49 protein-coding genes (1 of these 49 only partly in view) are annotated in these 57,671 nt (G+C 46.7%); 16 read left to right on the plus strand and 33 right to left on the minus strand.

The genetic code is table 11. The features are described from left to right. The first annotated feature begins 536 nt into the window (after positions 1 to 536). The gene (locus tag Q0852_RS11445) at positions 537 to 1,220 is read left to right on the plus strand and encodes a GntR family transcriptional regulator (RefSeq protein ID WP_299018153.1); all 684 of its coding nucleotides are present in this window, start codon (positions 537 to 539) and stop codon (positions 1,218 to 1,220) included. 92 nt (positions 1,221 to 1,312) lie between these two features. Here Q0852_RS11445 and Q0852_RS11450 read toward each other — a convergent pair whose 3' ends face one another. The 3 genes from Q0852_RS11450 to Q0852_RS11460 form a co-directional block, all read right to left on the minus strand. Continuing rightward, a complete protein-coding gene (locus Q0852_RS11450; RefSeq protein WP_299018154.1) occupies positions 1,313 to 2,827 on the minus strand; it encodes an AGE family epimerase/isomerase in 1,515 nt (504 codons plus the stop codon). Between the two features lie 101 nt (positions 2,828 to 2,928). Beyond that, the gene (locus Q0852_RS11455; RefSeq protein WP_299018155.1) at positions 2,929 to 3,222 is read right to left on the minus strand and encodes a hypothetical protein; all 294 of its coding nucleotides are present in this window, start codon (positions 3,220 to 3,222) and stop codon (positions 2,929 to 2,931) included. Between the two features lie 210 nt (positions 3,223 to 3,432). Beyond that, entirely contained in the window at positions 3,433 to 4,647 is a 1,215-nt protein-coding gene (locus Q0852_RS11460) for an ROK family protein (protein ID WP_299018156.1), read from the minus strand. A 439-nt stretch (positions 4,648 to 5,086) separates the two neighbouring features. On the opposite strand from Q0852_RS11460, the gene queE reads away from it, so the two are divergent. The 5 genes from queE (at position 5,087) to Q0852_RS11485 (ending at position 11,422) form a co-directional block, all read left to right on the plus strand. Continuing rightward, complete coding sequence (queE, locus tag Q0852_RS11465; RefSeq protein WP_299018157.1) at positions 5,087 to 5,755, plus strand: 7-carboxy-7-deazaguanine synthase QueE; 669 nt, start codon at positions 5,087 to 5,089, stop codon at positions 5,753 to 5,755. 229 nt (positions 5,756 to 5,984) lie between these two features. After that, positions 5,985 to 8,777 carry a hydrogenase expression protein HypA gene (locus tag Q0852_RS11470; protein WP_299018158.1) on the plus strand — a complete coding sequence of 931 codons (2,793 nt, stop codon included), beginning with the start codon at positions 5,985 to 5,987 and terminating at the stop codon, positions 8,775 to 8,777. Positions 8,778 to 8,938: 161 nt separating this feature from the next. After that, on the plus strand, positions 8,939 to 9,106 hold the full coding sequence (locus Q0852_RS11475; RefSeq protein WP_299018159.1) for a hypothetical protein: 168 nt from the start codon (positions 8,939 to 8,941) through the stop codon (positions 9,104 to 9,106). A gap of 89 nt (positions 9,107 to 9,195) precedes the next feature. Beyond that, a complete protein-coding gene (gene asnS / locus Q0852_RS11480; protein ID WP_299018160.1) occupies positions 9,196 to 10,596 on the plus strand; it encodes an asparagine--tRNA ligase in 1,401 nt (466 codons plus the stop codon). A 247-nt stretch (positions 10,597 to 10,843) separates the two neighbouring features. Further along, positions 10,844 to 11,422 (plus strand): hypothetical protein, encoded by a 579-nt coding sequence (locus Q0852_RS11485; RefSeq protein ID WP_299018161.1) that lies wholly within the window; start codon positions 10,844 to 10,846, stop codon positions 11,420 to 11,422. A gap of 109 nt (positions 11,423 to 11,531) precedes the next feature. Here Q0852_RS11485 and Q0852_RS11490 read toward each other — a convergent pair whose 3' ends face one another. Beyond that, on the minus strand, positions 11,532 to 12,002 hold the full coding sequence (locus Q0852_RS11490) for a DUF1456 family protein (protein ID WP_299018162.1): 471 nt from the start codon (positions 12,000 to 12,002) through the stop codon (positions 11,532 to 11,534). 153 nt (positions 12,003 to 12,155) lie between these two features. On the opposite strand from Q0852_RS11490, the gene Q0852_RS11495 reads away from it, so the two are divergent. Then, on the plus strand, positions 12,156 to 12,374 hold the full coding sequence (locus Q0852_RS11495; protein ID WP_265694764.1) for a VF530 family protein: 219 nt from the start codon (positions 12,156 to 12,158) through the stop codon (positions 12,372 to 12,374). A gap of 135 nt (positions 12,375 to 12,509) precedes the next feature. On the opposite strand, the gene Q0852_RS11500 is transcribed toward Q0852_RS11495, so the two are convergent. Further along, complete coding sequence (locus Q0852_RS11500; protein ID WP_299018163.1) at positions 12,510 to 13,853, minus strand: MFS transporter; 1,344 nt, start codon at positions 13,851 to 13,853, stop codon at positions 12,510 to 12,512. 547 nt (positions 13,854 to 14,400) lie between these two features. Between Q0852_RS11500 and Q0852_RS11505 the strand changes: the two genes are divergently transcribed. After that, positions 14,401 to 15,591: an amino acid aminotransferase gene (locus tag Q0852_RS11505; RefSeq protein WP_299018164.1), complete on the plus strand. Its 1,191-nt coding sequence runs from the start codon at positions 14,401 to 14,403 to the stop codon at positions 15,589 to 15,591. 166 nt (positions 15,592 to 15,757) lie between these two features. Here Q0852_RS11505 and Q0852_RS11510 read toward each other — a convergent pair whose 3' ends face one another. Both Q0852_RS11510 and Q0852_RS11515 read right to left on the minus strand, forming a co-directional pair. Then, a complete protein-coding gene (locus Q0852_RS11510) occupies positions 15,758 to 16,063 on the minus strand; it encodes a hypothetical protein (protein ID WP_299018165.1) in 306 nt (101 codons plus the stop codon). Positions 16,064 to 16,434: 371 nt separating this feature from the next. Then, a complete protein-coding gene (locus Q0852_RS11515) occupies positions 16,435 to 16,842 on the minus strand; it encodes a MarR family transcriptional regulator (RefSeq protein ID WP_299018166.1) in 408 nt (135 codons plus the stop codon). Positions 16,843 to 17,334: 492 nt separating this feature from the next. Between Q0852_RS11515 and Q0852_RS11520 the strand changes: the two genes are divergently transcribed. Beyond that, positions 17,335 to 17,997: a DUF2982 domain-containing protein gene (locus Q0852_RS11520; RefSeq protein WP_299018167.1), complete on the plus strand. Its 663-nt coding sequence runs from the start codon at positions 17,335 to 17,337 to the stop codon at positions 17,995 to 17,997. Here Q0852_RS11520 and Q0852_RS11525 read toward each other — a convergent pair. The 7 genes from Q0852_RS11525 to Q0852_RS11555 form a co-directional block, all read right to left on the minus strand. Beyond that, positions 17,979 to 19,325 carry an MFS transporter gene (locus tag Q0852_RS11525; protein WP_299018168.1) on the minus strand — a complete coding sequence of 449 codons (1,347 nt, stop codon included), beginning with the start codon at positions 19,323 to 19,325 and terminating at the stop codon, positions 17,979 to 17,981. The genes Q0852_RS11520 and Q0852_RS11525 overlap by 19 nt on opposite strands. A 34-nt stretch (positions 19,326 to 19,359) precedes the next feature. Next, positions 19,360 to 20,871: a signal transduction histidine-protein kinase/phosphatase UhpB gene (gene uhpB / locus Q0852_RS11530; protein WP_299018169.1), complete on the minus strand. Its 1,512-nt coding sequence runs from the start codon at positions 20,869 to 20,871 to the stop codon at positions 19,360 to 19,362. Further along, positions 20,871 to 21,479 (minus strand): transcriptional regulator UhpA, encoded by a 609-nt coding sequence (gene uhpA / locus Q0852_RS11535; RefSeq protein WP_299018170.1) that lies wholly within the window; start codon positions 21,477 to 21,479, stop codon positions 20,871 to 20,873. Before uhpA ends, uhpB begins: the two co-directional genes overlap by 1 nt. A 326-nt stretch (positions 21,480 to 21,805) precedes the next feature. Then, positions 21,806 to 23,203, minus strand: a complete 1,398-nt coding sequence (gene uhpT, locus Q0852_RS11540) for a hexose-6-phosphate:phosphate antiporter (protein ID WP_299018171.1) — start codon at positions 23,201 to 23,203, stop codon at positions 21,806 to 21,808. Between the two features lie 444 nt (positions 23,204 to 23,647). Continuing rightward, entirely contained in the window at positions 23,648 to 24,301 is a 654-nt protein-coding gene (locus Q0852_RS11545) for an MBL fold metallo-hydrolase (RefSeq protein WP_299018172.1), read from the minus strand. Positions 24,302 to 24,475: 174 nt separating this feature from the next. Continuing rightward, a complete protein-coding gene (locus tag Q0852_RS11550) occupies positions 24,476 to 25,027 on the minus strand; it encodes a YcbK family protein (RefSeq protein ID WP_299018173.1) in 552 nt (183 codons plus the stop codon). Between the two features lie 154 nt (positions 25,028 to 25,181). Next, a complete protein-coding gene (locus Q0852_RS11555) occupies positions 25,182 to 26,879 on the minus strand; it encodes a L,D-transpeptidase family protein (RefSeq protein ID WP_299018174.1) in 1,698 nt (565 codons plus the stop codon). A 474-nt stretch (positions 26,880 to 27,353) separates the two neighbouring features. Here Q0852_RS11555 and Q0852_RS11560 point away from each other — a divergent pair, with 474 nt between their 5' ends. Continuing rightward, positions 27,354 to 27,842, plus strand: coding sequence for a MarR family transcriptional regulator (locus tag Q0852_RS11560; protein ID WP_299018175.1), 489 nt, complete (start codon positions 27,354 to 27,356; stop codon positions 27,840 to 27,842). A 108-nt stretch (positions 27,843 to 27,950) separates the two neighbouring features. Then, positions 27,951 to 28,796, plus strand: a complete 846-nt coding sequence (locus Q0852_RS11565; protein WP_299018176.1) for a LysR family transcriptional regulator — start codon at positions 27,951 to 27,953, stop codon at positions 28,794 to 28,796. Here the strand turns inward: Q0852_RS11565 and Q0852_RS11570 are convergent. Beyond that, the gene (locus tag Q0852_RS11570) at positions 28,756 to 29,526 is read right to left on the minus strand and encodes a TSUP family transporter (RefSeq protein WP_299018177.1); all 771 of its coding nucleotides are present in this window, start codon (positions 29,524 to 29,526) and stop codon (positions 28,756 to 28,758) included. The two genes, Q0852_RS11565 and Q0852_RS11570, sit on opposite strands and share 41 nt — an antisense overlap. A 266-nt stretch (positions 29,527 to 29,792) precedes the next feature. Then, complete coding sequence (locus tag Q0852_RS11575) at positions 29,793 to 30,671, minus strand: LysR substrate-binding domain-containing protein (protein ID WP_299018178.1); 879 nt, start codon at positions 30,669 to 30,671, stop codon at positions 29,793 to 29,795. A 191-nt stretch (positions 30,672 to 30,862) separates the two neighbouring features. On the opposite strand from Q0852_RS11575, the gene Q0852_RS11580 reads away from it, so the two are divergent. After that, a complete protein-coding gene (locus Q0852_RS11580; RefSeq protein ID WP_299018179.1) occupies positions 30,863 to 31,579 on the plus strand; it encodes an aspartate/glutamate racemase family protein in 717 nt (238 codons plus the stop codon). An 86-nt stretch (positions 31,580 to 31,665) separates the two neighbouring features. Next, complete coding sequence (locus Q0852_RS11585) at positions 31,666 to 31,788, plus strand: hypothetical protein (protein ID WP_299018180.1); 123 nt, start codon at positions 31,666 to 31,668, stop codon at positions 31,786 to 31,788. 121 nt (positions 31,789 to 31,909) lie between these two features. Here Q0852_RS11585 and torA read toward each other — a convergent pair whose 3' ends face one another. The 9 genes from torA to cmoM form a co-directional block, all read right to left on the minus strand. Further along, positions 31,910 to 34,390 (minus strand): trimethylamine-N-oxide reductase TorA, encoded by a 2,481-nt coding sequence (gene torA, locus Q0852_RS11590; RefSeq protein WP_299018181.1) that lies wholly within the window; start codon positions 34,388 to 34,390, stop codon positions 31,910 to 31,912. 21 nt (positions 34,391 to 34,411) lie between these two features. Further along, on the minus strand, positions 34,412 to 35,596 hold the full coding sequence (gene torC / locus Q0852_RS11595) for a pentaheme c-type cytochrome TorC (RefSeq protein ID WP_299018182.1): 1,185 nt from the start codon (positions 35,594 to 35,596) through the stop codon (positions 34,412 to 34,414). A 38-nt stretch (positions 35,597 to 35,634) separates the two neighbouring features. After that, positions 35,635 to 35,808, minus strand: a complete 174-nt coding sequence (locus Q0852_RS11600) for a periplasmic nitrate reductase, NapE protein (protein ID WP_299018183.1) — start codon at positions 35,806 to 35,808, stop codon at positions 35,635 to 35,637. A gap of 241 nt (positions 35,809 to 36,049) precedes the next feature. Then, entirely contained in the window at positions 36,050 to 36,841 is a 792-nt protein-coding gene (locus tag Q0852_RS11605; protein ID WP_299018184.1) for a tetratricopeptide repeat protein, read from the minus strand. Positions 36,842 to 37,148: 307 nt separating this feature from the next. Then, positions 37,149 to 38,135, minus strand: a complete 987-nt coding sequence (locus tag Q0852_RS11610) for a hypothetical protein (RefSeq protein ID WP_299018185.1) — start codon at positions 38,133 to 38,135, stop codon at positions 37,149 to 37,151. 295 nt (positions 38,136 to 38,430) lie between these two features. Further along, a complete protein-coding gene (mukB, locus tag Q0852_RS11615; RefSeq protein WP_299018186.1) occupies positions 38,431 to 42,891 on the minus strand; it encodes a chromosome partition protein MukB in 4,461 nt (1,486 codons plus the stop codon). Further along, positions 42,891 to 43,634, minus strand: coding sequence for a chromosome partition protein MukE (gene mukE / locus Q0852_RS11620; RefSeq protein WP_299018187.1), 744 nt, complete (start codon positions 43,632 to 43,634; stop codon positions 42,891 to 42,893). Before mukE ends, mukB begins: the two co-directional genes overlap by 1 nt. Then, positions 43,615 to 44,937, minus strand: a complete 1,323-nt coding sequence (mukF, locus tag Q0852_RS11625) for a chromosome partition protein MukF (protein ID WP_299018188.1) — start codon at positions 44,935 to 44,937, stop codon at positions 43,615 to 43,617. Before mukF ends, mukE begins: the two co-directional genes overlap by 20 nt. Next, positions 44,934 to 45,770: a tRNA uridine 5-oxyacetic acid(34) methyltransferase CmoM gene (cmoM, locus tag Q0852_RS11630; protein ID WP_299018189.1), complete on the minus strand. Its 837-nt coding sequence runs from the start codon at positions 45,768 to 45,770 to the stop codon at positions 44,934 to 44,936. The genes mukF and cmoM overlap by 4 nt, the downstream gene beginning before the upstream one ends. A 120-nt stretch (positions 45,771 to 45,890) precedes the next feature. Here cmoM and elyC point away from each other — a divergent pair, with 120 nt between their 5' ends. Further along, a complete protein-coding gene (elyC, locus tag Q0852_RS11635) occupies positions 45,891 to 46,745 on the plus strand; it encodes an envelope biogenesis factor ElyC (protein WP_299018190.1) in 855 nt (284 codons plus the stop codon). Between the two features lie 174 nt (positions 46,746 to 46,919). On the opposite strand, the gene kdsB is transcribed toward elyC, so the two are convergent. The 5 genes from kdsB to Q0852_RS11660 all read right to left on the minus strand — a co-directional run bounded on the left by kdsB (position 46,920) and on the right by Q0852_RS11660 (position 53,049). Beyond that, positions 46,920 to 47,666, minus strand: coding sequence for a 3-deoxy-manno-octulosonate cytidylyltransferase (gene kdsB, locus Q0852_RS11640; RefSeq protein ID WP_299018191.1), 747 nt, complete (start codon positions 47,664 to 47,666; stop codon positions 46,920 to 46,922). After that, complete coding sequence (locus Q0852_RS11645; RefSeq protein WP_007462146.1) at positions 47,666 to 47,845, minus strand: Trm112 family protein; 180 nt, start codon at positions 47,843 to 47,845, stop codon at positions 47,666 to 47,668. Before Q0852_RS11645 ends, kdsB begins: the two co-directional genes overlap by 1 nt. Beyond that, entirely contained in the window at positions 47,826 to 48,842 is a 1,017-nt protein-coding gene (gene lpxK / locus Q0852_RS11650; RefSeq protein ID WP_299018192.1) for a tetraacyldisaccharide 4'-kinase, read from the minus strand. Before lpxK ends, Q0852_RS11645 begins: the two co-directional genes overlap by 20 nt. Then, the gene (msbA, locus tag Q0852_RS11655) at positions 48,842 to 50,599 is read right to left on the minus strand and encodes a lipid A ABC transporter ATP-binding protein/permease MsbA (RefSeq protein ID WP_299018193.1); all 1,758 of its coding nucleotides are present in this window, start codon (positions 50,597 to 50,599) and stop codon (positions 48,842 to 48,844) included. Before msbA ends, lpxK begins: the two co-directional genes overlap by 1 nt. 116 nt (positions 50,600 to 50,715) lie before the next feature. Continuing rightward, the gene (locus Q0852_RS11660; protein WP_367278137.1) at positions 50,716 to 53,049 is read right to left on the minus strand and encodes a DNA internalization-related competence protein ComEC/Rec2; all 2,334 of its coding nucleotides are present in this window, start codon (positions 53,047 to 53,049) and stop codon (positions 50,716 to 50,718) included. 23 nt (positions 53,050 to 53,072) lie between these two features. Here Q0852_RS11660 and Q0852_RS11665 point away from each other — a divergent pair, with 23 nt between their 5' ends. Next, complete coding sequence (locus Q0852_RS11665; RefSeq protein WP_299018195.1) at positions 53,073 to 53,582, plus strand: DUF2062 domain-containing protein; 510 nt, start codon at positions 53,073 to 53,075, stop codon at positions 53,580 to 53,582. A gap of 227 nt (positions 53,583 to 53,809) precedes the next feature. Here the strand turns inward: Q0852_RS11665 and lolE are convergent, their stop codons facing one another. Genes lolE through lolC form a run of 3 tightly spaced genes read right to left on the minus strand, consistent with a single transcriptional unit; the run spans position 53,810 to position 56,945 of the window. Further along, positions 53,810 to 55,054 (minus strand): lipoprotein-releasing ABC transporter permease subunit LolE, encoded by a 1,245-nt coding sequence (gene lolE / locus Q0852_RS11670; protein WP_299018196.1) that lies wholly within the window; start codon positions 55,052 to 55,054, stop codon positions 53,810 to 53,812. Beyond that, positions 55,055 to 55,744, minus strand: coding sequence for a lipoprotein-releasing ABC transporter ATP-binding protein LolD (gene lolD / locus Q0852_RS11675; protein WP_299018197.1), 690 nt, complete (start codon positions 55,742 to 55,744; stop codon positions 55,055 to 55,057). It lies immediately after the preceding gene. Then, the gene (gene lolC / locus Q0852_RS11680) at positions 55,737 to 56,945 is read right to left on the minus strand and encodes a lipoprotein-releasing ABC transporter permease subunit LolC (protein ID WP_299018198.1); all 1,209 of its coding nucleotides are present in this window, start codon (positions 56,943 to 56,945) and stop codon (positions 55,737 to 55,739) included. Before lolC ends, lolD begins: the two co-directional genes overlap by 8 nt. Before the next feature lie 189 nt (positions 56,946 to 57,134). Between lolC and Q0852_RS11685 the strand changes: the two genes are divergently transcribed. Next, a protein-coding gene (locus Q0852_RS11685) for a PilZ domain-containing protein (protein WP_299018199.1) crosses the window boundary here: on the plus strand, positions 57,135 to 57,671 show its 5' portion. Its footprint extends 36 nt past the window's final position; only the first 537 of its 573 coding nucleotides appear in the window; the start codon lies at positions 57,135 to 57,137; its stop codon lies off the right edge, out of view.

The following is a 57,671-nucleotide window of genomic DNA, read 5'->3' on the forward strand; positions in this document are numbered from 1 at the left end:
CCACACTACAATCCAATTTCAGGCAGAGAGATATCCCTCCGCAAAATCACAAGGCCCGATCGGTTTTTGGATGAATTATGTAATCGCAAATCAACCGAAATGCATAATCACGATCATGGCCCAACGCCTTTTCCGCCCCAAAAACTCAAGGTTCAAGTTAACTGACATAAGACGTTATAAAATCGATAATTTCTTCGCTCTCGACTAAAAATCGATTTTATCGCAATGATCGACACTTATATATGCAACAGGAATGATATTTATCCGTTTTGACGACCAAGAATGATCAACTTGTGTACTTGATCACTAAATGCAACGGTAGACCTATAGATTAAATCCGCCATAAAAAAATAAGAACCAGACATTGATAATATTGCGACTGCGCTTATTGACATCGATACCAAGCGATATAATAGTTATCTGATTGAATATAATGTGAAATATACCCAAACCATTCTCTCACGACCTTTATAGACAGTGGCAGAAACGGATAATATCGACCCGACAACGGAAGTGGCGTAACAAAGGAACAATGGATGAGTGATATCGGCAAAGAAAAATTCGCAACATTAAGCGATCGGGTGATGCATCAAGTCCGTCATGACATTTTATGTGGTGAATTTGAAGCCGGACAAAAACTCATACTCAATGAACTCAAAGAGAAATACCAGGTTGGAGGCTCACCGCTCAGAGAGGCAATGGTGCAGCTCAGCTGGCAAAAATATGTCGTTATGAAGCCCCAGAAAGGATTTTGGGTGGCTGATGTATCTCTCAGTGAACTGCGAGAAATATTGAAAATTCGCCGGGCGATCAGTGGGGTCGCACTGAAAAATGCCATTGAGCGAGGCAGCGAAGAATGGGAACTGTCGATTATTACCGCCTACCATAAACTCAGCCGTCTGAATCCGGCCTCACCCGATTTCGATTATGATGAATGGGAACTCCGCCACAAAGAATTCCACCTTGCACTCATTAGCACGCCAGGAACAGAGTTCACTTCTGAAATGATGCACTACATCTATGACCAGCAAGAACGCTACCGTCAGTTTCTGCTTAATGAAGCCTTCACATCAGAACAGCAATACCACGATGAAGGTGAACACGAAGCCATCATGCAGGCCGTGCTTGCCCGCGATGTTGATTTAGCCCACCAGTTGCTGATCCAGCATACCGAACGTCTTTATCATATTCTTGAAAAGCTGCTGGAACATAAAAACTAGTTGCTCGTTGTTTAATAAACAGGCTAGCTTCCCGAAATATTATTCAGCGAAAATAGCCTGTCATCGTTTTTACTCGTTATAGCCAGAGCCTGTTACGGACGAATGTCCCGGTAGTCCACAGCCACTTTTTGTAATCCGGCAAAGCCTTCCAGAAGCTTCCCTTCTTCCGTTTTGGTACGCTCGCCATGGAAGTAGTAAGGTTGTAACTTGCCGGAAAAATCCGAAGGCAGAGCATAATACAAACGAGCCTGCTGATTATAAGCAGCCTGAGAACCTAAATAACCAACCAACGCATGCTCGAACTGGTGGTAGCCGTTGCCCCAGTGGAACTGTTTAGTTGATTTAGGGTTCATCCCTACCCCGCCATACTGATAATCAACCCAAACATCGAAATACTGATTCAGCGTATAGTAAAGCTGTTTATTTTTCGTGCCGGGTTTAAACATGTTTAAGGTATATGCCGCCTGATCTAACTCAGCCCACTGCCATGAAGAGATATACCAGTTGTATTTACCGCTGCGCCAGGTCGGAATTTCCTGCAAGTCTTTCCATTGGTTATACAGGCCTTCAGACAATAATGATTTCGCTTGATCGTTCTGAATCCCGTAAGCAGCCCGCTCAAGCGTAATATTCATCCCCTCTTTACCCAATTCTTCCCACTCTGGCTGATTGAGATAGCGACCGACCAGGTAAGTCATCCAGTAAGCCTTAATCGTATGCCCGTAGTCATTATGAGGGGCATCCGGCATTTTCACCACGGTATGGTGAATAGCGCCATAGAATCGCTGGTCAGTTCCAGAATGGTACTGTGCCAGCATTTCACCGGTCAGCCAGGCTAGATCATCGCGCCATTTCTCCTGATACGGTTCTGGTAACAAAGGGGTTACAAGCAACAGGTATGCATTAATCTGATCAAGCTGCGCAACCAACTCCTGCTGCGCGCGGTACTGCTCATCACCATCTTCTATCACCCATAAAAGCTGGTTAGAGGCTCTGTCGCGATACTTATCAAAAACAAAAGCCTGCTGCTCAATCAATGCTTTTTCAACGTCAGGATCACGGGTGAGGTAATAATAGAAGGCGAGTCCAACAATGGCATATGCCTGATCCTGAGATGTCCGCTGCTGCCATTTCAGGCCGGCTTTGCCATCCTGACGAAAACTGATCATCCCGCCATGTTCACGATCTCTCGACTCCGACAGTAGGTAATCCACACCGGCCTTAGCCAGTTTCAGGGCTTCAGGATTGCCGGTCAGGTGATACAGCACGCCGTAAGAATAAACCTGCCTTGATTTCATTCGGGTATAATCCCGACCAAAGTTACTCCGGATCCAACCCTGATCCAGTTCACGGCAAGGCTGTTTTACATCGGGAAGAGTGCCGTCATCACAACGAAACGTCGGAAAGTTCCCGACCGGTTTACCCTTTGCTGACTCCATCAGCCAGTAAGGAGCCAGTCCTCGATTAACATGCTCCAGCCATCGCTCTCCCGTCGGTAACGGATACCTCTCTGGCTCTCCTTGCGCAGCAGCAGGGGCAACACCTCCAATCCATAAACTTAAACCAAACACCAGCAATCGTTTGGAGAACGAAAAAATCATAGCCATAACAATCCTTGGATAAAACCATACAAAAAACAAAGATCAATATAATGACTACAATTCACGCAAACTGTTTCAACAATCACGCCTTAGCGTTAATCATTACTTCATTGGTTTGAATTCTTATTTCTCTTGAAAACTGACATAACTAAATTTGTTAATGACATAACAAGGGCTGTAATCGGGTTAGCAGCATTGTACTCTTCTAATGCATAAACATAATTTGATTTAAATTTTTCTATCGCTTCTTTTTCTGTCTCGGCATAAATATAGTCACCTTCAACTTGAAACCCTTGCTCTAGCAATTGCTTCTTCTCATTCAAAAATGTCTCCGATTCCGGGCAAAGAAAAGTAAACGCCTGACGATTGGTATTAGGTTTAACAAAGAATTGAAATTTCACTGAATTATCCACCAATATTTGAAGTCACTCCATGAATATATAGCTATTAACGCAAATACAGTATGAATCAATAAAAAAAACCAGTCCGGTTCAAACTAATCTCTTTCTATTTCATATTGCTATCAATAATAAAAAAGCCGAACATACTGTCTGGCTTTCTAATAGCAACTATTAAAACGTGCAACACTTTTATGTTGCACGCATGAGAGCCTAACCCTCAATCAACTTCATCAACAAATTGCCATCATACATCGCCTGCTTAACCAATGCTGCGCCCGGCATTGTTGCCTGAGTATAAAAACTACTTTGGTCAATAACCAAATCCTTGTTATAGACAGGTAGCGACTGGGTACGAATACATTCCATAATTGCCGGATAAAGAACACTCTTGGCGCGATTAAATTCACCGCCAATCAAAATCTTCTCTGGGTTAAACAGATTGACCATAATCGCAATTGCCTGGCCAAGGTTGTGTCCTAATTCAACAATCACCTGCCTTGCCAGTGTGTCACCCTCGACAGCTGCATCACAGATCTTCTCAATCGTCAGTACTTTACCGTGAAGTGTAGACGGATGTCCCTCACGCAAGCGCTGCTCAACCTGTTCTAAAATCGCATTCAGACTTGCGACCGTTTCCAGACAGCCATGGTTACCACAGAAACAACGCTTACCATACGGCTTAATCTGGATATGGCCCAGCTCACCAATATTCCCGATACGGCCTTGCAACACCACGTTATCCAATACAATTCCAGCCCCTACACCATGGTGGATTGACACCAAAATAGAGTTAGCCACATCGCGAGAATTACCAAACAATTTCTCGGCCAACGCCCATGAGCGGGTATCATTACCAATGAAGACAGGTAAACCGGTGACTTTATGAATAGCCGGACCTAACTCTAAATTGTGAACATCGTAATGAGGCATCTGCAAGATTATACCTTTCTCGGTATTAATCAGCCCTGGTAACGAAACCGCAATTGCCGTAATGCGGTCTAGTTCATCCACATGCCGAACAAAAAAAGCATCAATCTCAGTCAGAAGCTTATCGAGCACATCGTCCTGACCGACAACATTTATATCCTGACGCTCTTCAACCAAAATATCACCACCAAGCTCATGCAAGGCAATAGTCAGATAACCGCGTCCCAGGCGCATTGACAAAAACTGCCAACCTTCATTTGCCGGGACTAAACCGATGGCAGGACGTCCACGGCTCGTCGACTCCTGATAAGGCATTTCTTTTACCAGATGGGCATCAATTAATTCACGGGTGATCTTGGTAATGCTGGCAGGTGCGAGCAGGCTACGCTTTGATAGCTCTATGCGTGAAATCGGGCCATACTGGTCAATGAGCTTATAGACGTTGCCAGCATTGTTTCTTTTAATGTGATCGATGTGACCCGGCTGAGCGACGTACATGCCATTACTCCCGACAAAAGTTAGTGAATTAATAATAGTAACTAGGGGAATTTTTTTACTTTGCGAAGTAATTGTGAAGCCGAATCTTTCAAGGACGTGATACCCATCACGAGGAATAGCCAGAATAATGTACTTTTTGTGCAAAATGCAACGTAAGTCCGCCTTTCAGACCATGATTTTTTTACATGCGAAATTTAAAAAAACTCCCTATCTAATAACAACATGTAACAAAATTGAGCAATTTAGCACCATGACCCCGAACCAAATCCATCACTTCAATACCAAATTTTTATGAACCATGATGAAATCATCGCAACCGGATTCAGCTCGAAGCTCAACAGATTTAAAGACAACAGCTGATAGTTTTGACATAATACTCTGCTGCTATTTGGCAGATGCTATCGCAAAATATTATGTTCAATTCGCCACGAGGTTAGCGGTGTACAAAATTAACGAAGTCTTTGAAACCATCCAGGGAGAAGGTGTTTTTACTGGTGTTCCGGCCATTTTTGTTCGTTTACAGGTTTGCCCTGTCGGCTGCGCATGGTGCGATACCAAACAAACTTGGACGGCTGAGCCACAGGATTTTACTTCTCTGGAAGAAATCATGGCGAAGAAAGAAGATTCACCGCTTTGGACCAAACTCGATGCTAATGGTGTTGTCCAGCTACTAAAAGATCAGGGCTACACCGCTAGGCATATTGTGATCACCGGTGGCGAACCTTGCATCTACGATCTTATCCCCCTGACCCTCGCCCTCGAAGAAGCCGGTTTCCGCTGCCAAATCGAAACCAGTGGCACATCTGAAGTCAAAGCCTCTGTCGGTACCTGGGTCACCGTGTCACCGAAAATCAACATGAAAGCAAAACTGGCAGTTCTACCGGTAGCTCTTGAACGTGCTGATGAAATCAAACACCCTGTCGGCACAAGCAAAGACATCGAGCAGCTTGACAGCCTGCTTGACGGCGTCACTCTGAAATCAAATGTCAGCATTGCCCTGCAACCAATCAGCCAAAAGCCAAGGGCTACTGAACTGTGTATTGAGACTTGCGTAAAACGCAACTGGCGTTTGTCTATCCAGACTCACAAATACCTAGCAATTGCATAAACAAGCAACCACGCAAGTAAACCTATATCGTTGAACCAGCAGTCCTTGTTGCTGGTTCATTCTCCCCTCATTTTTTTGCTTTCCTGCCACTCAAAAAAATGCTCAATTCGCAAACTATTCTCAATTTTTAGATCCCTGCTCAAACTCCGAGATTGCGCCGCGGCTTTAACACACCGAGTTACACACAACCCTATACTGACCAAAACATAATATGTTTGGGGAATGAGTTATGCGCGCTTATCTGGGATATTGTGTTATTGCTATCTGCAGCCTGTTTCTTACTGCATGCGGCGGAGGCGGCAACGAAAAGACACCGACAGCCGAAGGTGAGGCAGCCCCGGTTTCAACCGAATTCAGGATTACCATTGATACTCCGCCAAACCTGACCACAGCCAAACATTCTTCCGCTGCCGGGATTATCAGCAAAGCCTATGCCGAAGCCCAAATAAACCTGACTGAAAATAACTTTGCCGCAGTTTGGCTAGACAGCAAAGGGAAGATTCTCGAACAAATTGACATCACCAGTTGGGAGAATCAGGGCAACGGGCTCTATATCATCAAAGCTGGAACAAAAGCCCGCCTGAATGCTGTACTGTTAATCGACTTATTATCGACACCGACTTTTACAATCGGCGAAGCAATACCGACTAATCTGTACATGGTTCCCCTTGCCGATGAGAGGCTTAACCTCAGCCTGAAATCAACGTTGGCCTATTACGCCGTTACCCAGCGAGTGCAGCTGGATGAAAGCTGGGGCGTCTTTGAGGAAGCCGTCCAAAGTGCTTCGCGCGGCAAAGTTTTCTTCGCCCTGCAGGATATCTATGAAATAGCCGATGATTTTGAAGTAACCCTGATACCCAAACTCGGCCTCGACAATATCCGCCTAAGTGACCTGCTTTCCCTTTCCATTGTCCAAAGTATGACCAAAGGCCGAATGGAGCGTTTTGTCACCGAGCAAACGGCAGCACGAGCCGATATCGCCGCAATACTGAACGATGGTTACTGGCGGCTCAGTAGCTCCAGCTCTAACGAAGGCAGCAGCATCCTGGTCGACAAAATGGAATATGATGGACAAGAAACAAAGAAAACCGAATACCGCTGGGATAAAAACGGCGATAGCGATATTTCACTCACGGAGTTCTTTACCTACCTTAGTGGCAGTACCGCTTTTGGATCTGACGATGTGAAACGCCAAATCCTGACAAACAATGGTTGGATCGGTCTGTTTGATTACCTCAAGGTCGAATTATCAACACCGGAAACAACCCTACTTACCGATGCCGCACTGGATATCGATGACAAAGTCGGAATTACTCTCGAAGCCAATTTCTACCCCCTAACGGACAAACGAATGCACGATTTTCTTTCCGGCAAGAAAGAGCATTTCATCACTCGTTATCTCCCACAGGATGAAGTCTTCCAGGAGGGCGCATTCGGCTTCTACTTCACCTGGCGGCCTGAAAATGAAACATACCTGCTTTGTGATAACCGAAACGGTAATCCAGCCTGCCGAGTTTCACCCGTCGCTTTGCCGGGTACCTTCTATACCGCGCTGGATGATATTCTGACTCCGTCCGACTCTATCGCGGTTAACATCGAAGGTGTCAATGGTTTCAGAATTGCGGACAACGTTATTGTCGAGATGATCAACGATAACCAGTTCGGCTTGCGCTACTGGGTAAATATTGCCGCCAACAACTGGGCTGTCCAGGAAGTTAGTGCCTGGGCTCCGACCCAGTTCGCAGGTAAAACCATATTCCGATTTGATGTACCTGATGTTATTAAACAAATTGCCATCAATTATCAATTCGAACAACAGCATCTGTTTCTTGTTGAAGACCGCGATTTTGTGAATATCGGAGAAACATGGCTCGATAACGAAGTCTTCCACTTCACGGGGTTTGACAATAACGCCAAACAACAAATTTTTGCCGTTGCCAGCCGAGATAACCTACCACCATTTGGCGGATGTGCTTTCGGCAATACCGCCCAGGCAAACGAAAGCCAATACCTGAATGCTGTAACCGAATGCGGCGGTGACGAGCGTTTTACCGACCAATCGGTTAACAACCTCATCAACCAGCATTTAGTTCAGATTTCCGAAGAGGGTGTTTTCACCACCATCATTCTTCGCAGCAATAACAGCTGGGAGCTTTACAATAACGCTCAACAGGTATCGGGCAACCGTACCTGGACACTGACAGAAGAAGGTTACCTAAAGCTAGTCCCCAATACTGCCCAACCTAATGATTTTGACTACTGGGCACTTACCGCCATGGATCATAGCCTTGGTGTTATGGCCATCAAAGCCTACTCATCCCGAGAAGAAAACAGCAATACCAGCGGAAATCTAATCTTTACCTTGATAGCCAAAGAATATGCGCCAGATCAGCTGGCTGCTTGCCAGGATCTTGACTCAGGTTGGGATCAGGCAACTACGACCCCTATCACCAAAAGAACACTCAGCGAGTACCAGCAGCAAGTCACACTCTGTAAAGTCGTATGGGAGCAGCGAGTCCCCCGCTTTACCGAGGCCTTACTGATAGGCCAGACCGGAGAGCTCAGTGATGACAAAGCACTCCAATTTGCCGCTGACAGCTCACGCTTCCTCAAACTCAGTGACAACTTCTCCGGTGATTTCTTCCTGGGTAAATACATCGACTCCGATGGCTGCGGGTTTAACTTCGATATTCTCTGGAGGCTCGAAGAAGACGGCACCCTGTATTATGAAGCAGCCGATGGTTCGATGAATGAGCGGATTACCATGACAGATTCAGACGGCTTGCGTTTTGCCATCAAGGCGTTTAACCACCAAACGCGTTGGGAGGCCGATGAAACACTCTTGTTTACCAGTGAAGAAGGGGAAATGTGGAGTGATGTGGTATCACTGATTGACGCATCGAGCGTACCGAATGTTGTGCCTACAGAAGCGCCGGGAAACCCCGAACCGCCTGCTGATGGGGAACATCAGGGGCCTCCTGCCGGCACGATTCTCAACGACGGTCAAAGTTGTGCATTCTAACATCAAATAGTTAGACTGATATTTAGAAGACCGCTGTTGAGAAGGCGACTAATGAGAAAACACCCAATTGACATCACTAGAGAAAAGCCCGAAATGTCGGGCTTTTCTTTATTGCAGTAAGAAAAACCGACATTTAGCAGCAAACCACCAATCAGGCAAAAATGGCCGATTCCACCCGGACAAAAGTCGAAACCATCACCCGTCATGCCGACGATATTTTTGCCCATGCGCTACAATCTCGAGAGATTAGTGCAAATCTTGAGCAGTTGGTAGAACAATTAAAGCAATTACTTCATCAATTTACCCTTTCAGGCAATAACAATGCTTGATGCTTGACGTAAGACAGGTAATATTGCTCTTTCGGACTGTATCTTTAAGCACAGATATATAAAGTGCCTTAACGGAGAATAATTTAAACATGACTTACGCGCCTGTAACAGACGTACTAAGCGGAAAGCTTGCAGTAGACACTGAAGTCACTGTTCGCGGTTGGATCCGCTCACGTCGCGATTCCAAAGCTGGAATCTCTTTCCTTGCCATTTATGACGGCTCTTGTTTCGACCCGATTCAGGCCGTGGTCCCTAATGAGTTAAATAATTACCAGGAAGAAGTACTGAAACTGACAACTGGTTGCTCTGTTGAGGTTACCGGTAAGATTGTTGAATCACCTGCTAAAGGTCAGGACTTCGAACTGGCAGCAACTGACGTTAAAGTTGTTGGTTGGGTTGAAGACGCAGAAACATACCCAATGGCGAAAACTCGTCACTCTATCGAGTATCTTCGTGAAGTTGCTCACCTGCGTCCTCGCACTAACGTAATCGGTGCAGTAGCACGTGTACGTAACTGCCTGTCTCAGGCAATCCACCGCTTCTACCACGAGCAAGGCTTCTTCTGGATGTCTGCACCACTAATCACAGCATCTGACTGTGAAGGTGCCGGTGAAATGTTCCGTGTATCTACTCTTGATATGGTGAACACACCAATGACTGAAGCAGGCGAAGTCGATTTCGATAAAGACTTCTTCGGTAAAGAGACCTTCCTGACGGTGTCTGGTCAGTTAAATGCTGAAGCTTATGCTTGTGCCCTAAGCAAAGTTTACACATTCGGCCCGACTTTCCGTGCAGAAAACTCAAACACAAGCCGCCATCTTGCAGAATTCTGGATGGTTGAGCCTGAAGTTGCATTCGCAGAACTAGACGATGTGGCTAAGCTGGCTGAAGACATGCTGAAGTATGTCTTCAAAGCGGTTCTTGAAGAGCGTCGTGACGACCTTGAGTTCTTTGCTCAGCGTATCAACAAAGATGCAATTACTCGTCTGGAACAATTTGTTTCTTCTGACTTCGCACAGGTTGACTACACTGACGCAATCCAGATCCTGAAGGATTCTGGCCGCGAATTTGAGTTCGATGTTGAGTGGGGCATTGATATGTCTTCTGAGCACGAGCGTTACCTTGCTGAAGAACACTTCAAAGCACCTGTAGTTGTTAAAAACTACCCGAAAGACATCAAAGCGTTCTACATGCGTATGAACGAAGATGGCAAAACTGTTGCTGCGATGGACGTTCTGGCACCGGGTATCGGTGAAATCATCGGTGGTTCTCAGCGTGAAGAGCGTCTGGAACTACTAGATAAGCGTATGGTAGAGATGGGTATCGACCCTGAGCACATGGGCTGGTACCGTGACCTGCGTCGTTACGGTTCTGTACCGCACTCTGGTTTCGGCCTAGGCTTCGAGCGTCTGGTAACTTACGTAACTGGTATGGCAAACATCCGTGATGTGATCCCATTCCCACGCGCACCACGTTCTGCTAACTTCTAAGACGGAAGTCAGCAAGATAAAAGGCAACCTATATCGATAAGCTTATTTCGATAAACGGTATCCTTTCCCACAGGACGAGCCTTGCGCTCGTCCTGTTTGTTATCAGCCTTTCTAAAACCAAGTGTTTCATACATAATCATTTCATCCGGTTTGGCTCTCGTAAATAGACTTGGTTACAGGGTTAGAATAAGCTTACGCCTATCCGCTTACCTCGGTAAGCAGCAACGCTAAACCATATGAGTCTATTATGATCAGAGAAACTACCCTAGTGCCAGCAAGCCTATGGGCCAAACCCTTCGTTTCTGAAGTCGCTGAAATTATCAACCTGCTAAAAGAGTATGGTTATGATTCAGCAACCCTCGCCCGTTTAACTGGCCTACAAGAGAAAAAAATCTCTGATTGGATGTCACGCTATAAGCGTGAACCTGAGAATATTTCTGATATTCCCTACCCTTGCTGGTGTTTTCTCGCAGCCCTCGTCGGCCGCCCGAACATTCAAAATAGTGGTCAGCCTATTGATGTCGATGCCAGGAAAGTGATGCGCGCATTCAAGCCAACAGCGTTTAAAAATAAAAGCGTTTTTGAAATGCCTTCCGAAAAAGAATTTAAGCGCATTATTGGCAACAACACCTTTACCGGCATAACAGTCGAAAGCCTTTGTGATACCTTTCAGTGGAAGCCAACTCAATTTTCTGAAAGCCTTGAAAAAAGCACGCTTCCTTTCTTAAATTGGTGTCTTATTCTCATGCTTTGTGGTTTCAACATCCAAAAAATGCTGCTGACTCAGCATGAAGGAGAAATCACACTGAATGAACAGGCCAGCTAACTATTCAGTTTGTATAACTTATAGCAAAGCGGACTGTTCCACCTATAACAAAGGCTACCCTTGGGTAGCCTTCGCTTATCACACAGAATCGATGTATTCAAGCTCAGTATTACTCTGCAGCTTCTGGACGAAACTTCTGTTGGACACCGAGTAGGAAGTTACGCAGGATCTGATCTTTACACTCACGGTAATGCTTATTATCCGGCTTTCTGAAGAATGCGCTGAGTTCATGTTTACTCATGTTAAAATCAACACTCTCCATGATTTCAAGAATGTCTTCCGCCTTATAATTCAATGCAATACGTAGCTTCATGAAAATCATGTTATTCGTCAAGCGAGATTCAGGCTCAGGTTGTGGCCCTTCTTTTTTGCCACGTTTATCATTGATCAAGCCATTCAAAAAGATAGCTAATTCACGATCCGTGCATTTTTCAAATGCTGGTTCTTCTTCTTTTTTCAACCAATCACTAATCTGCTCACGTGTCACTTCATGTTCCGCTGCAGCGAAAATATTGATCATAGTAGAATCGCTGAAATCGAAGGTATAGCGAAGACGTCGCAAGATGTCGTTATTGAGCACAATGTATCCTAAAAAATAATGCAGCCTTGCCCAAATGGCTTGCTGCGGGGTTTCCTCTATTTTACCAGATATAACCGTCTATTAATTTACAAACGGTGATTTAAAACTGATATAGTGCCCAGCTTTCACCGATCACGCGAAGAAACTGACGACATGAATACGCAACCTAAAAACCCGCTGCACGGTATTACCCTGCAAACCCTACTTGGCGAACTGGTTGATCACTATGGCTGGGAAGAGCTTGGCAGGCTGGTCAATATACGCTGCTTCAACAACGACCCAAGCATGAAGTCGAGTCTTAAGTTTCTCCGCCGTACTGAATGGGCAAGAAAAGAAGTTGAACAGCTGTATCTCGATACCTTCTTTATTTAAGCGGTAAACGCACTATAACCTGTTTATCGGTACAATGAGTTTGAGAATAGCTTTCAATGGCGCCCATTCTCCACTGATTTAGCTAAAAAAAGCCAGCATTAATAATGCTGGCCTTCTCTTTATACCATTTTAGAATCAAGCAGAGACAGGTTGATCCGGTAGATGCTCGCCGGCTTGGTTCGGCTCATCTTCATCTCTTACTGTGCATACCATCATACCGGCAAAGATCATTGATACGCCTCCCAATACAATCGCCATCATGGTATTATCTTCAAATGCCCAGCGGGTGAAGAAGCCTAGAATGCCGGCCGCCAAAATCTGAGGCAATACAATAAAAAAGTTGAACACGCCCATGTAAAAACCCATTTTCTTCGCCGGTAAAGCACCGGCCAAAATCGCATACGGCATACACAGAATGCTCGCCCACGCCAAACCGATACCTACCATATTCAGCATCAGCATCGACGGGTTCTCAATCAGGGCAATCGATGCCAGGCTCACACCACCAATCACAAGGCTCAGGCTGTGAACAAACTTACGGCTGGTTCGCTGAGCCAACCAAGGCAAAGCAAAGGCTGCCAGCGCGGAAATGCCATTATAAGCAGCAAAGCAAAGACCAACCCAGTCAGCACCTTCGTTATACAAGCCAGAACTGGTATCAGAAGTACCAAAAATATAATAGGTTACAGCTGAAGTGGCATAAATCCACATCGCAAACAAAGCAAACCAAGAGAAAAACTGAACCACAGCCAGCTGAACCATTGTCTTTGGCATAGCTTTAATGTCGGTGAAGATATCCTTCAGGTTAGCTTTCTCTTCCTCCTCGAACTTCTCGTTATGGAATTTAGCTAGCTCTTGCGGCGAGTATTCCTTGGTGCGAAGTACCGTCCACAAAATAGAACCGATAAAAACAACCGCACCACTAATAAACGAAATTTTCACCGATGGTGGAACCTCGCCAGCCGGCGCAGTATTAGCAACGCCAAAAACATTACTTAACAGGTATGGCATTGCAGAAGCAACTACCGAACCAACACCGATAAAGAAAGTTTGTACTGCAAAGCCCTGAGTACGCTGCTCAGAAGGCAGGTTATCTGCAACCAAAGCACGGAATGGTTCCATTGAAATATTAATTGATGCATCGAGCACCCACAGCATCCCAGCTGCAACCCATAGGTATGGCGAGAATGGCATGATGATCAACGCAAGAGACGATGCAATCGCACCAAAGAGAAAATAAGGACGGCGGCGGCCTAACACTGTCCAGGTTCGGTCACTGAAATAACCAATGATAGGCTGCACAAGTAAACCGGTAAGCGGTGCAGCAATCCATAAGATAGGGATTTGATCGATGCTCGCTCCTAAGGTTTCAAAAATTCGGCTAACGTTGGCGTTTTGCAGCCCGAAGCCAAATTGAATGCCCATGAAGCCAAAGCTCATATTCCATATTTGCCAAAACGTAAGGCGTGGCTTTTCCATTAAGATATCCCCGATCTACACCACCGCAGCCTGTTTTTTCGCCTGCCGTGGCTATTTTCCAACTTCCGGCCCAATATGACGATAGATGAAATGATTATGATTTGGCATGTTTAACGCGTAGAGACCGCTAAAGTAGGATTTTTATATCCTTAGACACAATAAACAGACCACTTTCATCATATTTGACCGTTTTCCTTCTGACTGTAATCCTATGTGAACCCCACCCCTACCATCCGTGATCAATTTCACATCAATTAATTGATTAATGAATAAATCTAGTAAAATTACACCTTTGATTGAAATTCAAACAGAAACAACGCCCAAATGCCGCTTATACGTGCAAATTGCGCAATCATTTGTCGTAAATTTCTTGCAGAAAAATGCTATTGTTTATCTGCAAACACAAAGCAGGTTAAGTGAAAGCTATAACTATGAGCCACTCTGCAAAAAACTTTAGTGAAATTGTTGCATTTTGTTGTCAATGTTTGCTGACAAGAGGTATAAATAGAGGTATGACCGTTTGTATTTAACAGCATGGATGACCACAATGTTTGAAAAAATTACTGCCGCACCTGCCGATCCCATTCTTGGCCTGACTGAAGAGTTCAAAAAAGACACCCGTCCGGAAAAAATTAACCTTGGCGTTGGTATCTACAAAGACGAGTCAGGTAATACCCCTGTTTTGGCAACTGTGAAAAAAGCAGAAGCGATCCTTCTTGAAAAAGAAACAACCAAATCTTACCTAAGTATTCCAGGTACACCTGAATACGGTTTGGCTGTACAGCAGCTGCTTTTCGGTGCAGATTCTCAAATTATTTCAGACAAACGCGCACAAACAGCACAAGCACCAGGTGGTACCGGTGCTCTGCGAGTTACCGCGGAGTTCATCAAACGCCAGATCGGCGACGTAAAAGTATGGATTAGCAACCCGACATGGGCCAACCATATGGGTGTATTCACAGCAGCAGGCCTTGAAACAGCCCAGTACACTTACTATGACGCTGAAACTAAAGATATAGACTTCGATGCCGCCTTAGCAGATCTGGCTAACGCAGCACCTGGTGATATCGTTCTGCTGCATGGTTGCTGTCATAATCCAACAGGTATCGACCCTGACGCCAAACAATGGCAAAAACTGGCCGACCTGTGTGTTGAAAAACAGCTTCTGCCAATGTTTGATTTTGCTTACCAGGGCTTTGCCAAAGGTGTTGAAGAAGATGCCAAAGGCCTTCGTATCTTTGCCGAGCAGTGTGAAGAACTGCTTATTGCCAGTTCTTTCTCGAAGAACTTCGGCCTGTATAACGAGCGTGTCGGTGCATTTACCCTCGTAGCAAAAAATGCAGAGCAAGCAACTACCGCATTCAGCCAAGTGAAAACTATTGCCCGCGTTATCTATTCAAACCCGCCAGCACACGGCGCGGCTATCGTGACAGAAATTCTGAATAACGCAGAGCTGCGTGCAGAATGGGAACAGGAAGTGGCTGATATGCGTGACCGTATCCAAGAAATGCGTACCCTGTTTGTACAGACGCTAAAAGACTTGGGTGTCGAGGCTGACTTCAGCTTCATTGAGCGCCAGAATGGTATGTTCTCTTTCTCTGGTCTGAATAAAGAGCAGGTAAACCGCCTGAAAGAAGAATTCGGTATCTATATCGTCGGCTCAGGCCGTATCAGCGTGGCAGGCATGACCAAAGCGAACATGCAGCCACTATGCAAAGGCATTGCCGCTGTACTGTAAACACAGCGAGTAACTGTCAATACAAACACTTTCAACACAAAGGGCGCACTCTGCGCCCTTTTTAATTCTTATACCAAATCCAAGCTATTTCTCATTTTTATTGCCATTATTGTCCTGCTTGCCTTCATGCTCGTTTTTTTCATAATTTCGATTTTGCCTAACCTCTTCAGCCAGATTTATCGAGGGGTAATACGTTACAAAAAAGCTCCCTCTCATACTGGTTTTCTAACTGCTCTCGCCAAGGCTTTTTAGAAACAGGAACAAGATAAAACATTTCTCGGGAGGTATCGGTAACAAAAGCCATACCGTGCTGCATTAGCTCGTAATGAATATCGTGGACAAATCCCAGCGTAAAACTCTGCCTGCCCGTCAGCTGATTTATATCTTCACGTGTTAAACAAACTCCTTGCTCTTCATCAGCAAAGCGATGGCGGAGCCAGTCTGCAAATTCCCTAGCACTTATCATGGTCATACATATGCCTCCTGGCCTCAGGTTCCATGCGAAACTCAAGTTGTCATAGGTAAGTTATAGCAGAGCCCCTGAATATCGACAGCTGTAAACGAAATACCCCAATAAAATCAGGTACAAACTACCTTACAACACCGTATGGCTAACTAGCCATTTGGCCGTTAAGAGTATGTCGATATTCATTATGATCAGTCACCTGAAAGAGTAATGCTAATCGGGATAATAGTGGTGAAGTGAAGTAAAATAAAACAACAATGCTCAGATGCACGATTAAAGGGAGTAATATTAAGAGAAGCGATAAATATTAAAGGTGAGGGAGCGGATGGGAAGAAAGGACACCCGTTCCTGCAAAACAGGAACGGGTTTGGCAGTCATTAAAGTGCTTTATAAAGAACTTTGTTACCTGCCAATTGGATGCGCTCAACCAAGCCTTCTTCAGCCAGTTTCTTAAGCGCACCAGTTGCCCAAGAAGCTGCCTTTGAGTCTTCCTGGCCAGCTTGAAGACCAATACCCTTAGGGTTAATGCCTTCTGCATTCTTAACTACGATATCCAGCACTGCCTGCTGTTTTGGAGTTAAAGACACTTGAGCCGCAACAGGTGCCGCCGCTTCAACTGGCTTTTGCTCTTCAACAGGTTTTGCCGCTGGAGCAGCTTTTACTGTTTCTGCAGTTGGTGCTTTTTTCACAGCTTTTTTCGCTGCTACTGGTTTTGCTACTGCTACAGTTGCTTTGAATCGCTTTTGCAGCTTTAGCTGAACTTTACGTTTGTGAGAGATTCTCATTAAATTTCCTACTCCGTTGCACTACTTTCAGTCACCACCATATACCGCTCAAGCAATAACTCGAGCTGGTATTTCCAGCGGGAAAAAGTAAGCGCGTGTTATACCAAGGATGTTAGAGAAATGCCAGCAAACGGTCATTTAACCCGCAACAAAACATGATTTTACTCAAAAATGGGCGGCAAGGTCTCATTTTTAACAAAAAGTAAAGCTCAACATTTATGTTTAATTTCCTGCAATCATCAACAATAAAGAGGCTAACTGCATCAATCACAAGGAATTATGGCTGCTTCAGCAGAAAAACCCGCCAGAATAAGCATAAATATTCATAACCAGTTATACGCCAAACAAAAAGATTGGGGCTATCTAGCGCATTGACCTGCCACTGTAATACCAGCTTCACTCCCCTGAACCGAATTAGATACATACCCGATTTAGCAGGAAAAACCTTTCTTCAACCATAATTGAAATATGGTAAAGAATAAGGACCACCATTTGGAAACACGTTACATCAAACCCCCTATCGCTAAATCGGGGATATATCAGCTTATTTTTAGCGTCATCACTCTCATCGTGCTGGGGCTGACCGTTTATCTCCACCCTGAAGTCAACGCTGCGGCTATCGCAATATTGTTTATTCTGGCGCTGGCAATGTTCCTAATCGCCTACAAGCAGAGCCAGGAGCCAGCCCTTTCATTTACGCTGACTTTCATGCATATCCAATTCCACAGCCCCTACGGCGGCTGGCTGGCACGCTGGAAAAACATCGCTGAAATAGGCACGGCAGCAATCTGCTATCAGGGGTGGTGCGAACCAATTCCCTGGGTTGGAATCCGGCTCAAAGATTATGACGAATTTCTTGATTCAATTTGCCCGCGTATTGCCAGCAAGATACTGCTCGAGCAACGAATTCTTCTTATCATGGCTTACAAGCGCAACGATGATCCTCCGCATGAAATTGAAGACATGCTGTTTGATGATACCCACTATGTCACCCGCAACGGTAAAGTTCTCAAAGGCCTGTTGGCAATGCTGGCTAACAGGATGAAATACAACCGTGAGTTTCTCGGTTACGACTTTTTTATTTCAGAAGACCTGCTCGATCGGCCGAGCAATGATTTTGTCGGCCTTGCTCGACGCTATCTTGCCGCTTCATAATTGACAGCAACAACACCTTCAGTCGCCTGTGCCTTCAAAAACGGCAGCAGCAATAGGCCGACGACGGCAGCAGCTGAAGAAATTACCGTAAAGAAACCGGCCCACTGGTAATGCTCCATCACCAATGCCAATGGATAACCCGCTAGTGCTGCCCCCATATAAGCAAACAAGCCGACAAAACCTGTCGCAGCCCCTGTCGAGTCTTTATGGGAGCATTCTGCTGCCGCCATCCCAATCAGCATCTGCGGCCCGAAAACAAAAAAACCTATAGCGAAGAAACAGCCGGCCTGGAGAACAAATCCAGTCATTGGCATCAACCAAAGCGCTGCTACTGAAAGGAAAATACCAATCGAGAAAATCAGGTTCATCGGGCCACGGTTGCCACCAAACAGTTTATCTGACCCCCAACCTGCCACCAACGAACCAATAAACCCGCCCAACTCGAACAATGACAATGCGATGTTAGCTGTGATCAACCCATAACCATGCTGCTCAGTCAGATATAGGTTACCCCAGTCATTAATCGCTGTACGCACGATGTACACCAGCACATAACTAAACGCCAGCAGCCAGATGTATTTGTTACTGAGTACATACTTTTTCAGAATTTCACTGTGACTAAGACCAATTCCTTCACACTCCTGTGCCAGCTCAAGCCGATCGCTTCGCCAGCGTCCGACTGTCGGCAGTCCCAAAGTGACAGGCTTATCTCGCAGCCGCCAGCACAAAAAAAAGCCGACCAGGACGGCAATAAGTCCAGGAACAATAAAGCCATAACGCCAGCTATAGTTGAGCGTCAGGTAAGCGGCAAGCAAAGGAATTAACGCCCCACCGACATTGTGGGCCGTACTCCACAGCGACCACCATAATCCCCGCTCCGAACGAGAATACCAGGTTGTCATCAATTTGGAGCACGGCGGCCAGCCCCACCCCTGAAACCAGGCATTCAAAATCCACAAGCAGCTCAGCACCAACAATGAGCTGGAAAAGCCAAACAAAATATTAACGATACCAGTGGCTATCAGCCCGAACCCCATGAAATAACGCGGATTCGAGCGATCTGAAATAATCCCGGAAAGAAACTTGGAGCAACCGTAAGTGATGTAAAACAATGTCCCCATCATTCCGATATCGGCTTTATCCAATCCAAGATCAGCAAGCATCGCCGGCATTGCGTAGTTAAAATTCTTGCGAGTCAGATAGAAAACAGCGTAGCCCAGATACATGGTCAGCATGATATGGAAGCGCCAGTAGCGATACAGCTCGTTTACCTGTTCCGGCTCACTGACCGCCACAGCTGGTTGCGGAGATTTCAAATAACCAAACATCAATCAATTCTCTTTGTGTCAGTCAATAAACGCATTAAAGCGCCGGAAGGGTTACACTGAGCTCCGTTCCCTGTTCCTCTCTTTCAGTACGGCTGCTAAGCAAAAAAGTCCCGCCAAGTGCCTGAACTCGCTCACGCATTCCACGCAGACCAAATCCCTGCAATGTTTGCTCCTGCTTAAAACCGATACCGTTATCTTTGATAACCAGCTCGACTTCATCTCGAATGAAAAAACAAATAGTTACTTCGGATGCGAAAGCGTACTTCACCACATTATTCAGCGCTTCCTGACAGATCCGATACAGGGTTACCCCCATGGTATCGCTCAGCTCGGTTACCTGCTGCTCACTCTGCTGCCAAATTATATGGGTAACGATTCCCTGGCTTTCACACTCCATCTCGCGAACGAGCTGATGCAGCGCTTCTTCCAGCCCCAAATCATCAAGCGATTTAGGCCGCAACTGAGTCAGCAGCCCCTTGGTAGTGTCATAGATATTCAGTGATAAAGATTCGATCATTGAGGCGCAGTTTTGGCCCAGCGGCGTGTTCTCAACCCGCTGGATAATCGTCGCCTGAGTCCGGATTGCCGTAATGTTCTGACCAATCTCGTCATGCAGCTCTCGTGCGACCTCGCGGCGGACAGACTCTTCTGCTTTTACCAGTTGGCGAGAAAGGCTATGATTACGAGATAATTCGTGGCGGAGCTTCTCATTGAGTTCACGCTGGCGCTGTATTCCCATCCCCAGCAAAATCCCCGTCAGACTTTGTGCTGAGAGCGAAAGTAATAAGTCAGTAATTTCAAGATTACTGCCACCAGTACGCGCAGCAATCAGCGCCACACTATTGAGCAAAGTGCCTAGCAAAGCTCCCTGCCAACCATAACGGAAAGCGAGCAAAATAATCGGAATGGCCAGGCAGAAAGGAGCAAAACGGCGCATCTCGTCAGGCAAACCAAGCTGAATTGCAATACTGACAATGAACAAAACAGCATAAAACACAACATGACGACTTCTGAGCTCAACCGGGCGAGAAACCAAATTAACCGTTAGCGGGATCCAGGCTTTCTGGAACAGATAACTCCAGATCAAATAGCAGCTCGGCACCAGCATCAAACCACCGGTAATACTGACCAGTAAAACCATCAAACTATGGCTGGTAAACAAACCAACCACCAGCGTATTGATCAATGCCGTTATAGTGATCACCGCCCCCATGACACATAACCGTCGCCATTGGGAACCAAAATAAAGGCCATGAGCCAACCACAGCACCGGCAAACTAAGCAGACTGGCTACCATCACTGAGAGCCACTGAGGCTGTTCAAGCAATACAGCCAGAGACACCATTAACCACCACTCAGCACCGTATACAGACGGCCAGTATGATTTAGGGGCATGGAGAGTAACACCAAGACGCATCGCAAAAGGAAAGAACAGCACTGCCAGCTCAGGATCGAGGATAAAATATAAAGCAATGATCCACAGACAGAACCAACAGCAGGAAAGCAATAACCAGCTACATAGCGAGGACAGAACATAATGGCGCATTACAGCGCCTCAGCATCAAAACACTTTGCCAGCTCTACGTTATTTTTAACCCCGAGCTTATCCATGGCATTTGCCCGATGGACATGCACGGTCTTAGGACTCAAACCAAGCTGGGAAGCAACAGCCTTGACGTCCATTCCTGATGCCAGCATTTCGCCGATCTGACGTTCGCGCTTTGTCAGCTGGGTCAAAGACTTTGCTCCGCGATCAGGAGATGCCAACTTAAGAGCGATATCCGGTGTCAGGTAGCAGCCACCTGTTGCCGCAGTTCGCACAGCCTGAACCAACTCATCGGGGCTACAACGCTTACTCAGATAACCTCGGGCTCCTGATTCCAGTGCCTTTTCGACGATAGCCACTGAGTCATGGACGCTAAGCATGATACAAGCAATCCCCTCGGGTAAATCTTCCAACAGAGATAAGCCGCTTTCATCAGGCATTGAGATATCAAGAATACAAACATTAGCCTGGCTGCCAGGCATACCCTGCCGCGCTTCTTGTGCCGAGCCGAATTCGCCGACAACCTCGATATCTTCTTCAAGAGACAGCAATTGGGCAAAGCCCGAACGAACAATGATGTGATCATCAACCAATACGACTTTGATCATCTAGAGATACCCAGCCAGAGTAAAAAAGAGGGATAAACTACATCCATATGCCCTATCAGGCAAGAGCGAAAAATTAATTACCGTTAATACCAAACGGAGCAATAATCTGCCCTATCAGTATAAATAAATCAGCCAGTTAAAATATAAGGATGACAAAGAACCAAACCGAAAAACAATCTCTACCCAACCAGATAACTTTTCGGTTTAATGCTTTATAACCAAGTAACCTCAAATATACCCATGTAACATCAAAATGCTTTGGTATCAGTACGATAAGAAAGAACCACCCTGCCGGGTGGTTCTTTCAATTACTTAACTTCAATCACTTAAGCCAGTTCAAGCTCAGCATTTTGCAAACGCTTCTCGCGGCGGATTTTCTTCTCTTCTGCAATTGCAACGAAGAGTAGCAAGCCAATACAAACTGCGGCAGAAGTATCCAGCGCGGCAAAAGTACCTTGCCAACCAGTCAGACCGAAGATTGGCGTACCATCAGCAATCATACCCAGGCCAAGCTTCGCAAAGCTGTCACCAATCAAATAAGCAAAAGTACCTTTAATACCATCAGCAACACTAATTGCTTTCTTAGGTACGAAGCCAACCGCTGCCACACCAATCAGAAGCTGTGGGCCAAATACCAGGAAGCCAAGAATAAACAGTGAGCCCAGGTACATAAATTCTGTTGTTGCAGTCTGGTAGATTTCCAGCGCAAAAATGATCAGAGTCAGAGAGACACACGCAACCAGTGCACGACGACCGTTTGCCAAGTCAGACAAGAAGCCCCACATCAGCGTACCGACAAGCGCACCCACCTCAAATAGGGTGAAACCTTGAATTGCAGTTTCTTTAGAGAAGCCAAGCTCCTGATAAGCGTACACTGTTGACCACTGATCGATACCGATACGTACGATATACAGGAAGATATTGGCAAAACAAAGTAACCAAATAATCTTATTCTTCAGTACGTACTCCATGAAGATCTCACGCTTGGTCATCTGATTTTCTTCAGCACTAACGTCTTCTTCACTTACTTCTTCGCCAAACAGTTCTTCTGCTTTACCCAGGCCATATGCTTCCGGAGAATCACTACCAAAACGCAGACCAATAAAACCGACTACCAGTGCAATAATCGACGGGAAAACAAACATACCGATAACATGACCGTCGAACAGATAGTTCGCACCGAACAGAGCAACACCTGCTGCACCTGCACCACCCACGTTGTGAGACATGTTCCAGAAACCAAGGTAAGTACCGCGTTTATTTCGAGGTGTCCACTTGGTAATCGTCGAGTAACTTGAAGGACCACCAGTACTCTGGAAGAAACCACTCAGACCATAGAAAGCGATCATCAGGAACAGGCTGACACCCGAACCACCCATGCTGACACTGAAGCCCAGCATTGCGATACCAGACAGGATTAACATGAAAGGAAGAAATTGTTTGGTATTTTTCCCGTCAGCGTAATAAGAAACAACAGTTTTACCGATGCCGTAAGTAATTGAGAAACCCAGACCAATCATACCCAGCTCTGTCATCGACAGGCCGTAAGTAGAAATCATGTCGTTCTGAGCTACGTTGAAGTTTTTACGGATCAGGTACATGGTCAAATAACCGATAAATACAACCAGGTATGATTGCATAAATGGCTTGAACCACATTTTACGACGCTCTTCTACAGGCAAGTCCAGGGTTGGCTTTCTAACCTGTTCCAGAATTTTAAACATGTGAAACCCTCAAGATAATCACTCTACAAAATCGACAGAGCTGCGCTCTGCTCAATCACGCTGGCCATCATCAAGGCGGAGTTGTTATATATCTCAACAACAGAGAAGCACGGCATCCATACCAGAAAGTGTGTCAGGAAATGCTCCAGGTCCCTCTGAAGTCAACTAATGATGATTGACCAGATAACAGCAGCGATTCTAAAGAGCCTACCCAACACAAGCTTGAGAAGACGCCCTAAAACAATTAGGAAAGATTCTTAGTTTTGACAGGGTGATAAGAAAAGCGTGAAAGCAATCACAAAATAAATAAGGTTATTAATAAGCTTTGAGAAATAAACATAAAAAGCGTGAATTGTTAACTCATTACGGAAGGTTGGTAACAAATCCACGCTTTTTTAAGCAACCGGATTATTAGAATAGTCCAATAAGCTTAACTCAGTCCGATTAATACAGAGGCATTTCATCCGCTACAAACGGGTTAGACGCTCGTTCGTTGCCGAAAGTAGACAGCGGACCATGACCAGGAACGAAAGTTACATCATTACCCAATGGCCATAATTTGTTTTTAATGGAATTAATCAGAGTCTGATAATCACCTTTAGGGAAATCTGTACGACCAATCCCGCCCTTAAATAGTACATCACCAACAAAAGCAACCTTGGCTTCTTCATTGTGCAAGGTAATGTGTCCCGGTGTATGACCCGGAGTGTGCAAGACGTACAGCTGCTGATTACCCACAGTGATAACGTCACTTTCATCAAGCCACTGATTTGGTTCGAAAGCTTCTGTCAGCGGGAAGCCAAACATCTCACTCTGACGGGCCAACCCCTGAAGCCAGAACGCATCTTCTTTGTGAGGACCAATCACAGGTACATTCAGTTCAGCCGCTAACGGCTCTGTTCCGCCGACATGATCAAGGTGGCCGTGAGTCAAAATAAGCTTAGTTACCGTCAGGCCTAGCTGTTGCACCTTCTCTTTCAGCAGGTGAATATCGCCACCAGGATCAACCATCGCTGCTTCGTTGGTTTCATCACACCAAATAATCGAACAGTTTTGTTGAAACGGGGTAACTGGAACAATTTCAAACTGAAGACTCATAGCCCTTTCCTAACTCAAATAATCTTGCCAAAGGATAACATGTCCCCGGTACTTACAACAAAAATCATACTTCAAATACAGCAAAGCCGGTAACTATCAAGAGAGGAAGATAGAAACCGGCTTTGTAATTATTCTGTCTAATATTTTTTGATGCCGTATTGATTTGAATATCGCTTACCAGCGACGAACCGGACCGGTATCAAGGTGGACAAAACCATCCTTTGGATAATAGCCAACGCCCCCTAGGCGAAGTTCCAATGCCGCATCTCGTACCCTTTTAAGCGAAATGCCTTCAAGGTTGAAATCAATAGCCTGACCTTTCATGTGATAGCTTTTCTTGGCCACCTTACGGCTTTTACTCTGCAATGATTTATTGGTTTCAGGAGATCGGTAACCCGAAATAATACGAACCTGTCCCTTATGACCTAAACCGGCCTGAATTTGAGCAATAGCATCAAACAAACGGCGATCCATATTCGCTACTTCATTGCGGCGAAAATCACGACAAATATGATTAATACGCTTTAACTCTTCTGTAATGTAATTCTGGCCATCAAAGTATTGGGTTTCCAAGTCTTCACGGGTATGAATGTTACATAACGAAATTTTTCTTGGATTTGTCCCTTTAAAAGGACTTGAAAAAGCCACTCCTGGCAATAAACATGCGCCAACGGCTAAACCACCTGCAACCAACAATTGACGACGCTTGTAATTAATTTCTGACATCCTGAACAAAACCACTTACTTGCTAAATTCGGGCCCAAAGGCTACGGAACGAAAAGCAAGATAACGTTCAGTTTTTGTTCAGTCAAACAGCTATACACCAATAAAACGGTGGTTTTTTATACCCAAACTGTCTACTTATTGACTTGTAAGAAATTTATTCACTAAAAATTTTTGTTAGTTTTTCTTCCTTTTGTGACATTTTACCGAATTGATCGTAGCGATAAACGTCATCTCGGAAATGTATCTGTCCTTGTCCATCAACCCAAGCAGTCTGGTAAATCACATGGACTTTGACCTGATTACTTAAACCGACTGTCTTGGTATTTCTGCGTGCTTTTAGCTCATTAACCCGTTGCTCTGGAACACCAGAGTAATTGAGCAAAATCATCGCTAACTCGTCGGCATGCTCAACCCTGACACATCCGGAGCTAAATGCCCGAGTTTCTTTATCAAACAGCTTCTTCGCAGGTGTGTCGTGGAGATAAATTGCATTATCGTTCGGGATATTAAACTTAAACCTTCCGAGGGCATTTTTCTTACCCGGCTTTTGTCGCAACCGATATGGGAACAATTTGGAGTTCACAATTCGCCAGTCAATAGTATGGATTGGGATTTGCTCTGAACTGGTCCAGCTACGGATCACCGCGAAGTCATTACGGTACAAGTATCCCCGATCATATTGCGCCTTTGGTAAGATATCTTTACGCATGATAGAAATCGGTACATTCCAGTACGGATTAAAGACCACAGAAGCAATAGACGAAATCATCAATGGTGTCCGGCGGCTTGGACGCCCCACAATTACCTTGCTGTTCAGTACATGCTCATTATCAAGCCACAGGCTCAAACCATAATCCGGAATATTCACGATCAGTACTGATGGATGCTCTACGGGCCACAAACGCAGCCGCTGCGCATTCAGTGCCAATACCCGGATTCGCTCTTTGGGCGTCATCGACAACCAAAACCGTGTCTTGGGCCCTATCACACCATCAACTTTCAAACCGTGTCGTTGCTGGAAGCTCTTCACCGCTTCGACTAATTCAAGCGTATAGACTTGCGTCAATTGTTCCCGGAGCAGATCTGCCTGATAGCTTGGCAAGTCGCCTAAATTCTCAAGAATTGCGATCAAACTTTCGGCGTTATCCAATTTCGCCCCATAACGAATCATCCCTGGCTGGTAAAAACGCGGCCAATACAAACTGGCAGCTGAGTGCTCCAAATCATTAATTGCAATTATGATTTGCTTATAGCGACTATCGACAGGTTTCAATCTGGATACAAAATAACGAAGACGCTCAGTTTCAATGGCACTAACCAACTGCGATATTGCCATGGCCGATGGTAATGGCAAACCCAATTCGACCCCTGCACCAAATAGCCAGCCCCGGCCGTATTCCTGCATGTTTTCTACATAGCTCATATAAGCCAGTAAAGAATCTGTCGCCAGCAAGTCATACTGACGCCAGTCATTGGAACGCTTGAGATGTTGAAGCAAAGAATACCGTCTGGTGAAATCGACGCTGACGTTAGCTAAAGCTAATAATTTGAGTTGATTTTCAAATTCATTTGCCAGCAGACCATCTTGCCAAAGCGGCGTATAACCGAGGTTGTGGTAAAGTTGGGAGAGCTGGTTAATATAGCGTATCGCTGAAATATCGTCTGCAATTTCATTAACCCACTGGATGGCTTTTTGCTGCTGAATCGTATCGTCACCGATATGCTGCGGCGTGGGATTGTCAGGCTGATGCTGCTGAGACAGTAAAATTTCAGCCGACACCCTCTGCGCCTGTAACGGTATCAAGGCGACGAATAAAATAAGTCCTAAACTACAAAGCTTTGATATTGCCATTAACGCACCTTCCGCTCCCGTTACCACTACTAGTATGGCAAATTATTGAGCCAACTGACTTAAATTTAGTCCCGAGCAAAAGGCGAACAATGTATCAAATATTAAACACTTCAATATTTGCAGAGAAAAATAATACTGAAGATAACCCATCGTCGTAGAAAATGTTTATACCAAACACCTCAAGATTTTCTTGATACTTAAAACAGGCTATTTATATTAGCCGGCTGGCAAAGCAAACAACAAGCACACAAGCACACAAGCCAAGTACACCCGATTTTCATTTCCTTCCCGTTATGCAACAAGAAACAACCAAACGGTAAAATAGCCTCAAAACATTGATAAAAATTGGCTGAATTATCCCCCACGACGATAATTCATATTAAGAATCGAAATTTTATCGCCTTTACAGAAACTAAGACTTTCATGTTCATTAATATTAATGTACCTTCGCGGCAACTAATTTGGGAGAGTTAAATGGACAAGCACGAAGAAGTCCTCATTGCCCTTCGACAAATTATTAGAGCGATCGATTTACACTCGAGAAAACTCAATAAAGTCGCAGGGTTAACGGGGCCTCAATTAGTTCTGATGCGCGCGATTCGTGACTCAGGTGAAGTTACAATTCGTCAGCTTTCTAACAATACAAATATGAGTCAGGCAACGGCAACCACCATTCTCGACCGTCTCGAAAAACGGGGGTTGGTTATCCGTGAAAGAAGTAAGCTGGATAAGCGTAAAGTACATGCCTACCTGACAGAACAAGGCAAAGACGTACTGGCCAAAGCGCCGCTACCGCTACAGGAAAACTTCGTTTCCCGATTCCAGGAGCTGGAAGACTGGGAACAGTCGCTGCTTTTGTCGTCTGTACAGCGAATTTCTTCGATGATGAATGCCGAGCACTTAGACGTTGCTGCAATGTTGGAAGTCGGCAGCATCACCGAGCAAGAAGAAAACACGAACTAAGCCTTTCGTCATATTACAAATAGCCGGATTTCCGGCTTTTTGTTATGCCTATTAACGTCTATTGACTTTGGTATAATCATTCCATTATTTCATCAATGGATATGACCCGTGTTACTTGAAGGATTAGAGACGTTGCTGGTGCTGGCGAAAGAAGGCACTATGAGCAAAGCTGGCAGCTACCTGTATATCAGCCAGAGTGCCGTCAGCAAACGAATAGCCCGACTGGAAAAGCGGCTAGGAAAAAAGCTAATCGAACCCTCAGGCCGGCGGATCAAGCTCAGCCCGGACGCCTTGGTGCTGATCGAAAATGTCGGCCCCAGCTACAAAGAAATCAAAGGGCTCATATTTGACCAGCAATGCATTCAGGATCAAACCGTCATAACCCTTGCCTGCTCTGAGACTTTAGTCGCCGGTTATCTCGGTGAAATGATGGGCAGCTACATCCAACACGATCCCTACCTTTCAATTTCAACCCATCACACCCCGGTGATCATCGAAAAAGTCCAGTCTGGCGATGCCACCATTGGCTTTTGTGCCGGACACATGCCTCCCCAACATGGGCTTGCCATCCGCCACCTGTTTGATGAACTTTTTACTGTCGTTAGTCACCAACCGTTAACACAGCAACCCTCAGTCCTGCTGGTCAATGACTTTAAAAATCCGGCAAATGTGAATCAGGCAAGCGTACTACAAAAAGCCGGCATCATTCCCCAGATGGAAATGGACTCATATACCGCTGCCGCCCAGCTGGCCCTCGGAGGTGTAGCTCCGGCACTGGTGCCTGCATCCATAGTAAAAACGTTGAAAATTGCCCCTGTCTTCTGCCATCACTTTGGTTTTCTCGATGAACTCACCCGCCCCGTTCACTTGTGTTATCGCCGGCAAAGTTACCAATCAGAGCGTATTCGAAACCTTATTGAAGCCATTGCGGATTTTGTTCCAAAAGCAGTTTAACAGCCATAATCATCGAGATGATCACAACCATAGGACGGATCAGTTTTCGTCCTTTGGTGACCACCACTTTAGCGCCTAGGCGAGCACCAATAAATCCTCCAACCGCCATCACCAGACCAATTTCCCAAACAGGTAAGCCGGCGAAAATAAAAAATAATAATGCGGCAAAGTTAGATGTGAAATTGAGAATTTTTGTTTTTGCCGTTGCCTCTACCAGACCAAGCTGGGCTATCGCCACAAAACAGACCGTAAATAACGAGCCGGCACCTGGCCCAAAAAAACCATCGTAAAAGCCAACACAAGTACCAACACTCAAGGCAAAAACATTATCCGAGATCTTCGGTGTTCCGCCTCCTTTACCAACTTGTGGTGCAAGCAGAAAGTAGAGCGAGATCCCTACCAGCAGCATCGGGATCAGATTCGTCAGTACCCCGGCACCAACCCGCTGCACCAACTCAGCTCCCAACGCCGAGCCAGTAAAAGTACACACAATCGCGTTGCGCATCTCTTTCAGGCTGACCAAGCCATTACGAACAAAATACAATGAAGCTGAAAAACTGCCAAATGCCCCTTGCAGCTTATTAGTCGCCAATGCCTGTGTCGGCGGTACTCCCGCAGCAAGCAACGCTGGTACAGTCAATAATCCCCCGCCTCCGGCAATCGCATCAATAAAACCAGCCAAACCGGCTACCAGAAAAAGTAAAGAAAGGATCTCTAACGACAGTTCCATCAGCTAAAACTCAGTTAATCAACGTGAAGTGGGGAAATTAACACTGACAAATCACCACGAACAGCGAAAGATAGGACAACATCCTATTCCCTTTCGGAATTAGTCTGACAGAGTTGCTCAGAAATCGTTAATCTCTTCGCCACAACATATGCAACCAGGCGTGATTAGTTTGGTGTTTCCGGGCTAACTTTCCTTGTTTCAGGCCTTTTAAACACCAAAAGCTGTTGATTCTAGCTTGCTGCTATTGAATTTGATTACACCTGCTTCTATACCAAATTATGTAACGCCTGCCACACTTGCTCTCCTGCCGGGTGCAATCTGGCCTGATAACGATAGGCATAATATGTGATTGGTAGTCTTAAATGCGGTTCTCCGATCACCGCAACCTTACCGCTCGCTAACTCTTTCTCAATAGAATAATCCGGCAACCAGGCAACACCTTGGCCTTGCAATACTAAGGTTTTCAGCAAGTCTGTCATTGATGACAGGAATACCGCCTTCAAATTAACCTGATCACGAATAGCTTCAACTTGACGCCCCATATAAGAACTCGGACTATAAGCCAGCCAGGGCACCTCTTGGCTTTTACTGATTTTATATAGCGGAACACCTTCACTGTTACAGGCACACACAGGTAACAGTTCAGCCTGGCCAATTTGCAGTGACTGGTAAGGAGGCAGGCGAAGCAAGGCGTCATCAAAAGCTAACAACAAATCACAGCCGCCTTCCTGAAGCACTTCGATAGCTTGGTCCACATCAACAGCCTCAACGCTCAACAGCGGATTATGCTTACCGGCAGATAGCTTAGGTTGAATGGAAGGAACCAGGCTGGTTGCCAGTGAATGGGCGGCGGCAACCCGAACAATGTTACCCCCGAGTTTTGACAGGTCCGACAGCTGCCCTACCCCTTCCATCATCTGGTTCATCAAAGTCCGGGCCGTGATCCGGAACATCCTTCCGCTGGGAGTCAAAGCAACCGGCGTCTTGCTCCGATCCACCAGCTCAGCTCCGACAGTATGCTCCAATGCTTTGATACGACGACTAAATGCAGGCTGAGTTACATTGCGCATCTCGGCCGCTACAGAAAAATTACGTACCTCAGCCAAAGCCAGAAAGTCTTCCAGCCACTTACTTTCAATATTCATAGCGTTTCAAATAACAAAAAATACAGTATATCTAACGAACCACCCATTAAAGGCACATTTCAAGCGCCACAGATCACACTTTTCAAAACCTGTCATACGGATTCGGCATAGCGCCAGCAGTAACGGCATTTCTCAACAATAACGTGCCACTTTATAGTGATCACAGTTAAAAATACCGTAGGAACAAAATCATGAGCAGAAAATTAGGAATTCTAGGCGGAATGGGTCCGTTGGCGACCGTCGAATTTATGCAGAAAATAATTTCCCGAACTCCTGCTCATAACGATCAACAACATATTCCTATGCTTGTTAGTAATAACCCACAGATCCCTGACCGCACCGCTTATATCCTCGGTGGCGGACAAGATCCGTTTCCGGTACTGAAACAAGGGTTGGAACAACTACAGGACGCAGGAGCTGAATGCATTGTCATGCCTTGTAATACTGCCCATTACTGGTATCCCCGCCTGACTGGCTGCAGCAAGGTACATACCATCAGTATCATCGACAGCGTTGTTGATGAAGCCAAGCTTCGCCAGTACCGAAAAGTAGGTGTAATGGCAACTTCTGCCACCATGATGACAAGAATGTATCAGACCAAGCTGGCGCAAAAGCAGATCGAAGCAATAGAAACAACCGAAGACGAGCAACAGGCTGTCATGGAAGGGATCTACGCAGTTAAAGCCGGCAATGTCGAATATGGCAAACAACTCATGCAGCCCGTTTTCAAAGCTCTTCTGGCTCGAGGCGCAGAAGCCGTAATCTTCGGATGTACCGAAATCCCGGTAGCGCTTTCTGAACAAACAATCGAACAACCGCAATCTTGTCTGGACTCACTCGATATTTTGGCCGAGCAATCCATTCTGTGGGCGCAAGCTGATATCACTGAACCCGAAATGGTTGCCTAAACGCTTCCCTCTGGCCCCAACCTTAATAACCAACTGCTAATATTAGTATTGGTAGAACAAAATGTTCTGAAGGTGGAAGCAAAAAAATGGGACGCCTTATATACATCTTCGCTAAAGATACCCAACAGGCCCAACCCTTTGACTGGGAAGAGTTCGTCGAAAAAGCCATTGAAGCCATTGATGAATTCTTCCGCCAGCAGTGGGATTAACAATTAAGGTGCAATCGCAGGTGGGGCCAATGCTCCACCTTTTTGCTATCACTGCACTTCTTCTCACTACAATGAAAAAGAGCTGCGGAGTGACAGCTCTTTTTTAGCACCATACTAAGCCTCAGCTTTCATAAATCGGCCCGCCAAATGAGGTTACCGGTGGAGCTGCCCTTTTAAACTTCTCAATCTCCACAACAACTGTATTAGCTGAAGTTGCCTGAGCTAATTCAGATGAGCCTATATCCTGGGTTAAGGTATTTGGATCACCATAGGTATCAATAGCACCGACTTTTTCATTTAAAGGACCAAACCAGCCCCCCTCATGAATACGAATCACCCCTTCAGGGTAATCATCCGAAACGACAGCACCGGCCAGTAACTGACCACGGTCATTAAACACCCGAACCAAATCGCCATCTTTAATTCCGCGTTTTCGTGCATCCTTAGGGCTTATGTATACTGGCTCTCGCCCTTTGACCGTATAAGTCGCTCGGTACTCTTCCGATTCACACATCTGTGAATGCAATCGCTGATCAGGGTGACACGATTGTAACCAAAGCGGGTATTTGTCCGATCCTGGACCACCATGAGAACGCTCTGATTTCTCAAACCACATCGGATGGCCTCTACAGTACTTGTAACCAAAGCGATCAATTTTGCGGCTAAATATCTCTATAAAGCCAGATGGTGTTCCTAACGGATTAATTTCCGGGTCTTCACGGAAAGCTGAATGGCGAACAAACGGTTTACCCGGTCCAAATTCCACCAATCCGTCTTGCCAGAATTTATCAAATTCCGGCATCTCAAATTTACCTTTATTCGCTTCTCGGCAACCATCATACAACTCGCGCACCCACTCCATTTCATCTTTACCGCGGGTGTACTCTTTATTACGGCCAAACCGACGGCACAGTTCAGTAAATATTTCAAAATCCGGTTTTGACTGATAAAGCGGGTCAACCAATTTGTGCATCGCAAGAATACCGCTGACTGAATACGAACCATATAAGTCGATATCATTGCGTTCAAACTGGCTACAGGCTGGCAGGACAATATCAGAAAAGCGACAGGAAGCCGTCCATGCAAATTCAACCGTTACTACCGTCTGCAGCTTCTGAAAAGCCTTCTTCATCCGATTGCGATCCTGATGGTGGTTCCAGGGATTGCAGCCACTAATTACCATCATCTTAACATCGGGGTACTTAACCTTAGAGCCGTTATACTTTATTTCCTTTCCCGGCTCTAAAATAGCATCAACCCAGCGGGCTACCGGAATGGTACTACTGAAACCTTTAAAGTCATCGTTCTCCCATTTCGGCTTTTTCCCTTCATCAACATTGCGAGGAAAACCACCAGGGCCTGATGCGCCAGATGACGGTATACCAACCCCGCTATAGTGATGAGAATAAGAAATACCGCCTCCCGGCAACCCTATCTGCCCGAGCATGGCAGCCAGAACCGCTCCCATCCAGTATGGTTGCTCACCATGCTCTTGGCGCTGTACCGCCCAACCAAAAATAAGCTGCGTTCGATCTGATGCCATCAGGCGGGCAAATTCGCGAATCTTATCAGGTTTGACACCACAAATTGGTGCCGCCCATTCAGGTGTTTTTTCCTGTTTATCCTCTGTTTTACCCAGTACATACGGTAGAAACTCGTCAAAACCCAGCGCATAAGTATCAAGGAATTTTTTATCGTATAATTCTTCTTTATACAGGGTGTGCGCAATCGCCAACATAAACGGCAGATCCGTCTGCGGATTCACATAGATCTGCTCACAATTAAGGTAGTTCTGACTTTTAGAACGCACCGGATCGATCGAGATCACCCTGATCTCACCCTTGGCGACTTTCTGTTTCAAATGCTCATAATACTCATAAGCCCCATGCGTTTCGCACTGCCAGCCAACTTGTGAGTTCTTAAGCGGATCATTGGCCCAAAGCACAATTGTTTTACTGTTTGCCAGTATCTCCGGCCAGGACGTTCCCTGGGCATACACTTCAGTTGAACCCAGCACATAGGGCAAAATGGTTTGCCCGGCTCCGGTTGAATAGTCACCCACTTTTTTTACAAAGTTGCCATGCATAGCCACGGCCCGTTGCATATGAGTTGTACAACTATGGAACTGCCCTGTCGCCCGCCATCCCGTCTGACCGGCATGAAGCGCCCAGGGACCATAATCTTTCTGTACCCGCTCCAATTCCTGATAGAACAGATCCAGTGCCTCATCCCACGTTACTCGCACAAAGCGATTATTACCTCTGGTTTCTCCGCTATACTTGTGTTTTTTAAGCCAATCAAGACGGACGACCGGATAACGCACCCGAGACGGGCTATAAATGATTCCCTTGATTCCCTTGATCATATCTGTTGGATATTTGTCATATTCCAACGGCTTAATCTCTACAACTTTCCCGTTGTAAACCTTCGCCCGAAATGCTCCCCAGTGAGAACCAGACACCTTCCAACTCCCCTCAGCCGAATACGGTGAGGCTTCCTGTGTCGCGGCCTTTGCGGCTTGCATCAATAAGCTAGGACCAATCACAGACACAGCCGAGGTCGTTGCGAGGCCTTTTAAGAATTTACGTCGACTTAATGACATTATTATTCCCTCATTTGCATCTTAATGACTGCCACCAGAGAAGTCTGATGAATGTTTTTGTAGGTATTTCAGTACCAGGGCTTCACTATCACGATCGAGGTTCACAAACGCCGACATACCATTGAACATGCCCGGCCAGGTATTGGCATCAAAATGATCTTCTGCCGGTTGGGTATGACAGACACTACAATTGGTTTTATACGCCGGACCGGTTTCCGCCCAAATATCTTCAACATCATCCACCAGTGACTCTTTCGCCATCCACAGTTTCACGGTTACCCGCTGCCAGCCCAACCCGGTCAAATCATCCTCTTTCTCTTCAAACTTCTCGACCATCGCATCGTTTAGTGCGACATCTTTACTGAGGGCAGCTGTCGGAATATTAAGCCCGAAGTCTTCGTTAATCACCCGGCCAAAACCTTTGGTTTTACGCCAGCCGGCAATCTCAATCTGAATCGCATTGTCTTTTACCTGAACCAATTTGACTTCGGAAGCCGGATTGAGCTGGCCACCGTCTTTGGTCATAGCCTCATCTTCATACATAGGTAAGTAGCGGACACTGAAGTATTTTTCACCCTCGGAATAACTTGTATTGCTCGCTTTCTGAACGAGTTCAGAAACCATGCCGCCAGAAGTATCCATATCACCAGGCAACTCATGAGCAATACCCTTATGGCAATCAATACAACTTTGATCCCGTTCAGCAGCCTGCTTCATCTGCGACTTGGCAAGGTCCGACATGAGATCCCAGTTCATGCTGTCGTAGTCATGGCAATTTTTGCATTCGAGCGATCCGTTCGCCGCAAAACGCTTCCACTCATGGCTGGCTAATTCCAGTCGTTTATCCAGAAACTTTTCGCGAGTACTTATTGTCCCGAAAATGGCTCCGAACACTTCCTTACTGGCTTGCATCTTCCGGGCAATCTTATCAGTCCAGTTATGGGGGACATGACAGTCCGGACAGGTTGCTCGTACACCGGAATGATTCGTCCAGTGAACTGTTCCCTGCAATTCTTCGTATACATTGTCACGCATCTCATGACAGCCGATACAAAACTTTTCGGTATTAGTAAATTCAAGGGCAGTATTAAAGCCCCCCCAGAACATGATACCGGCAACAAAACCGCCAAGGGTCAATACACCCAGGCTTATGTGCACCGCAGGACGCCACAGGGTCGCCCACAGTTTCTTAAGCAAATTCATCATTGGAGTTTCCTTCTGTTTGATTAACTAATGAGGACAACTTACCCATGACCGGGGGGACCAATGAAAAAGACTTGCATTGCCCAGACAAGAAAGCCGTAGCCTCCAACAAAAGCAACAGAAAGAATGGGGAAAAGAAAAATGACAATAAATAGAAACAATTGCCATTCACGTTTGGCTCTATCTTTTTTATCAACAGGTACTGAGTTATTCATTGCTATCATCCTATTGGTATTATTGCTTCCACCTGCTCACTAAGTACTGATAATACTTAGTAAGTAGAAAGGGAATGTTCAAAGTATAGTTAACGATGACAAGCACATAACTTTTGGACTGCGACAAAGCGAATAAATGCCAGTGACTGCATTCAGTTCTATGGATAAATTAGTAATTTGTGACAAATAAAAAAAAGCCCACCGTTACCGGTGGGCCTTCGTTATCAGTGTTTTATCAGGTTTATAGCGATGCCATATATACTGTTTTGTTACGCTGATACATCTTCAGACGATTTTCAAATTTGGCATAACGCTGAGTATTCGTTTGCTCTAGCTTTTCAATCGCGACTTCCTGCGCTTTGATTGCCTGACGGAACTCACCGCATGCTGCGTAGGCCGCTGCCAGGTTATCATAATCTCCCGCATCACCGGTTCCACGGCGGTGCAGTACCTGCTTAGCCAGTTTCAGGGCTCGTGTTCCATCTCGCAAACGCTCATCTTCACACGTTGCGTAGAGCCATACCAGGTTACGCTTCGAGTCTAGCGAACCACCGTTAGAGGCTTCATTAAACCATTTAATTGCATTGGCACAGTCAACTTTTCCAGTTGCACCCGACGCATAATAGGCACCCAACTCTATCATTGCCGGAATGTCGCCCTCTTTAGCAGCCTCGGTATACCAATGAATCGCCAGGTCATAGTCTCTTGGCAGCAACTCACCAAACTTAAACAAGTCACCAATCATGGTTTTCACTTCAGGCATATCAACGGCAGCCTTTTCCAACCAGTACATGCCTTTCAGGGGATCGGCTTTCAGACCATTTGATCCTTCTAGGTATGCACGTCCCAAGAACAACTGCATATTCTTATCGCCCTGTTCAGCTTCCAGCTCTACATAATTCAATGTCGATAATAAGTGATTCTCAGGCGATGTTGTTACAGAGGCATGTGCTGTTGAAGCACCGTAGCCAATTACAGCAAGGCCAAACATAGCGCCAAAAACAACTTTTTTCAGGGTCATTACTGCAGGCATATCAGGTTCTCTTTCAATCAGGCTTCGTCGTGTTGATGAGAAACTTATAGAAGCACTGGTCGAAAAACAACCACCAAAATACAGGCATGAATGCCTGCCTTACCTGACATTGTCAATATTTCAATGAGGCATCAGAGAGTTATGTAATGGAGCAAAAATATCGCATATTGTTGATAATGAGAGATGGATCCTGTTCTCTTGAGTAAGACTACAGATATTCACTTAATCAAAGCTGAACAAAAATAGAATATATGGTTTAGACGATTACCCGGAACCATCCTATAGCTCCGGGTAATACCATAAAACATCACATTGAGAGGTATTTATCCTCATCACCACTTAGCTGCTGATCAGTATACTTCGGCGAAGAAGCATCCAAATCAATATCAAGGTCTATTTGGTTCGGCAAATCTAGCAAAGCATCACAAACCAGCACAACATCATATGTCCCCTCTGGCACATACGGCATTGAATAGGTGTTATCTTCAGTTACCTTTGCTGTCATCATTGGTTCATGTTCAGAACCCAAATCCCCGTATTGCTCAGTATCCGCATCATAAAGGTAGACATAAGCATTATCTGTCGATGGCAAGCAAGAGGATGGATCGATATCTCCCCAGATTTTACTGGCCAAAGTATTCTCTACCACGGTCAGGCCTTCATTCTTCATCACATAAACGTCTTCAACCAGCTGGATCATTTTTCTCAGGTCGAATGTCATGGTGAATGTTTTCGGCACATCAATATTGATATTCAACCCCTCAAAAGTGAGCCCGTCTAAAATTTCCAGCTTCTGTTTATCAACCTGGTTCCCGACATAAGAATATGGCGTATCGAAAAAGTCTCCATAACTCCCCTGAAGTACCGACAACCCCATGCTGACATACTCTCCGACCGGAATTAACTGCTCAGTGATCAAGTTAACCAAATCCACCCCAGCGACATCATAAAGGTCAATCACAATAAACTGTGGGTAGCCTTCACTATCAACCGGAATTGAAGAATCAGCAGGAATACATTGCTCAGAACTAAGCTCCTCAGGATTATTCATACTTTTCGTTGTTAATTCGACAATATGACCAGCCACGTCCATCAGCTGAATAGAGTTTATCGCCACACAAGCCTGTAACTCGTCCGCATCTTCTGGTACTTCTGTTGATGGTGTGGAAGCATCAACTGAAATAGGTGCAGAACCCGCACCGGCATCCAGGTTAGGCTCTGGATCTGAGCCGTCTGAACCACCACAACCAACCACCACAACCATGGTGAGCATCGCTAATATTATATTTTTCATGTCTTCACCCCTACGACGATGTATAAATTGGCCATTACCAAACCAATCCGCTGGCCGACGTTAAGTTTGGATTTTTATTCTGGATGACCGAATCCAACAGTTAAAATTTTAGGAGTTTATAAAGCAGCAAAAAATTTATCGTAAACGGTATTAAGTAATGAGAAAGGGATCTTACAACCAAGACGTTCAGGGGCGAAAAGTGGCGTCGAACAGCCTTGAAACCGCAAAAAAACACATAAAAAAAGGCCGGATTTCTCCGACCTTTATGAGCAATTATTTACATGCCATCAAATCTCTAAGCGAGATCTAATTCCAGCATTTCCTGCACATTAGGCTGGGTTTTCGGCTCCTGCCCAAAACCACGAAGACCAACGACATGAACGTGTTCGCGATCCTTGAAGATCTTACGAACAAGCTTGTAGGTCGTACCTTTTTCCGGGCTGATATTTTCCGGTGCCGCAATCAACAACTGCATGTCCAGTCGATCACACAACTCAAACAGCGTTGCGATAGATTTGCCATCCAGACGCGCAGCCTCATCAAGGAACAGTAAACGACAAGGAATAATATCTTTACCACGCAGACGGCGAGATTCTTCTTCCCAGCTCTGTACAACCATCAGCAGAATCGCCTGACCCGTACCAATCGCCTCACCGGTAGACAGTGCTCCGGATTCTGCCTGTAACCAACCATCTGTACCACGGTTAACCTCGATGCTCAGCTCAAGGTAGTTACGGTAATCCAGTAACTCTTCACCCATGATCTGCGGAGAACGCTGGCCAATATCAATATGCGGATTCAGGCGCTGGAACAACTTGGCAATCGCTTCAGAGAACGATAGACGATGGTTCCCGAACAGATCCTGATGCTGGTCTTGCTGCTCAGCTAAACCACTCAGCAGTGATTCATGGGTATCACGAACCTTAACGTTCAGGCGCACACCTTTAACCTGACCAAAGCCGATATTTTGCAGGCCTTGGTTCAGCATACGGATACGGTTCTGCTCTCGCTGGATCGTTTTACGGATAATATTCGATACCGAATCAGAACTTATCGCCAGACGTTGCTCACGCGCTGTCAGCTCTTCGCTTAAACGTGCCAGCTCCACTTCCATCTCTTCGATCGCTTCTACCGGATCATCTGTTCGGATAATATCCTGACGAATACGCTCGCGAAGGTGCTGATAAACGGCAATATAGAACAGAACTTTACGTTCAGGCCGAGAAACATCTTCCGATGCCCGTAGCGCATCGCGAAGCACTTCATTGTCGGCAACCGCCAAACGCAATGCACCCAGCGACTTATCCGATAGTGAACGCAGCTCATCGGCAGACAGATATGCCATTTCACGACGGTGCAAACGACGTTCGACATCGCTTTCGCGTGCCAATCTCAATACCGCACACCAACCCGCTTTGGCTGTTACAACCAGCTTACGAATTTCCTGGTATTCCTTACTAACCTTACGCAGGCGCTTAACTAACCCCTTCATTTCCAGCTCAATCGAAGTGATCGATTTTTCTAGCTGGCTACGGCGGGTACGCGAGCTGTGAAGACGCTCATTCAGCTCATCACGACGCAAACGTGCACGCTCTTCAGCCTCAACATCGGCACGTACACCCAGCTCCTGCAACTCGCGCTCAAATTCCTGAACGGTTTCCAGTTTCGCCTGATGAGAACTCTTCAGCGAAGCCATCAGCTGGTTGTACTGGTTTGCCTGAGCACGGGATTGCTTCAATGCTTCGCGGCAACGGTTACGCTCACGCTCAGCAGCAACCAATTTAGCCTTTAGCTGTTCATTCAGCTCTGAACTCTTGTTCAAAAGCTCAACTGAGTCGGCATAACTGAAGTGGTGACGGCGTTCAACCAAGTCGGCAATTGCAAAGATCTCAGTCTTCAGTGACTGAAGATTTTTATCTGCCTGCACATACTCTGCTTGCAGAGCATCGAATTGCTCTGGGTCCGCATCCAGCGCAGAAACCAGCCCTTCCAGTTCCGTGATTGCCTTACCGTGGCGGTCCAGATAATGACGCGCTTCATCCAGCTGGGATAACTGCTGCTCAACTTCTTCGAAACGCGCCTGTAGCGTATTGTCTTCAAGCAAGTTAACCAGCGGATTCAGTTTACCCAGCATAGTCAGACCTTCACGGGCAGCCATCAGCTGACTACGCTGCTGCTGCTCTTTGCTGTCAGTTTCTGACAGGCTACGGGTGATCTGATTGCGCTTTTCGCGGGCAACTTTCAGTTCAGCTTCAGGATCGGCATGAAACGCAACAGACATGTGAGTCGCCACGAAACTGTTAAAGCTTTGGTACAAACGCTGCAGCTTCTGCGAATCAAACGCGGCCTTAGCATGATCTTCAACAACCTGATCACGTTCTTCACGCAGTTGTTCCAAACGCTGTTCACGCGCCGCACGACCAAATAACGGTACTTTAGGGAAACGTGAATAACGCAGCTGGCGATCATTCAGGTGAACACAAACTGCATCTTCCAGCTCATCAACATCAAAGCCACTGTCATCAAATGAATCTGCATCACCTTCAATGATATAAAGATCATCAGGGCAATCATCCAGAGCGACCAGCTTCTCTTTGATACCTTTCAAATCCGGTACCACAATCGCGTGACGTGCCGGACCATACATTGCGCTGAAATACGGGGCATCAGCTAAGGTAATATCGTCATAAATTTCGGACAACAGGCTGCCACCGAGGGTATCTGACAAGGCACGCAGACGAGAATCATCGCTACCGCCCGGCTGCGCTAGACGCTCAATATGCAGCTCCAGCTGTTTCTTTCGTGCTGCAAGCTGATCTCGTGCAGTCGAGACTTCACGCTCTTTATCCAACGTTGCCTGCATCGCATTCATCACATCCTGGCTATCGACCAGCTCACGTTCGGATTGCTCAGAAAGCTTCTCAAGAGCTTCCGATGCCGCAATCCAAGCCGGTGCAGCCGATTCAAGCGCAGTGATCTGTGCTGATAGCTGCTGATCCTGACGGCGTAATTCACCGCGCTGATCGACCAGAATATCTTGCTGTTGCTCCAGATTTCCCAGTGTTTCCTCATGGCGAGCCTGCTCTTCAGCAAGAATAATTTCACTGTCAATAACCGTCACAAAACGCTTGTTATACGCTTCAGCCAGTTCAGTCGCCTGACGCTGATTACGTACGCTGCGTTCCAAATCACGGTATTGCGCTTTCAGCTGTTCGCTACGCTCGGTAACGGTGCGAAGCTGGCGAGCATGAGCAATCAGCTCTCGCGCCTTATCTCCGGCATTGGCACGATCAATTGCACCAGCAATAGTGGTAACAATCTGCAAACCTTTGTCAAACTGCTTGGCCGCTGCCGAAGACATATCCAGCTTATGTTTCAGGGCCAGCAATGCTGTTGTCTGTACTTCCTGCTCCTGCTTCAGCTGAGCAAGGTAAGGAACCCCCTGATCTTCCAGCAACTGATGGTCGCCGGACAGTTCACGAGCCTTTTCCAGTGCCTGAACGGCCTGCTGGTACTGAAGCGCACGGGTTTGCTGCATATCCAGCGCCTGCTGGTAGTCTGCCAGCTGAGTTTTCAAGCTATCTACTTCTTCCTCAGTAAGCAGCGCCTGCTCTTCCGCCATAGCAAGTTGCTCAGCGGCTTCTTCAACTACCATCACCTGCTCTTCAAGGCGTTCGGTCAGCTCTTCCAGATCTTCGCGGTAGCGTTCAATTTTCTCTTGTTGGCGTACGGCAGTCTGAACCAGCTGAAGGTGATCCGATGCAGCCTGATGATCCTGCTCCAACGCGCCTTCACGTTCAGTCAGTTCGTCCAGCTCAGCCGACATATTGATCATCGACTTCTGCTGATCTTCCAGAGTCTGGCGCGAGCCAGTCATCTCACCGCGCAGACTCAGCGTTTTCTCTAGCTTATTACGGCGCTCATTGGCATGGCGCATATAGTCAGCAGCAACATAATTGGTCGCTTCAGTGATCAGGTGCTTAAACAGATCTCGGTCGCTCTGGGTCAGCTTAATCGCCTCCAGTGTCATACGGTTTTCACGCAGTGCCGCTTCCATATCCTGGAAGGCTTTTTTCACCCCGGAGTTATGCGGTAACAGGTAGTCACGCAGCGAGCGGGTAATTGCACTTGAAATACCACCATATAGTGATGCTTCAATCAGGCGGTAAAACTTGGAACGGTCTGTACTATTACGCAGTTTCTTCGGCAATACACCAAATTCAAACATTTGCGCATGGTAGTCAGTCACTGAATTGAATGCCTTAAAGTGAGTACCTTCATACTCGGCAGTCATTTCTTTAACTTCGTTAATCTGGCGAACACGGGCCTTGTTGTCAGACATCGATTCCACCAACATTTCTGTCGGCTTCACGTCTGCCGGTAAGCCCTGGATAATAAATGGCTTGATATCCACTTTCTTATCACGGCCAGCTACCTGCTGAAGCTTAACGGCAAAAATGATGCGCTGTTTTTTAGAGTTCACTACATCCAGTGCCGCATAACAGGTGCCCGGCTTCAATTTACCGTGCAGACCTTTGTCGCGCGATGAATTTGAACTACCCGCTTCTGTAGTGTTACGGAAGTGCAGCAGGCTTTGATCGGGGATCAGCGAGGTAATGAACGCTGCCATTGTGGTTGACTTACCGGCACCGTTACCCCCTGACAGGGTGGTGACCAAATTGTCGATATCAAAGGTACGGGCAAAGAAGCCGTTCCAGTTGACCATAGTGAGCGATTGATACTTACCGCGTTCCATCAGGCTTCACCCTCCTGTCCGGCATGATCTGTGTCTAATTCTGTTTCTTGTTCTTCAGCGATATCCTGCTCTTCCAACAGGCTCGACTGACTCAGCTCTTGCTGGTGAACAACCACCGCCTCACCATCACGGATCAGGCGTAGCTGTGCCTCACGCACATCATCACCGGTACGGACGTCAGCACCGAAGCGGAATACTGCCTCGCTGATCCGGAATTTACCGTTCTCACCAACCGGAATAATCATACCGATACGGCGAAGTCGACGCAGAGAAGTTTTAACCTTCTCGAATAGCTTTTCGCGATCGAGATCCGAGCCGGAAGCACGGTTAGTCACCAGCTTCATCAGTTTCGTCTCATCCGCCAGCGCCATCAGCTCTTCAAATAACTCCTGGTTCGTGAAGATGCCTTCATGGGCCAGACGTTCAGGACTGAGGTACAGGAAGCACAACACCTTACCTACCAGCATGTCGATCTCGGCCAGAACCGAACGGTTAATCAATGACGTTGAACGTGGGCGCAGGTAGAAAAAACCCTCCGGTGCACGAACCAGTTCAGCGTTATAACGCTTATAGAACATTGCCAGTTCGCGCTCGAACTCGATCAGCAATTCATGGTTATCCATATCTTCACTAGCAATATGACGGCCAGAACGCAGCGCATTATCCAGTGCCGGGAAAAGCGGGTTGGCAATCGCCTTGGCCAGCTTTTCAGGCATAAATTCTTCAATATTTATCGATGACATTAGCTTGTACCTTGGCTCCGTAGTCGTTGATTGCTTCCCAGTCAGGCTGAATCGCGTTGAAATCGGACTCCGAATAACCGAGTCTCACAGCCTGATCAATCACAAGACGCGCCAAATCAAAGTGCTGCGCATGTGGATGTTGAGCCAAATAATCTTTAAGAAGCAAACTTAGGTTAATTGCAGCACCCGTCTCTTGATGGGCCTGCAGCATTGCAGCAACTTGGTCGGCCAGCTGGTCGTTAACCAGACTGAGCTCTTCAAATTCCATCTCTTCCGGCACAATACCGGTGACCTCATCGTCCCTAAGCACCAGCGCTTCATCACGCATATCGAGCAGACGCTCGGCATCGGCGTAGGTCAACAGCCATGGTTCGTCGAAATAATCGGTTACCGACTGACGCAAACGCTGACTGAAGGCACGGTTCTTATCCATATCGATAGCGGTACGGATAAACTTATGGACATGACGGTCGTAGCCAATCCACAGGTCAATCGCCTGCTGCCCCCAGTTAATAATGCGGTCCAGCTTTGCCTGAAGAATGAAAATCATCGCATCAATAAAATCCAGTTCAGGATCGCCCTGAATGGCTTCTTGGATAGTCAGCAACTGGCTTTGCAGCTGATCACCCGCGGCCTGAAGCGTATCCTGCAGCTCACGCAGCGTGCTAGATGTTTCATTCAGCAAACTTTCACAGTTAGTAATCGCTGCTCGCCAGTCCTGGTTCAGCAGCTCTGCAATGTCTTGCTTTACTTGCTGTTGCTGCTCATCCATGGTCCGCTGGTTGAGATCAATGCGATCAAAAATTTCGGCTACCGAATATTTCAGTACCGCATAAACCTGCTGTCGCCAGTGTTTCTCGTCACCACCTTCTTTCGCTGCTTCTGCTGCCTTATTAATTTCATCGGCAACCATCGCCAACTGTATCGACAGTTTCAGGGAAGAATATTCTCGGTGGCGGGCATAGTAATCCGTAATACCCAGCGCCAGCGGGCTGAGTCGGTAAATACTGACTCCATCTGTTAACTCGCTGGTAAAGCGGGTAATCAGTCGTTGGCGAACCAACTCATTTATGGCGTTATTGGCTCGAAAGGCCAGGGTTTCCTGTGACTGTTCAAACATATCGCTAACAATGCGAAACGCATCAACAAGTTCACCTTCCCCTAATTCTTCATCAAAGCGATCGCCGCTTAATACAGCAATCGCCAACAAGAACGCCAGCCGTTCCGTTGGCAGGTTAAGCGAAAACTCATTTTGCTTAACCCAGGTCACCAACTCAGGAACGGTCTGGGAAACATCACTCATCCGTTGTCCTTATTGCTGTTATCATTTTCTGTCTCTTCGCCAGCCTGACTATCTGGGTCCAGCGGCTTCTGGGCATATACATGGATATAGCGCCCTAAGGACAAATACGGTTCCTGACGACAAAGCTTTTGCTCCATCTCAAGAACTTGTTCAAAAGTGTAATCACCGACCATGGTTGTCTGCATATAATCATGGAAGGTGCGTACCCCGGTTTTACCGAGGATTGTAAATCCTGCATCAGTCAACCAACTATACACGTCTTCAGGCTTAATCCCCTGCTGCGGCTGTAGCTTGAAACGCTTACGGTGCGGCATGCCCTGTTCTATATGTGTCAAATTGCCACAAATCAAATTCTTAAACAGCAACCCATTGTAGTTGTAAAACATGACCGAAATAACGCCGCCTGGTTTGGTTTGTGCCAGCAAACGCTCCAATGCATCCTTTGGATCTGACAGCCACTCCATCACAGCGTGGAACAACACCAGGTCCACAGGTTCACTCATGTGTTCGCCAATATCCTGGACTGAACTGTGAACTAGACGATATTGCTCAAGAAGGCCATTTTTAGCAATTTCCTGCTCAGCCAATTTCAACATTTCACCAGAAAGATCACATAACGTGACATGATGACCTAACTCGGCAATTTTTTGCGACAGCTGGCCAATCCCCCCGCCAGCATCTAAGATATGCAACGGTTTCCCTTTATCTAACAAGGCGAGGATCTGCTCCAGATCTTGCCAGACGACCGTCTGCCTAATCTGCCCTTTTGCCGTGCCATATATGTTTTTCGCAAATTTTTGCGCTAAGTCGTCAAAATTTCGATCTTCGATCACGTCAGCTTTACGTTATGATAGCGGTTGAAAAAATGTGGCTTATTTTCTCACAAGCGTTATAGGAATAAAGGCTTGTGGTGCTTTTTCGAGCTCAACTGATGATTTTTCGGACTACATTGCATGTTTGAATTAAAAAAAATAGTTTCTTCCTTACTAATGCCCTTACCCGCACTGCTCATAATCGGGTTCTTCGGGCTATTAGTCCTCTGGTTCACACGAAGGAAAGGTCTGGCTTCCACTTTCATTACCTTTTCTTTGCTAGGAATCTTCCTCATGTCGTTCCAACCGATAGCAACCAGCCTGTTAAGGCCATTGGAACGTGAAAATAAGCCTTATATCCCGACGACTGAAACAGTTCACTACGTTATGGTGCTAGGCAGCGGTCATGTAATCGACCACGCGATGCCAATCACATCGGAACTTTCACGTACTTCACTAATGCGCCTGTCTGAAGGAATCCGAATCCACCGGATGTACCCTGAGTCTAAGCTGATTCTTTCCGGCTATAGTGGGGGTAGCGCCGTCAGCCAGGCCCGAATGATGGCGAAAGTTGCACTGGCATTAGGCGTGAACAAAAACAGCATACTGCTGTTAGAAACGGCGAAAGATACCTGGGAGGAAGCATTTCAGGCAGCCTCTGTCGTGGGCAAACAAAAAATGGTACTAGTGACTTCAGCCAGCCATATGACACGGGCGCTTTATGAATTCAAACAAGCCGGTCTGGAGCCACTTCCGGCTCCGACGAATTTCCTGGCCAGCAATAAAATTAAGCAGCCATGGGTACGTTATAGCCCTAAATCCCAGTATCTGGAACAGACCGAACGCTACTGGTATGAAACACTTGGACGCTGGTGGCAGCAACTGCGTGATGCGCTTTCCGATTCCAAACAATCCTCGCAGGAATCGACGGCTCCGGAAACTAACAGCAATGTTTCTCTTGAGTTGGCACAACAAAAAATAAATCATCCGGCTTAACCTTTCTCCAATCAGGCCGGCTGAGCCAAGCTGACAATCAGATTTTCGAATCAGGTCAAGATATCGAAAGCAAAAATGCCAACGTGTGAGTAAGAACAACGGACTAACATGAAATAAAAAAGGGCTGATATCACTATCAGCCCTTTTTCTGTTTATTATTCCTTTACTTATCGGTTAACCAATAAGCTCACGAACTTTTTCCAAATCTTCTGGTGTATCAACGCCCGCTGGTGGTGCATCAATCGCGACTTCAACATGGATCTTCTCGCCATACCAAAGCACACGCAGCTGCTCCAGCGCCTCAATTTTCTCCAGTGCGCTCGGTTCCCAATTAATGTAGGTATTAATAAAACCGGCACGGTAAGCATAAATACCGATATGCCGCATCAGGTTATGATGAACTTCCTGAGGACGCTTAGCAAAATTGTCGCGATCCCAGGGAATCGACGCACGGCTGAAGTACAAAGCATAGCCATTTTTATCTGTTACAACTTTAACGGCATTAGGGTTAAACACTTCATCAGCATGGTCAATCTCAACAGCAAGAGTCGCCATCGGGGCATCATTATGCGCCAGATTATCAGCGACCTGACGAATGATTGTTTCAGGGATCAAAGGCTCATCACCCTGAACGTTGACCACGATTTGATCATCTGACAGTTGATACTTTTCAACCACCTCAGCCAAGCGCTCAGTACCCGAATCATGATCATCACGAGTCATACAGACTTCACCGCCAAAGCTCTTAACCGCATCGACAATACGCTGGTCATCGGTTGCGACTATCACCTGCTCCGCACCTGCTCTGCTTGCCTGCTCGTAAACCCATTGGATCATTGGTTTGCCACCAATATCCGCCAAAGGCTTACCTGGCAAGCGCGACGACTGATAACGCGCAGGGATGATAACCGTAAATGACATTATTTCACCTCGTCACAGCTCAGGGTACGTGCCTCTGGCTCAAGCAAAACCGGAATGCCATCCTTGATCGGATAAGCCAGACGGTCAAATTTGCAAACCAGTTCACCTTTGTCTTTATCGTAGTTCAGCTTCCCTTTACATACTGGGCAAGCCACGATTTCAAGCAGACGATGATCCATATTCTTCCTTTACCTCAATAATCCGATTAATAATGCCTTCAGCTTCAGGTTGCGGCAAAACGGCATCAACCGGCAAATACCACCAATTAGGCTGAGCGAAAGTGTGGCATTTCACCGCATCTTTCTCTGTCATTACTAAATGCTGACCCTGCCGGGCCAATTGTTTTAATTCTTGCTCGGAGAAGGCCTGATGGTCAGCAAACGGCTGACAAACAACAGGGGTCACTCCCAACATGTTCAATGTATTAAAGAAACGCGGTGGATGGCCGATCCCGGCCATAGCAACCACCTCAGTTAACTCTTCAACAGGTTTTCGTTCACCCGTCGCCAGATTGATCAGTTCCGAAGGCTGCAACTGCATCTGTGCCTCACCCGACTGAGCCTCGCCACCGTTACAGATCAGAAAGTCCACTTCAGACAAACGCTCGCAAGACTCACGAAGCGGCCCCAATGGTATTAACTGCTGATTGCCAAAACGACGCAGGCCGTCAATCACAACGATTTCGATATCACGCTCAAGTGCGTAATGCTGCAAACCATCATCGGTGATGATTACATCAACGTCTTGCTCCAACAGCAGCTTAACCGCCTCGGCGCGTTTAGGGGATACTGCAACCGGCGCCCCGGTACGGCGACGGATCAACACCGGTTCATCACCCGCCTCTGCCGTCGATGTTTCAACATCAACTTGAAACGGATAATGCGGGGCCTTACCGCCATAACCTCGGGAAACCACGCCAGGTTTTAAACCTCTAGCCTGTAATTGCTCCACCAGCCAAACCACGACAGGTGTTTTACCATTGCCGCCAGCAGTAATATTACCGACAACCACAACAGGTACTGGCGCATGGTACGCAGTTTTATCGCCACGTTGATATTGCTGACGACGACGGCAGCTTATCAAACCAAATAATTTGCTCAACGGCCATAATAACGGCTTTAACAGCTCCCCGGCGGGGTGCTGCTGAAACCAGATTTTTTCAATGAGTGTTGCCATCATTCACCAAATTGAATGCGGTGCAGCTGGGCATAAGCACCATCAAGTGCCAGTAGCTCAGCGTGAACACCTCGCTCGATAATCTCACCTTCATCAACAACCAGAATCTGATCGGCATTTTCAATCGTCGACAAACGGTGGGCTATCACCAGTACCGTACGATCTTTCTGAAGCTCATCCAGTGCAGATTGGATCGCTCGCTCTGATTCTGTATCCAGTGCAGAAGTCGCCTCATCCAAAATCAGAACAGGTGCGTTTCGCAGTAAGGCACGGGCAATCGCAATACGCTGACGCTGACCACCGGAAAGGCTGACACCGTTTTCACCAATCATGGTATCAAGGCCATTATCCATACCCTTGATAAAGTCCATCGCATAAGCCAGCTCAGCTGCTCTTTCGATCTCAGCCCGGCTATATTTCTCGCCACTCGCATAAGCAATATTATTAGCGATGGTATCGTTAAACAGGTGAACGTTCTGAGACACAACTGCAACCTGTTCACGCAAATTCGTTAACTTGTAATCGCACAAGTCATTATCGTCAATCGTGATCTGACCGGAGTCAATGTCATAGAAACGAGTTAGCAAATTCGCAATAGTACTCTTACCGGAGCCGGAACGCCCCACCAGAGCCAAAGTTTGTCCGGCTGGCAACGAGAAATTCACATTACGCAGTGCCGGCGTATCCTTGGTTGGGTAAGTAAAGGTTACATCTTGAACTTCAATATCACCTTTAACACGCTCGGCAACATGTTTACCGTGGTCTTTTTCTGTATCAAGCTCCATCAGGCCAAAGAGCGTCTGGCAGGCTGCCATACCACGTTGGAACTGAGAGGTGACATTGGTCAGAGCTTTTAGCGGGCGCATCAGGCCAAACATCGAGCCGAAAATCAAAGCAAATGTGCCCGGAGTCAACTGAGCACGCAACGCTTCTGTATTCGCAAGTACCAAAACAACAACCAGTGCCAGTGAAGCAATAACCTGAATAACCGGGTTGGCAATCGCCTGCGCTGATACCAACTTCATGGTCTGCTGACGCATCCGGTTACTTACATGTTCAAAACGTTCTTGTTCAACTTGCTGACCGCCGTAGCTAAGTACAACCTTGTGGCCTTTCAGCATTTGTTCCGCAGAAGAGGTAACCGACCCCATCGCGTCTTGCATGTTTTTTGAAATTCGGCGGAAGCGCTTGGAAACCACACGAATAGATACCGCAACGACAGGGGCGATAACCAGCAAGATTGCTGATAGCTGCCAGCTGTTCCAGAACATGATCCCCATCAGAGCGACAATAGTTGCCCCTTCACGGACCAGGCTTACCAGCGCGCCACTGGTTGCCGATGCAACCTGTTCGGAGTCATAGGTAATTCGCGACAACAGCTTACCCGATGACTCTTTATCAAAATAACTAACCGGCATTTTCATGAAATGATTGAACATTTGACGGCGCAAAGTCATCACGACATTACCGGATACCCATGACAGGCAGTAAGTCGACACAAAGCCACTGACACCGCGAAGGATCATCAGGCCAAGCAGGTAAAATGGCATCATTGCCAGGAAGTTGGATTCAATGTTATCCAAACCTCCGAAGCTTTCATCCATCAAAGGTTTGATCATTGAAAGCATCAGCGCATCACTCGCGGCATTAATCACTAGCGCCACTACCGCGACCCCAAGGCCAGCCTTGTACAAACTAATAGAAGGCCACAGGCGTTTAAACGTATCCCAGGTGGATTGATCTGTAGGTTGTGTCATGAAATCAGTTTTTCTTAAAAACAATTCTTCACATTCTACTCCGTTACCGCCGATGCACCAAATAAGTTACGACATCCATTTTTCGACCAGCTTAATTATTAAGCAATTCTCACTTATTACTGACTAAACAGCTTTCTGAACCAGCTTGCTTCCACCTCTTGCCGATAACGAAGGACACTAACTTCTCCTTGCTTAACTTTGATACTAACCTGCCCATTTTCGGCCGTGGTCAGCCATGTCGCTTGTTTATTAACATAACGCGCCTTGACTTCAGGCGACGGTAATTGCCACGGGTTATACCGTGCTACAGAAACTAAGGCGTAACGCGGTTCCATATTAGACAGCCAGGTTGCCGTTGATGAACTCTTACTACCATGATGCGGAACAAGAAGAATATCGGGATCAAGCTCTGTTTCTAGCCGCGCTAATAATAGTTCAGAAATGGCGTCTATATCACCGGTGAGCAATACGGAAGTTGGGTTATCCGGGTTTAGATGCCGATCATTGATTTCGATAACACACGAGTGAGGGTTCGCTGCACGCGAAACTAACTTGGGAGGCCACAGTACCCTAAAATCTAACTGCTGCCATTGCCACCGCTCCCCCCTGATACACGCAGCAAAACCTTCTCGCCTATCACTGCTGCGCATCCACGCCGGACGAAGACGTTCGACGATATCAGTCATACCTCCGGCATGGTCATTATCAGCATGACTGAGGATCAAGCCATCCAGTTGGCTAATACCATAAGAGAGCAATACCGGCTCTATGACCGCTGTAGCTATACTCCCCTGCTGCCAACGATTACCCGTATCATACAAAACGGCCGCACCGTTACGTCGAAGTAATACAGCCAAACCGTGGCCAACATCGAACATATCCAACTGCCACCCGGAATCTAAACGGCTACTCTCTTTTGTCGATAGCGGCCCCCCCTGCAAACTGATAACCACCAATACGATTACCAGGTGTAATGCCTTAAACTTACGAAACGGCAGGAACCATAACAACAGCAGACACCCAGCCGCCCCGATAAGAAAAGGAGCCCATGACGCAGAAATACTCCACCATGCGCCGTTCGCCAACTCTGCCAGCCTCAGAACTGGAAACAGAGAATAATCAGCCAGTCTCCATAACAGGCCTGAAACCGAAGGAAGCCCCGACACCAAGATTGCAGCGAGGATTAAAGGTACAGTCAACGTACTGACCCAAGGAACAGCAAAAAAGTTGACCATCGGAGCCAACAGCGAGACACCACCAAACCACTGCCACTGAAGCGGCAACATCATAATCAACAAAACCAACTGTATTTTCGCCAGCAATAGCAGTCTTTGTCGACAGCGTTGGGTGGCAGGCAAACCTTGCAACCGGTCAGAACGCAGGCCACTGACATTCGCAAAATACAAAATAAAAACAGCGGAGAACGAAAGCCAGAACCCTGCAGAATATGAGCCCAATGGGTTTACACACAAGCAGGCCGCAAATGCAAAAAGCCAAATCTGCCATCCAGGCCACTGTACCCGCAAACGGATCAGGCTCATCGCTACGGCACTCATAAGTAAAGCTCGCAGAGTCGGTAGACTAAATCCGGCAAGCCATGCATAGCCAAAAGCAAACAATAATCCACACCACAACGGAAGCCAATGTAGACTATCCCATTCGGGAGCAATGCCCCTGAGCATATTACCTAGCCACCAGCCGCATAACAACGCCAGCCCAATATGGAGTCCTGAAATCGCCATCAGATGAGCAAGGCCACTATCTCGCAGCCTTAACCAATCATCATTATCCAACCCTTTTCGGTAACCAAATCCCAAAGCCAGCAAATAAGGCTGATGATCCATACCGTTAGTCAAAGATATAGCCCGGTCGAAAAAACGTTGGCGAAGTGACGTTGGCAATTGGCTATTCTCCGGCTCATTCACCCTCCCTCCCGAAATAACAACGCCCTTTCCGTGTAAGCCCTTACCAAGATAATACCGCTCAGCATCAAAACCAGCCCGGTTGACTCGGCCGTATGGACGCCGCAACTTTACAACCAGCTGCCACTTTTCGCCTTGCTTCATGTTATTGGCATAGGGCCACTCCAGGCGAACACGAAGCGGAGTGAACAGTGAGGTAGAACGCTGCTCAACCTTTAACACTTTAAAATCAAAGGAAGTTACGGGGATATTTTGATTTAGTAGGCTACTAACTTCACCAATTATGGTAATATTTTCCTGCTGAATCGGTAGCGATTGAACAGCATCGGTGTAGGTGCTTGCTCCAATCTTCGCCACAAACGCTCCGGCAACGACCCAGATCAAAAAGTTGAACCGGAAATAGTACGAAACTACACCACTTATCATTAAAGCAGTAATAAACCAAATATATTCTGGTACAAACTGCCAAAAATGAAGCGATAATACTCCTAACGCAATACAGGCTGCGGCTTGATTCATCACCGCCATGCCATCGAATAAAATGAACAACAATGCCAAGACAAGTAATCAGACGTTTCTTGCCAAGCCATGACGTAATCAAGCGCCAAAAGGCGCTGAAGATTTTCGGCAATGTGCTTTATAATCCAAACCTGTGGTGCCTTAACCGCCGCTCTGCCTCGGGCGCTTTTGCTGTCGGGCTTTTTATGGCATTCGTTCCACTCCCCAGCCAGATGATCATGGCTGCCGGATTGGCTATCTTGTTCAACGTCAACCTGCCACTGTCTGTTTGCCTGGTCTGGGTGAGTAACCCAGTCACCATGCCAGTCTTGTTTTATGGTGCCTACAAAATCGGTGCCTGGCTGATGAACACTCCCCACCAACCTTTTCACTTTGAACTTTCTTGGGAGTTTCTGCTGCATCAAATGAGCCAAATTGGACCTCCTTTCCTTCTCGGCTGTACCGTTTGCGCCGTATCCTGCGGCTTTATCGGCTACTTTGGCATTCAGGGTCTGTGGCGCTATTCAGTCGTGCGCAGCTGGAACAAGCGGAAATTCCGTTAAACAAAATCAAAAAAACCTCGCATCTGCGAGGTTTTTTATTGTCATCACTAAGCCAATGCAACTGTTATGCAATAACGCGTATCAGGTCTGGAAATCAACTAACAAACTGTTAAGCCATTCTTCATTGGCTGACAGCGTTCGCGGAATCCGCTTCACACCTCCCACTTCCAAACCAAACCAAACCAAACCAAACCAAACCAAACCAAAGTTACTATTTCACACTCACGTTATTTTGCACTTAATACCTGCGCCGGTTGCAGAGCAGTTGCACGTCGTGCCGGATACCATGTCGCCAGTAAACTAAGAACGATCGCGGTAACCGTTACAATAGCAACATCATGAAAAGCTAACTGAGTTGGCAGAAAATCTACAAAATAGATATCACCGGAAAGAAACTGATGACCAATGAGCTTTTCCACGCCTTTAATCAAGCCAGTCAGATTAATCGCGACCAAAGACCCCAGCACCGAACCTAAAAGACTGCCGACCACACCGGATAAAATACCGTGCCAGATAAATATCGACTTCACCAAGCCATCACCGGCTCCCATGGTACGCAGTATCGCAATGTCAGCTGCACGATCTTTCACCGCCATCATCAACGTCGAGACAATATTAAAACATGCCACCCCGATCACCAGTACCATCACCAGATACATAATGGTACGAACCATCTGAATATCACGATAAAGGTAGCCGTATTTCTGGGTCCAACTTTTCAGGTAGACATACACAGGCAAAGTAAAACCGACTTCCCTGACAATGGCAGGGGCGTCCAGGACGTCATCAACATTGAGCGAAATTCCTGTGACGCCTTCACCCATCGACAAATACTGCTGCGCATCGGCCATTGGTACTAAAGCAAAGTTATGATCAATTTGCCCACCCAGCGCCAGCAATCCCGCCACCTGCAAACGAATTCGGTGTGGCGCTTTCAATTTCAGTGAAGAATCAGGATTAGGGATCATGGCCGTGATCCAGTCACCTTCAGAAATACCAAGCTTTTCGGCGACTCCCTGCCCCAAAATGACCTGTTTTTCACCGGCCGAAAATCGCTGCCAGGCATCCCCAAGGACATAATCCGGAATAGCACTCACCTTGCGCTCTTGCTGCGGGTCAACACCACGAACCTCAACCGCTTTCAAGCTGTTGCCTTTTTCAAGCAACGCGGTAAAGAGCACATAAGGTGCCGCCGCCGTCACCCTCGGGTGTGCCTGCACCGTTTCCAGCACCGGCGTCCAATCATTAAACGGGGGCTTTACGGCTTCCAGCTCGCCATGAGGAATCACTGACAATACCCGGTTTTGCAACTCACGCTCGAAACCATTCATCGCTGATAAGCCAATAATGATAACGGCCACCCCGACGGCTATCCCCAGCATTGATGAGATCGAGATAAACGACACCATTCGGTTGCGCTGCTTGGCGCGGCTAAAGCGACTGCCGATAAACAGAGAAAGAGGTCGAAACATTTACGCCACCTCCACCTTCTCCAGCACACCATCTTGCATGTGCATACAGCGGTCCAACTTTGAAGCCAGCTCATTGTCGTGAGTAACCACCAAAAATGCCGTCCCCGACTCCCGGTTCAGTTTACGCATCAAATCATAGATCTCATGCGCTGTTTTATGATCAAGGTTACCCGTCGGTTCATCGGCTAAAACCAGCGCAGGCTTATTAACAAGAGCCCGTGCAATTGCAACGCGCTGACGCTCACCACCACTTAGCTCAGATGGACGATGTTCAAAACGGTGGCTCAAGCCGACCTGCTCAAGCATACTCTGAGCCTGAGCCCGGGCCTTATCCGTTGCAACCCCACCAATCAACAGTGGCATAGCGACATTTTCAACAGCACTGAAATCAGCCAGCAAATGGTGAAACTGATAAACAAAACCGATATCCCGGTTACGAACTTTTGCCTGTTTGTTGGCGCTCATCGCATTGAGCTTCTGGCCCTTGAAAAACACCTCACCGGCAGTCGGCATATCCAATGCCCCAAGCAGATGCAGCAAAGTACTCTTGCCTGAACCGGACGCACCGACAATCCCCACCAGTTCACCGTCATTGACATGGAAGCCGACCTCTTTCAGCACCTCAGTTTCAAGCTGAGCTTCACGGTAAACTTTACGCAGACCATGACAAACTAATAACGAATTACTCATAACGAAGTGCCTCAGCAGGACGAACAGATGCCGCACGATAAGAAGGAAAAACAGTTGCCAGCAAACTCAGTACAATTGCGCCGACAATAACAAAAATCACTTGCATAGGATTGACCACGACCGGCAGCGAGCCACCTATCATCAGAAGCTGCACACCCAATGCCGATAAAATAGAGTTCAGGTTAAGCGCGACGAGGGTCCCGAGCAGCCCACCGGTTAATGCACCGATAACACCACTACTGGCTCCCTGGACAATAAAGACCATCAATACCTGGCCGCTTGTCATCCCCTGGGTTTTCAAGATCGCCACTTCTGCCTGCTTCTCCATCACCACCATAATCAGGGCAGAAATAATATTAAATGCAGCCACACCGATGATCAGGCCAAGCATCAGACCCATCATGTTCTTTTCCATCTTTACAGCTTGGAAAAGCTCACCGCGCTGTTCACGCCAGTCAGACCACACCCAGCCACTATCCAGCGGCAGTTGTGCCAGCTCAGTGACAACAAACGGATCATCGACAAACAACCGCCAGCCGGTTATCTCACCCGGCTTATAACGCAACAGCTTACCGGCATCGACGATATTGGTCAGGATCAACTGCTTATCGACATCCGAACCCGTATTAAACATCCCTTCGACCACGAAATTACGCTGACTCGGTATACGTCCTAACGGTGTGTACTGACTGGCACTGGTCACCATCAGACGCACCTTCTCGCCAACTTTGACACCCAGTTGCGCCGCCAGTGACTGGCCGAGAATTATGCGATAACTACCCGGTGTCAGGTTGGTCAGCTCACCTCGGGTAATATGATAACCAACCGGCTCAAAACCATTTGGGTCAACACCCAATAAAAAACCGGCAGATAAAGATGATGCACTTTGCAGTACTGTTTCACTGCGAGTAAGCGGAGTCACCATCGACACATGAGGCAATTGGGAAAGCGACGCCGGCGGTTCGGACTCAAACGCAACGCGTCCGTCAGGCTGAGTTACCACAGCTTGAGGCAGGACGCCGAGAATACGCTCTTTAAGCTGCTGCTCGAAGCCATTCATCACCGAAAGCACGGTCACCAACGCCAGCACCCCGATAGTGATCCCGGCCGTGGACATGTATGAGACAAATCGACTAAAGCGATCCCCGGAGCGCCCCCGCAAATAACGAAGACCGACAAAAAATGAGACTGGATGAAACATAAACGAAGTCGAAACCATCCTATTCTAAACTGCCCGCAAGAATACCCGTTGCAGCTCGCAATTACCATCAAGAGGCGTAAAACTAATGTAAAAACAGAGGGTAAAATCAACACAGTTACAGAGCTGTACTTGCTCGATGGCGATGGGTAAGTGATAATCGAAGGATAGTTAATTTATTACGAGTATGACATGAATCAGGATGAGTATTTTTCAGTCCACTGTGGGCTAACCATCAATGTAGAACTGCTCAACAAGAACCAGCAGCTTCCCGATGACTTGGCTTTCAGCCAGGAAATTCCACCACTATTTCGTGTCGCCCGTGAGTGCACAAACCTCGACGACAATATCGACCAGTCACTTGCCAAACTCACCAAGGAAGAAAGTAAGCCTCTGCTCAATTATCTGACAGCCCAGAACGATAAGATTAACTTACTGCTATCTTATGTGCTGTCACAACAAGATGATCCTGCGCACCGTTACATCACCAATACTTTTGGTGCCAGCCGACTTAGCTTTCTATCCAAGGCGGCCTACCCGGTCGGCAGCTTCGTGCGAGTTAAGCTATTTTTAGACAAGCCATCAGCAGCGGTCTATTGCTATGCCGAAGTTACCGGTTGCAAGGCCCAAGGCAAGTACTTTGAAGTCGCACTGACATACAAACGCCTGCAGGAAGATGACCGGGATCTGCTGATACGAGCAGCCCTTTACGTCCAACAAAAACTACTG

The organism is uncultured Photobacterium sp. (genome assembly GCF_947502415.1).
Lineage (GTDB): Bacteria > Pseudomonadota > Gammaproteobacteria > Enterobacterales > Vibrionaceae > Photobacterium.

Coding starts and splice junctions, on each gene's coding strand:
- Q0852_RS11445 (WP_299018153.1), top strand. CDS start 537: ATGAGTGATATCGGCAAAGAAAAATTCGCAACATTAAGCGATCGGGTG.
- Q0852_RS11450 (WP_299018154.1), bottom strand. CDS start 2,827: ATGGCTATGATTTTTTCGTTCTCCAAACGATTGCTGGTGTTTGGTTTA.
- Q0852_RS11460 (WP_299018156.1), bottom strand. CDS start 4,647: ATGTACGTCGCTCAGCCGGGTCACATCGATCACATTAAAAGAAACAAT.
- Q0852_RS11470 (WP_299018158.1), top strand. CDS start 5,985: ATGCGCGCTTATCTGGGATATTGTGTTATTGCTATCTGCAGCCTGTTT.
- Q0852_RS11475 (WP_299018159.1), top strand. CDS start 8,939: ATGGCCGATTCCACCCGGACAAAAGTCGAAACCATCACCCGTCATGCC.
- asnS (WP_299018160.1), top strand. CDS start 9,196: ATGACTTACGCGCCTGTAACAGACGTACTAAGCGGAAAGCTTGCAGTA.
- Q0852_RS11485 (WP_299018161.1), top strand. CDS start 10,844: ATGATCAGAGAAACTACCCTAGTGCCAGCAAGCCTATGGGCCAAACCC.
- Q0852_RS11495 (WP_265694764.1), top strand. CDS start 12,156: ATGAATACGCAACCTAAAAACCCGCTGCACGGTATTACCCTGCAAACC.
- Q0852_RS11500 (WP_299018163.1), bottom strand. CDS start 13,853: ATGGAAAAGCCACGCCTTACGTTTTGGCAAATATGGAATATGAGCTTT.
- Q0852_RS11505 (WP_299018164.1), top strand. CDS start 14,401: ATGTTTGAAAAAATTACTGCCGCACCTGCCGATCCCATTCTTGGCCTG.
- Q0852_RS11510 (WP_299018165.1), bottom strand. CDS start 16,063: ATGACCATGATAAGTGCTAGGGAATTTGCAGACTGGCTCCGCCATCGC.
- Q0852_RS11515 (WP_299018166.1), bottom strand. CDS start 16,842: ATGAGAATCTCTCACAAACGTAAAGTTCAGCTAAAGCTGCAAAAGCGA.
- Q0852_RS11525 (WP_299018168.1), bottom strand. CDS start 19,325: ATGTTTGGTTATTTGAAATCTCCGCAACCAGCTGTGGCGGTCAGTGAG.
- uhpB (WP_299018169.1), bottom strand. CDS start 20,871: ATGCGCCATTATGTTCTGTCCTCGCTATGTAGCTGGTTATTGCTTTCC.
- uhpA (WP_299018170.1), bottom strand. CDS start 21,479: ATGATCAAAGTCGTATTGGTTGATGATCACATCATTGTTCGTTCGGGC.
- uhpT (WP_299018171.1), bottom strand. CDS start 23,203: ATGTTTAAAATTCTGGAACAGGTTAGAAAGCCAACCCTGGACTTGCCT.
- Q0852_RS11545 (WP_299018172.1), bottom strand. CDS start 24,301: ATGAGTCTTCAGTTTGAAATTGTTCCAGTTACCCCGTTTCAACAAAAC.
- Q0852_RS11550 (WP_299018173.1), bottom strand. CDS start 25,027: ATGTCAGAAATTAATTACAAGCGTCGTCAATTGTTGGTTGCAGGTGGT.
- Q0852_RS11555 (WP_299018174.1), bottom strand. CDS start 26,879: ATGGCAATATCAAAGCTTTGTAGTTTAGGACTTATTTTATTCGTCGCC.
- Q0852_RS11560 (WP_299018175.1), top strand. CDS start 27,354: ATGGACAAGCACGAAGAAGTCCTCATTGCCCTTCGACAAATTATTAGA.
- Q0852_RS11570 (WP_299018177.1), bottom strand. CDS start 29,526: ATGGAACTGTCGTTAGAGATCCTTTCTTTACTTTTTCTGGTAGCCGGT.
- Q0852_RS11575 (WP_299018178.1), bottom strand. CDS start 30,671: ATGAATATTGAAAGTAAGTGGCTGGAAGACTTTCTGGCTTTGGCTGAG.
- Q0852_RS11580 (WP_299018179.1), top strand. CDS start 30,863: ATGAGCAGAAAATTAGGAATTCTAGGCGGAATGGGTCCGTTGGCGACC.
- Q0852_RS11585 (WP_299018180.1), top strand. CDS start 31,666: ATGGGACGCCTTATATACATCTTCGCTAAAGATACCCAACAGGCCCAA.
- torA (WP_299018181.1), bottom strand. CDS start 34,390: ATGTCATTAAGTCGACGTAAATTCTTAAAAGGCCTCGCAACGACCTCG.
- torC (WP_299018182.1), bottom strand. CDS start 35,596: ATGATGAATTTGCTTAAGAAACTGTGGGCGACCCTGTGGCGTCCTGCG.
- Q0852_RS11600 (WP_299018183.1), bottom strand. CDS start 35,808: ATGAATAACTCAGTACCTGTTGATAAAAAAGATAGAGCCAAACGTGAA.
- Q0852_RS11605 (WP_299018184.1), bottom strand. CDS start 36,841: ATGCCTGCAGTAATGACCCTGAAAAAAGTTGTTTTTGGCGCTATGTTT.
- Q0852_RS11610 (WP_299018185.1), bottom strand. CDS start 38,135: ATGAAAAATATAATATTAGCGATGCTCACCATGGTTGTGGTGGTTGGT.
- mukB (WP_299018186.1), bottom strand. CDS start 42,891: ATGGAACGCGGTAAGTATCAATCGCTCACTATGGTCAACTGGAACGGC.
- mukE (WP_299018187.1), bottom strand. CDS start 43,634: ATGTCATCGATAAATATTGAAGAATTTATGCCTGAAAAGCTGGCCAAG.
- mukF (WP_299018188.1), bottom strand. CDS start 44,937: ATGAGTGATGTTTCCCAGACCGTTCCTGAGTTGGTGACCTGGGTTAAG.
- elyC (WP_299018190.1), top strand. CDS start 45,891: ATGTTTGAATTAAAAAAAATAGTTTCTTCCTTACTAATGCCCTTACCC.
- kdsB (WP_299018191.1), bottom strand. CDS start 47,666: ATGTCATTTACGGTTATCATCCCTGCGCGTTATCAGTCGTCGCGCTTG.
- Q0852_RS11645 (WP_007462146.1), bottom strand. CDS start 47,845: ATGGATCATCGTCTGCTTGAAATCGTGGCTTGCCCAGTATGTAAAGGG.
- lpxK (WP_299018192.1), bottom strand. CDS start 48,842: ATGGCAACACTCATTGAAAAAATCTGGTTTCAGCAGCACCCCGCCGGG.
- msbA (WP_299018193.1), bottom strand. CDS start 50,599: ATGACACAACCTACAGATCAATCCACCTGGGATACGTTTAAACGCCTG.
- Q0852_RS11660 (WP_367278137.1), bottom strand. CDS start 53,049: ATGGCGGTGATGAATCAAGCCGCAGCCTGTATTGCGTTAGGAGTATTA.
- Q0852_RS11665 (WP_299018195.1), top strand. CDS start 53,073: ATGCCAAGACAAGTAATCAGACGTTTCTTGCCAAGCCATGACGTAATC.
- lolE (WP_299018196.1), bottom strand. CDS start 55,054: ATGTTTCGACCTCTTTCTCTGTTTATCGGCAGTCGCTTTAGCCGCGCC.
- lolD (WP_299018197.1), bottom strand. CDS start 55,744: ATGAGTAATTCGTTATTAGTTTGTCATGGTCTGCGTAAAGTTTACCGT.
- lolC (WP_299018198.1), bottom strand. CDS start 56,945: ATGTTTCATCCAGTCTCATTTTTTGTCGGTCTTCGTTATTTGCGGGGG.